Source organism: Sphingobium sp. WR1 (assembly GCF_059693745.1).
Genome location: NZ_JCATID010000009.1, coordinates 1 through 55,389, shown reverse-complemented (window position 1 = coordinate 55,389; position 55,389 = coordinate 1). Strand labels below are relative to the sequence as shown.

Here is a 55,389-nt window from a genome sequence, read left to right as displayed (position 1 = left end):
CGATACTGGGCATGGCGCGGGGCGCGGCGGCGCTGCTGCTGATCGGCGCGGCGATCTTTGCCGTCTCGCTCTATGTCATGGCGCTGGGCGGACCCCGCTGGCTGGGCGCGGTGACGCCGATCGGGGGCACGCTGATGATCGCGGGATGGCTCTGGGCCGCATGGAGCTTCTCCCAGCGCTGATCCGCCCTATCTTGCCGGAAACCGCGACCGCGCCTAGATAAAGTCCATGGCCCACGCTCACCATCATCATCAGGAACCCACCGGCACGAAGCTGGCCGATGCCGCACGCGCCACGCTGGAGGCGCAGAACGAGCAATGGACGCCGATGCGCGCCGCCATTTTCGATGCATTGGCGGCCGAGGAAAAGCCGGCGTCGGCCTATGACATCGCCGATAATGTGTCGAAGGCGCGCGGCAAGCGGGTCGCGCCCAACAGCGTCTATCGCATCCTCGACCTGTTCGTCGCGAACAACATCGCCATGCGGGTGGAAAGCGCCAACGCCTATATCGCCAACGCCCATCCGGGCTGCCATCATGACTGCATCTTCCTGGTGTGCCGCACCTGCAAGCAGGCGACCCATGTCGATGACGACAAGGTGACGGGCGAAGTCCGCGCCATCGCCGAGCAGGAAGGGTTCCGGCCGGAGCGGCCGGTGATAGAGATATTGGGCGTCTGCGCCCGATGCACCGCCTGAAGCGGTCGCCCGCTTGAGGCGGATCGACATGCAGGCAACCGGAACGGCCTTGCCTGTAATCTTCCGTCATCCTGACGAAAGTCAGGATCCATTCGGGACACCCGTTCGAGCGTAGCGCTGAATGGATGCTGATTGTCATCAGCATGACGGCGGGCTGGCCTGTGCCAATCCCGAATGTCGATCTGCCCCGGGCGGGCGACCGCCGTCCGGTCAGGCTTCGTTGGTCGAAAAGAAAGTGTCTCCCGCCGCCAGCATGAGCGGCCCGGCGCCCGTCATCGGCGCCGTCGCGGGCCAGCGCGTGTCGAGCAGTCGCCCCTTGGCGATGCGGGTGATCGACACGGCATCCCCCTGATTGCCGCCCAGCACATGATAGGCGCTGTCATCTTCGCCGGCATAGAAGCCGACATGCCCCAGCCATCCGTCGCGACTGCCCCGCCAGAAGACCAGGATCGCGCCCAGCGTCCGATCGCAATGCGTGCCGAAGCGCTGCCAGGCGCGCGCGCCCAGCGGATTGGCGGGCAGCGTCTCCCCCGCCAGCGTCGCGCTGACGCAATGGGCGACGAAAAGGCCGCACCAGGGGATATCGTCCGAATCATAATCGATCCCGGCATGATCCGCCCAGTCTATCAATATAGGATTATTGCCCGGCCCGACCCGTTCGCGCACGCCGATCAGTCGGCGCGCCTCCTGAAACCAGGCTATGGCCGGACTGTCCGCGACCGCCGGGATTTCGTCCTCGCCGAACAGAGCTTTCCACGTCTTGGGTCCCACGACGCCGTCGGGCAGCAGCCCGACCGATCGCTGGAACGCCCTGGCCGCCGTTTCGGTGCGCCGCCCCCATATTCCATCGATGATCCCCGGATCGAACCCCTTGCGGGCCAGGGCATGTTGAATCTTCTCAACTGTCGCTTTGGATTTACTTGTCATGACCGCGCCATTCCTTGAACAATATCGAAATATCTCAAGTAATTTTGCGACATTATGCTGATTTCATATCCAATTTATGACAGATAGCCAACTTTTATTCAATTTAATGAATCCATTATATTAAAATAAACTTAATATATATTTACGATTACATAATAATTTGATCGAGTTATTTTCCTCCTGTGTTGATGGGACAAGCAAGGTAGCCATGACCGAATTTTCCCCCTAAATGAGGGCCATTCTTGCAGATTGGCTTTATGAACGACCACACGCACACACCGCTGCTCGACCAGGTTGCCTTTCCGTCGGACCTGCGCAAGCTTGAGCCGGATCAGCTCCGCCAGCTCGCTGACGAACTGCGCGCGGAAACCATCGCCGCAGTCGGCGTTACGGGCGGCCATCTGGGGTCGGGCCTCGGCGTCGTCGAGCTGACCACGGCGATCCATTATGTGTTCGACACCCCGGCCGACAAGCTGATCTGGGACGTCGGCCATCAATGCTATCCGCACAAGATACTGACCGGCCGGCGCGACCGCATCCGCACCCTGCGCCAGGGCGGCGGCCTGTCCGGCTTCACCAAGCGCGCCGAGAGCGAATATGACCCGTTCGGCGCGGCGCACAGTTCGACCTCGATCAGCGCGGCGCTGGGCTTCGCCGTCGCCAACAAGATGCAGGACAAGCCGGGCAAGGCGATCGCCGTGATCGGCGACGGCGCCATGTCGGCCGGCATGGCCTATGAGGCGATGAACAATGCGCGCGAGGCCGGCAACCGGCTGGTCGTGATCCTGAACGACAATGACATGTCGATCGCCCCGCCGGTCGGCGGCCTGTCCGCCTATCTCGCCCGGCTGGTGTCGAGCCGCGAGTTTCTCGGTCTGCGCGACCTCGCCAAGAAGCTGGCGCGCCGACTGCCCCGCCCGCTGCACAAGGCCGCGAAGAAGACCGACGAATTCGCCCGCGGCATGGCGACCGGCGGCACATTGTTCGAGGAGCTGGGCTTCTATTATGTCGGCCCGATCGACGGCCATAATCTCGACCATCTGATCCCGGTGCTGGAAAATGTCCGTGACGCGGCCGAAGGGCCGTGCCTGATCCATGTCGTGACGCAGAAGGGCAAAGGCTATGCCCCGGCCGAGGCGGCGGCCGACAAATATCATGGCGTGCAGAAGTTCGACATCATCACCGGCACCCAGGCCAAGGCGCCGCCGGGTCCGCCCAGCTACACCCATGTCTTCGCCCAGGCGCTGATCGCCGAGGCGGAGCGCGATCCGGCCGTCTGCGCGATCACGGCGGCGATGCCGTCGGGCACCGGCCTCGACAAGTTCGAACTGGCTTTCCCCGACCGGACGTTCGACGTGGGCATCGCCGAACAACATGCCGTGACCTTCGCGGCAGGCCTCGCGGCGCAGGGGATGCGCCCCTTCTGCGCCATCTATTCGACCTTCCTGCAACGCGCCTATGATCAGGTGGTGCATGACGTGGCGATCCAGAATCTGCCCGTCCGCTTCGCCATCGACCGCGCCGGCTTGGTCGGCGCGGACGGCTCCACCCATGCGGGCAGCTTCGACGTCGCCTATCTCGCCAGCTTGCCCAATTTCGTGGTGATGGCGGCCGCCGACGAGGCCGAACTGGTCCATATGGTCCATACCTGCGCCGTCCATGACAGCGGGCCGATCGCGGTGCGCTATCCGCGCGGCAACGGCACCGGCGTCGCCATGCCGCCCGTTCCCGAGCGGCTGGAAATCGGCAAGGGCCGCATCGTGCGCGAGGGGCGGCAGGTCGCCATCCTCTCGCTCGGCACGCGGCTGGAGGAAGCGATGAAGGCGGCCGAGGCGCTGGAGGCCAAGGGGCTTTCCACCACCGTCGCCGACCTGCGCTTCGCCAAGCCGCTGGACGAGGCGATGATCCGCAAGCTGCTGACCAGCCACGAAGTCGCCGTGACGATCGAGGAAGGGTCGATCGGCGGCCTGGGCGCCCATGTGCTGACGCTGGCGAGCGATCTGGGCCTAATCGACAATGGCCTGAAGCTGCGCACCATGCGCCTGCCTGACATCTTCCAGGACCAGGACAAGCCCGAAAGGCAATATGCCGACGCCCGGCTGGACGCCGACGCGATCGTGGCCACGGTGCTGACCGCGCTGCGCCACAACAGCGTCGGCGCGGAGGCGCGCGCCTGACGCCGCATAGGAACCAATTCCCGCCTCTTGCGCTCAAGTGGATTANCTGGACGCCGACGCGATCGTGGCCACGGTGCTGACCGCGCTGCGCCACAACAGCGTCGGCGCGGAGGCGCGCGCCTGACGCCGCATAGGAACCAATTCCCGCCTCTTGCGCTCAAGTGGATTAGATTTTGACATTTGCATCCCCTGGCGGTTGGGATGGGTCTGCAAATGTCAAAATCGTAAAATCCACTAGAATCAAATATTTCTAGTGGTCCGAATAGATTCTGACATTCGTGTGGGACATGGCCTCAAGCGGTGTCGAATGTCAGAATCGGACCACTAGCCGGACCGTGCCGATCATGCGATGATTGGTGCGCCATGGGATAGAGGGACAATATGGTGCGGCGTGTCGGGCAAACCCTCTTTCCGGCTGCCGCTTTCCTCCTGATCCTGAACGCCTGCCACCCCAGGCAAGAGGACAAGCCCCCGCCCCGCGCGGACGATCCCGTCCCGACCGCGCAAAAATCCTCCATCCTGACGGCGCCGATAGAGGGCGATGCGGCGATCATCAGACGCACCGTCGAAGCGGCCGTGCCCCGGATGCTCTGGTCGATCGACGAGCCCGCCGCGCAATGCGTCGCGCCCCAGCGGGTGAAGCTGTTCGGCAAACAGATCAAGGTCACGCCGCCGATCAACTGCGCGATCCAGGGCGCCGTCACGCGCGGTCCCATCCGGCTGCGCGGCGAAGGGCAGGATATCGTCGCCGACGTGCCGATCCGGGCGCAGATCAGCGCGCGCGACGTGCACGGCCGGTTGAAGGGGGAAACCGCGACCGGCGCGGCCATGGCCCATGCCCGCATCCGCCTCGACCTGACGCCCGACTGGGCGCTGACCGGCAAGGTGCGGCTGACCTATGACTGGACCACGCCGCCCGGCATCGATTTTCTGGGCCGGCGCATCCGCTTCACCGATCGGGCGGACGAGAAGCTGCAACCGATCGTGCGAAAGCTGGAGCGTGACCTGCCGCGCGAACTGGCGCAGGTGCATTTGCGGCCCAAGGTGGAGCGACTCTGGCGTCAGGGTTTTGCGACGCTCGAACTCAACGCGCGCAATCCCGCCGTCTGGATGCGGGTGACGCCGCAGAGGCTGCTCTATGGCGGCTATGCCCTGAGCGGCGGGCGGTTGCGGCTCGATCTTGGGCTGGAGGCGATCACCGAGAGCTTCGTCGGGCCGCGTCCGAATGACCCGGCGCCCACGCCCCTGCCGCCGCCCGCGCGCGCGCGGGCCGACGGCCGTTTCGCCATGGCTATCCCAGTCACCGCCAACTATGCGCAACTGGAACCGGTGATCCTGCGGGCGCTGACCAAACGCGCTGCCCAGCCCTTCGCCCTGCCCGCCATCGGCCCTGTCATCGCGCGCTTCGACAAAGTCGAGGCCTATGGCGCCAACGGGGGGCGGATCGCGGTCGGCGTCACGCTCGCCGCCCGGTCCGCCTCCGGCAAGATGGGGGAAACATATGGCCGCATCTGGCTGATGGCGCGCCCGGTCAACGCGCCCGACAGCGCCGAAGTCCGCTTCGCCGACCTGACCGTCACCGGCGCCACGGATGGCGTCGCGGGCGACATGCTGGTGGCGCTTGGCAGCAGTCCGGCCTTTTCCCCGCTCATCGCCGCCTCGCTCACCCAGAATTTCACCAGGGATCTGGAGGCGCTTGAGGGCAAAATCCGCCGCGCCATCGCCGAAAAGCGGCTGGGCGACTTGTTGATTGAGAGCCGCATCGATCGGATCGAGACGGGCAGGATTCACGCCTATGGCGCGGGCCTGCATCTGCCGGTCGAGGCGCAGGGGACGGCGCGCATCCGCTATCAACCGGGGCTTCGCTGAATTTCGGCCATGACGAAGCCCGCCCGTTCCGCCACCGGGGCCAGGGGCAGTTCGCGCACCCTATAGCCCAGATCCCGGTAGCAGCACCGCATCATGGCGCAGGTCGCTTCGGCCTCCTCCTCCGACTGGCGCCGCTCCGAATCCTGATCGTAGATCGCCGGCCAGTGCGGCGCGAGAAACACGACCGGCTGATAGCGATAGAGTTCGCAGGCCCGCCGCACAGGCGCCGGGATCGGCAGGCCGCACAGGGTCAGATAGCCGATGACGTCGGGGATGCCCCGATCGAACAGGACAGGCCCTTCCCGGCGCAACGCCTCCTCATAGGATCGCAGTTCCCACTGCAACATCGCCTCGGCGAAGGCCGCACGATCGTCCCATGGCAGCGCCCGGCCGCCGATCGCGCTCTGGCTGCGGATGATGGCGCGGCCAGCTTCGGGCATGACGGACAGCCCCTCTCCGGCCAGCGCCTCTATGAGACTCGTCTTTCCCGATCCCGGTCCACCCGTGATCACAACAAAATGTCGACCCATCATTTCTTCTCTTTCCGGCAACTATTTGGTTGCAAAAATTCTGAATAGGGTTATCAAGCAACCAGGAGGTTGCCCATATGACCGATTCCATCATCAAAACCATCGAGATCGCCGCCCCTGTCGCGAGAGTCTGGGACGCGCTGGTCGACCATGAGAAATTCGGCGCCTGGTTCTTGGTGGCGCTCGACCAGCCTTTCGCCGTCGGCCAGACTAATACCGGCCGCATGACCTATCCCGGCTACGAACATCTCCCCTGGGAATCGCGCACCGTGGCGATCGAGCCGATGACGCGCTTCGCCTTCGAATGGCCCGCTACGGGCGGCGACGAGGAAGCGATCAGAAATGGCGTGCCGGAATGGATGTTGGTCGAGTTTCTGCTGGAACCGATCGCCACGGGCACGAAGCTGACCGTCACCGAAAGTGGGTTCGACAAGGTGCCGGAACCGCGGCGCAGCAATGTGCTGCGTTCCAATGACGGTGGCTGGGCGGAGCAGGTGGAGAATATCAAGCGTTATGCCGAACGCTGATCCGGCGCTGCTGTTCGCGGCGCTGGGAGACATGACGCGTCTGGGGCTGGTGTCCCGATTGTCGGACGGCGGCGAACGCTCGATCGCGAAGCTGGGCGAAGGACTGCCGATGAGCCGGCAGGCCGTCGCCAAGCATCTGGACGTCCTGCATGACGCGGGACTGGTGCATCGCCGCAGGAGCGGACGCGAGGTCCATTATGCGCTGCGACGCGACGCCATCGAGGCTGCGCGGCGCTGGCTCGACCAGGTGAACGCGCAATGGGATGGCACGCTCGCCCGGCTCAAGTCCCTGGTGGAGGATGGGAGCGATTAGAGAGCCCCTCCATATAGAATTGCGGGATCAGCGGCGCAGGCGCGCAGGACTGGCGCGACGAGCGCCGCTCCATTGATCGAGAGCATTACGTTCGGCGCCGGGATCATCCTATCGCAACAGCCGCGCCAAGCCCATCCCGGTTGATACCGGGCTGCACGAAGGACGTTGCCGGATCGAGAACTTCACCGCAAATACACAATATTGCCACACATCACCAGCGCCCCTGCAAAATCGATCAAGGCCTTGAAGCCATGCTCCATCTCGCCGCAGCCGTCATCCCTTCACGATGCCCCCGCAGGCCCTGAGAGAGAAGCACGCATCCTCCGAAGGAGCGAGAGGCAATTCCGTTTGACCTCATCATTCTCCAGGCGCCCTGCTCACGCCCCCCCATGTCAGCCCCCCCCATGTCAGGCCCCGCAGCGCGCTGAACCAGCCGGCCACGACCGGAAGGCGGGATCGCCCGGCCTTAGCCGAACGACAAGCATCCCTCCGGCAGCGTCTCCACCTGCGCGACGATCGCAACGCGCGAACCGCCGACCAACGAAAAAGGGGCCGATCTTGCGACCGGCCCCTCTTCCCTCATCCATCCATGAAGGACGGACAATCTGATTACTGACCCGAACCCGGACCGTAGCTGATTTCCACGCGACGGTTCTGGACTTCGCGGACGCCGTCGGCGGTTTCGACGCGCGGCTGCGATTCACCGAAGGCCTGGGTGGTCATGACGCCATCCGGGATACCCTTCGAAGCCAGATAGGCCTTGACCGCGTCAGCGCGGCGCTGCGACAGGCCGACGTTGTACGAAGCCGAACCCGACTTGTCCGCGTGGCCGGCCAACATGACCTGGGCGCTGCCGCAGCTGCTGTAGGCCGAAACCGCATTGTCCAGAATGGTGGCGGCGTCAGGCGTGATGTCCGACTTGTCCCATTCGAAGAAGACAATGTACGGCCCAGGCGCACACTCAGCAGCCGGCGGGGGCGGCGGAGGCGGCGGCGGGGGCGGCGGAGGCGGCGGGGGAGGCGGCGGCGGCGGAGCCGCTTCAGCCGGAGCGCCGAAGTTGTAGGTCAGGCCGAGCAGCAGGCTGTGCGTGCGCAGCTTGGTTTCGGCGTTCGAACCGGCATTGCCGTAGACGCTCGAATAGGCCGGGATCAGCTTGATATCGTCCTGGTTGAAGAAGCGATACTTCAGCGAGACGTCGACATTGTTGGTGACCGGGTAGCGAACGCCCGCGATCGCCTGCCAGGCGAAGCCGGTGTCGCTGTCGTTCACGACGTCCGAAGCCAGCTTGCCGCGCGACACGCCGACACCGCCGCCGACGAAGCCCTGCAGGCCGTCATCCGGACCGAAGTCGAGCAGGCCGTTCAGCATGAACGAAAGAGCCGAAGCAGCGCCGCCGAAGCGCACACCCTCAGGGCCCATCTTATCGAGGTCGATCTCGGCGCGCTTGTAGGCGGCTTCGGCTTCGAGGCGGAAGCCGCCGAAGTCATAACCGATGTTCGCGTCGAAATCATAACCCTTATGATAGTCGATCGACGGGGCCGCAAGGCCACCGACAGGAACGGAATCGAAGGTCAGGTCCTGATCTTCGACGAGCAGCACGCCGGCGTCCACGCCAACATACCAGCTGTTATCACGCGCCAGGGCCGGGGTGGCCAGGGCACTGGTCGCAAGCGCAGCCGCGAGGGCAAGCTTCCGCATATGGATTCCCCTTTCAAAAGTGTCACGAAGGACTGCTGAAACCCTGTATCGGCAAGAAGGTTTCATGGCAAGTCCACAATTCGTGAAACCGTTGCAAAAATAACGCACTAGCTCATCTTCCGTAGACCCCTGAGGCTAATGGATGAAAATCCCAGGCTATTGACGCGACGATGCAATATAAAAAGCATAATATCGTAATGTCAGCTCTCGATCAGTCCATGCCCGCGCAGTGCCGTCAAAATGGCGTCGATGGTTAACCGTGCTTCAACGTCAATCACGCTGCCGCCGGCGGTGTCCGCAATAGCCCCCGCCCGCGCGCCGACGACCCGTTCATCGTCAAGATACAGGCCATCGCCCCGTATGACCGACGCGCGCCATTCGGTGCCATCATGGAAAAGCGCATGGTTCCGGTCGACGACATGGAAGGACAGGCCCGTGCGCGGCGCCACGAAGCGCCATCCGCCCTCGGTCCAGCAGGCGATCATCCCCGTCCGGCCGCTCCACTCGCCGCTCGCGCCCGCCGCCACGATCCAGCATCCGCCGGTCGCCGGGTCGGCCGGCGGCGCCGCCAGATCGGCGCTTTCCGCCACCCCATGCAGCAGGGTGTCGACCAGCGCCAAAGCTTCATTATGAAAGAGTTCCTTCTGCGCCTGCCCTGCATAGAGCAGCGGCAGCGCCCAGCGCGGCGTTGCATCCATCTCATTCCCTCCTCTTCATCCGCCAGGCCCGTCAGGCCGCTATCCCGATCTGCGCCGCGCGCCCCCGTGCCAGGGTTCCCAACTGCCGCACCTCGACGCTCAGCGCCTCGCCCGCCGTCCCGTCCGCCGCGATCATCGTCGCCGCATAGGTCCAGCCCGGCGCGTCAGTCTCGGCGCTGCGGATCGGCGTCGCGCCCCGCATCACCCGTATCGCATAGCGCTCGCTTTCCTCGGTCAGCGGCACGTCGGCCCCGCCCAGCCAGCGCCAGCCATTGCGGCTCCGGCGGGTCCATCCGATCGCCCAGCCGCCGCCGCCGTCCGCCCGCGCCGTCAGGTGCACGGGCGATGGCGGCGTCAGCGCCGCGCCTTCGATGGTCAGCACCGCCTCGGCCGGCTCGGCGTCACCGATGCCGATCGCCGACAGGCGCAGCGTGTCGCCCGCCTCGCCCTCGCGCCCCAGCATGGCCAGCGGCTCCACCAGCCGCTCCTCCTCGACCAGCAGGAAGCGCGCACCCGGCCCATGTCCCGCCATCGCCCATTCGGTGCCCCGCAGCCCGCGACGCAAATCGGTCAGGCGCCAGCTTGCCGGCCCGGTCCGCACCGCCTGCCCGAACTGCAACAATTCCTCCCCCAGCAGACAGAGATTGCGCCCCTGCGCCAGCCCGGCTTCGTCGCTCGACATCAGCGCCATATCCTCCGCCAGCAGCGTGACCGTCAGCGCGTGGCGCGTATCGACCAGCATCGCGCTCCCCATCGGCAGCGCCGCGTCCGCCACCCCCATCACCGCGCGCGGCGCGCTCCGCCCGACCGGGGTCGCCTCGCCGCTCGCGCCGATCACGAACAGCGCCGCGCTGCGCCATCCCGCGCCGCCGCTCGCCGCGGCCACGACCAAAGGCGCGCTGGCCACCGCGTCGCGCAGCGGCGGCAGGTCGGCCAGCAGCAGGCGCGTCGGCCCATGCGGCGCATCCACCTGCCGCACGATCGCGCCCGACGATGCGCCCGTCGGCAGGCCGCCGCCCCCGCCCGGCACCCGCCGCAGCGCCAGCCGCACGACCATTGCCTCCCATTCCCGTTCCTCGATCCGCCACAGCCCCGGCGCATCGGCGACCGTCACGACCATGCCGGGCGCCAGCGTCAGCGCGCGCCAGTCGCACCGCAGCGTCATCGTCGCCCGGCCGCTCCACGCCGCGCCGATCCGCGCCGCCGCCAGCGCGCGCGCCGCATCGGCATCCAGCACGGCGGGCAGTTCGATCCCGCTCTCCAGCCGCCCCGGTCCCGGCCGCATGACCCGCTGGACGCCGGCCTGATAGTCGCGCGCCGCGTCATAATGGCGCAGGCTCAGCGCCACCGGCACGCCGTCGGCCGCGCCGCCCGACCGCTCGGCCGGATCGACCGACCGCCCGTTGATCCGTCGCACCAGCGCCTCGCCGCAGATGACGTCCCCGGCCGCACTCGCCGTCGCCCGCATAGTCGAGCCGCGTGACCAGGAAGCGCCCCCGCATCCGTTCCCCGCTCTCGAAGCTCAATTCATAATCCTCGATCGTGCCCGCCAGCGCATGGCCGCGGATGCGTATTTCCGCCGCGGAGCCGGTGAACAGCCCCGCCGCCGACACGCTGACGGAACGCACCCCCGCGCCCGACAGCAATTCGCGCCAGCCGCCCGAATCCTTGCTGGTGATGTTCACCGCCTCGCCGTTCACGGACAATTGGGTGGTGCGCATTCCCGCCACCGTCGCATATGTTGCCGGGGCGTTGCCGTCGCCTACCTTCAGCAAAAACGCACTTCCTTTTTCGACGCCCATGGCGCATTCTCCAGCCAAGCGACACCGACGCGCGAAGCCCCTTGCTCCGGCCCGGAAAATCGCGAAAAAACAGGAGACTCGGACGCCTCGTGCGTGACCGGTCTCAGGGTGAAATTGGGGTTTATGGAGAGGTCCCGATGTTTGTTGCCGCTTCGCTCATGATGATGCTCGCCACGGTCCCGTCGGCCGACGCGGTCGGCAATGGCCGCAAGGAATTTTCCAAATGCCTGAGCGCGCAGGTCCAGCCCGCGCTCGACAAGAAACTGACCGTCGGCGACTTTCAGTCGACGATGAAAAAGGCCTGCGCCGACAAGGAAGCCGCCTTCCGCGCCGCCATCATCGCCCAGGACAAGGCCGACAAAATGTCCGACGCCGAAGCCAATGCGGACGCCGACGACCAGATCTCGGAATATGTCGACAAGATCACCAGCGAATATGAGGAAAACAGCCGCCCGAGCTGACCTGCTTCTATCTTCCCTCCCAGGGGGAGAGACAGGGGAGGTCTGGCGGTGCCAGCCGTTTAGAACGAGATGCCTTACCTTGATCCGTTCGCTTCGAGCGCAGTCGAGAAGCCGATCGCGCAATGCTTGCGTTTCTCGACTGCGCTCGAAACGAACGGCGGTTGCTTGAAGCCGCCTGACATAGTCCTGCGCTAGGTGCAGTTGAAAAGGGGCTGACCTATGCCCCCTCCCGCACCGCCCGCAGCCGATAATCCACCGTCGCCCGCCATCCGGTCGCCTGGCCGGCTGCCGCGCCAGCCCGCGCCACCCGCGACCGCAGCAACCGCGCGCTGACGATCCGCCACCCGTCCAGCGCGCCCGCAGCGCCGATCGCCGGATCGACCCGCGCCATCATCCCCGCCAGCCGCCCCGGCGTTTCGTCCGCGACGACCAGCCCGATGGTCAGTCGCACCTCGCGCCCCTCGACATCCTTGCCGCCCCAGTCCGCGCCCAGGCACTCGCCCACCACGCCATAGGGGGCCGCCGCCCGCGCCGGCTCGCCGTCATACAGGCCGTTGACCGCATCCATCAGCGCCCCGTCCGCCCGCAGGGCCGCGATCACCGCCGCCCGCACCGCCATTTCCGCGCTCATCGCTCTCCCCCCGTCCCTCGGCCCGCCTCGCGCAGCGCCAGATCGCGCGACCAGCGCCCCGCCAGCCCCCGCCCGGACGCACGCACCGCCTCGCCCTCGACCACCGCCACGACGCCCTCCTCGACCAGCGCCGCCGCGATCCCCTCCCGCCGCCGCGCCGCCCGCGCCTCCATCATCCGCATGAGCGCCGCCCTCATGCCAGCCGCATCCGCCGGAACGGCCGCCACAGCGCGCTGACCACGGCGGGCGGCGTCGCGCTTTCGGCGCCCCGCGCCAGATAATGGTCCGCCGCCAGCCGCACGATCCCCTGCCGCAAGGCTTCGGGCAGGCCGTTCAGTTCCCCCGCCATCCCCGCGCGATAGCTGACCGCCAGCACCCGCCGATCCCCGGCCCGTGTCGAGCGCACCCAGCCGTCGCCCGCCGCGTCGATATCGACCGCATAGGCGTCCACCGGCAAAGCCTCGCTCGCCCCGTCCGCATCCACTGCCGCGACGCTTTCGATGCTCAGCACCGGCCGCGCCGACAGCCTTTGCCATCCGCCGTCGCCCGCCACCGTCTCGCGCGCCGCCCGCGCGACCAGCCATTGGCCGACAAACTGCTCGCACAATGTCGCCGCGCTGCGCAGCAGCCCCGCCAGCACCGCATCCTCGCCGCCCGTCTCGATCCGCAGATAGGCCTTCAATTCCGCCAGCGACGCCGCCAGCCCCCCGCTTTCCGCTTCCGTCCGCATCAGCGCTCCTCCACCCGGATCGTCACCGATCGCTCATCCGCCTGCCCGTCGGACAGGATCACATGGTTGGTCAGCCGATACAGTCGCCCCACCACCCCGCCCGACAGCCGCGCGCTGCTCCGCCGGTCCTCGAACGCGCTCTCCGCCACGGTCAGCCCGCCCGCCTCCGCCGGCTCCACCGCCCAGTTGCTGGACACCAAGGTCTGCGCCGCCAGATAGGCGGACCAGTCGATTTCATGGTCGATCCGCGCCTGCGGGTCTTTCACAAACAGGCTCATCTGATCTTGCTCCCCCGTTCCGCTTCCGCCTGCGATCGCCGCTCGACCGCTCCGGCGCGCGCGCCCAGCCCCGGCCGCACCCCCACGCCCCACGGCCCGGCCCAGCCGCGCCGCGCCTCCTCCAGCGCGCCGACCCCCTCCACATCCTGCTTGGCCCGCGCGTCCGACGTGCTGATCGCCCCGCTCGCGGCGTAGACGGTCGACCATCGCGCCGCCGCGCCGCCCAGGGCAAAGCCATTGTCGCTCGACGGCGCCACCGTGCCGAACGCCGTCAGCGCCTGATAATCTAGCCGCAACGCCTCCTGCATGGCGGCCGATCCGTTGCGCCCGACATGGAAACTCATCCGCGACGCCAGGTTGGTCGCGCCGGGCGCGGTGGCGATATAGGTGGTGCGGATACGCGACAATTCGGTGAACGTGCCGCCGATCAGCCCCCAGCCATTATAGTCGCCGATCACGTCATGGTGACGACATCGGTGCGCGCCGCCAGCGTGCCGTTGGCGCGATAGAGCCGATTGTTCGCCAACCTCCCGATCCCGGCCACGCGCAAACTCGCCTGCCCGCCGTCCATCAGCACCGACAGGGCGGGCGTCAAAAGGCTCGCCCTGCCCATCCAGCCCTCGACCGCATATTCTTCGGCCCCGACCGCGTTGATATGCAGTTCGGCAGCGTTCATCCGCTGCACCCCGCTCGCGCCCAGCGCGCCGATGCTCGCCCGCACCCCCGCCGCGCTTTCCTGCGTCAGCAGCGACCGGCCGAACGCGGCGCCGGTGAGCGCCGCGATCGCGTCCAGTTCCCCGCTCGCCGCCTGCCGCCCCGCCAGCGCGCCCGCCAGCCCATCAATCTCACCCAGGCCATGGCCATGCCGCTCCACGGCATCGATCCAGCCGGCATGGACCGCCAGCCCCACGCGCTTCTCGCCCGCCGCGAAGTCCACCGCCGCACCATCGGCCGACGACGCCACCGGCTCCCGCGCCAGCCGTCCGTCGCCGTCCAGTGTCCCGGTCCCCGCCTCCCATTGCAGCGGCGCGCCCGTGCCGACGATCACATAGGGAAAGGCCGCCCCGGCCCCGACCGCGCCGGCAAAGGGCCGATAGCCCGCCATCGCCCCGTCCAGCCGCAGCGGCCCCGTCCCGACATCATAGCTGACCTCCCGCACCAGGTCGGTCATCTCCAGCCCCGAAATCCCCACGCCCCGCTCCCACAAAAAAACCTTCTCCCTCGGAGGGAGAAGGATACGAAGCCTTGGCGGCGCAGCCGCCTAGGCGAAGTTGGATGAGGGGGAAGGCGCAACGCCTCCCCCAATCCCGCCGATCAGGAAGCCGCGAACTTCATCAGCTTGATCGCCTCCGAATTGGCCACGCCGCCACCGATCCGCTTCACCGCATAGAAATGCACGAACGGCTTGTTGCTGAACGGATCGCGCAGGATGCTCGTGTCGCTGCGCTCGGCGATGACATAGCCCATCTGGAAATTGCCGAAGGCGATCGACAGGCTGTTCGCGGCGATATCGGGCATGTCCTCCGCCTCGATCACCGGATAGCCGAGTAACGTCGCGGGCTGCGCCGCGCTCAGCCCCGGCTGCCAGATGAAGGCGCCGTCGCTCGTCTTCATCTTGCGGATTACCGCCAGCGTCGCCGAATTCATCACGAAGCACGCCCCCTGGCGATAGGGCGCGCGCAGGCTCTGCACCAGGTCGATCAGCTTGTCCTGCGGGTTCGCCGCGAAAGCGCCCGCCGCGCCCGACGCCAGATATTGCAGCGATCCGAAGGCGCGCACCCCGTCCGCCTCATTGGTGGTCGTATAGGTCAGAAAGCCCTTGGGCTTGTTTGTCCCATTGCCGTTGACGAAGGCCGCGCCCTCCGCGACGGCGAACTCGCGGGCGATCTCGCTCGCCAGCCAGCCCTCGACATCGAACTGCGCGTCATCCAGCATCGCCTGGCTCGCCGCCGGATTGGCGAACAGCTCGCCCGACGGCGGCGCGATCTCGTTGAAGCTCGGCGTCCCCGTCTCGGCCCGCGCGCCCGTCTCGCTGGCCCAGCCCGACACGATCCCGCCCGCCGTCACCAGCTTGCGATAGCCCGCCGTCCCCGTGCGCACCACATTGGCGACGGCGCGGATCGGCGAAATCGCCTTCAAGGTCGTCCCGATCAACTGGTCGATCTCGCGCGGCACCGCATAGCCGCCCGCCGCGCCGCTCGCCCCGGAAAAGCTTTTCAGCTCGACCCCCGCTTCTTGTCCATGCCGCAGATAGCGCTCGACGAAATTGGCGCGCGCGGGGTCCACCGCCCCGCCCTTCACCCCGTCCAACGCCGGCCGCTGCTGCGCCAGCAGCGCCCCCTTCAGCGCCGCGACCTCGCTCTCCAGCCCCTCGATCCGCTCGCCCTGAAGCACCGCGTCGAAGCTCGCCTCCAGCCCGTCCATCACCTGATCCGTCATGCCCGTCTCCACAAAAAAGGGCGGCCCAACCGGACCGCCCGAAAAAACGCCTTCCCCCACCGGGAGAAGGATACGTAGCCTTGCCAGCGTGCTGGCTAGGCGAAGTTGGATGAGGGCGGTTCACGCGGAGAGGAAAAAGCCGCCAGGGGCAGCCCCCCTCATCCTTCTCCGCGCCACCGCGTCTCCGCGCGAACAAAATCTCCGCGACCTCTGCGCCTCTGCGCGAACCATCTGGACAGCCCCGCCTCCATCATCCGATAGAAGCCGCATGTCTCTCACCCTCGCCACCGACGGCGCCCGGCACATCCCCGCCGCCCTCGACCAGGCCACGCTCGCCACGATCGAAACTGCGCTCGCCGATCTTCCGCCGGACCAGCCCGGCCTGCGCCTCGCCGCCCTTCCGGCCCTTGCCGCAATTCTCGCCCCAACAGGCGCCATCGGCCGCCATGCCGCCGCCCATCAGGGCGACGCTACCCGCCCCGTCCGCGCCATCCTGTTCGACAAGAGCGCCGCCACCAACTGGGCGCTCGGCTGGCATCAGGACCGCACCATCGCCGTGCGCGCCCGCATCGACACGCCGGGCTTCGGCCCATGGACGGTGAAATCCGGCATCCAGCACGTCGCCCCGCCGCAATCCTTGCTCGACCAGATGCTGACCCTGCGCCTCCATCTCGACGCCGTAGATGCCGGCAATGCCCCGTTGCTGATCGCCCCCGGCTCGCACCGCCACGGCCGCGTCATCGAAAGCGACGTCGCCAGCCTCGTCGCAGCCTGCGGCGTCCATGCCTGCCTCGCCGAACGCGGCGACATCTGGCTCTACGCCACGCCCATCCTCCACGCCTCCGACGCCGCGACCAACCCGCGCCACCGCCGCGTCCTGCAACTCGACTACAGCCCCGACCCGCTACCGGGCGCCCTGGACTGGCTGGGCGTCTAAGCTTCCTTCTCCCCTTGTGGGAGAAGGATACGCAGCCTTACCGGCAAAGCCGGTCAGGCGAAGTTGGATGAGGGGGAAGGGACGCCCTCCCCCTCCACCCGCAACACCCGCGCCAAATCCTGCATCGGATGCGTCACCAAACTCACCTCCACCAGCTCCAGCGCCAGCAATTCGCGCGGCCCCGCGCCCCGCGCCGCCTTCACCCGATAGCCGAAGCTCAGCCCGTCCAGCGCCCCCTGCTCAAGCGCCGCCGCGGCCTCGCGCCCGGCCGCCGTCCGTCGCGACACCCGCCCGATCACGCGCAGCCCGCGCGCATCCTCCTGCGCCTTGTCGATCCGGCCGATCACGCTGCCCGGCCCATGCTGCCACAGCAGGGGAACATCAGCGGCAGCGACAGGCCCGAACGCCCCCGCCCGCACCACGTCGCCGCCCCGGTCGACCCGGTCGAAAATCGCCGCATAACCGGCAAAACGCACCTCGCCCCTCATGCCCGCACCAGCCCCAGCAAGCCCATCTTCACCGCCACGCCCAGCAGCACCAGCGCCATGACGATCCGCACCGCCCAGCCGATCACCGCCCCGCGCGCCGCCTTCTTCGCGTCGCGCCAGGCGGACAGCAGCTCGCGCAGTTCCCGCACATCGCCCTCCGCGCGCCGGTCCGCCAGCCCCAGCCGCTCTAGCGCCCGTCCCGCGCCCAGGTCGCTCGCCTCCTCGATCAGCGCCCGGACCATGACCATGTCCATCGGTCGCCCCTCGGCCTGCGCGACGAGCCGCGCCAACATCTCCTCTTTCATCACATCCGCCTTCCCTTGGGGCCTGCCCAAGCCTATCTGACGCCCATGAAGCGCACCCATCGCAAAGCCCTGATCGTCATCATTCTGGCCGTCCTCGGCCTCCTCGCCTGGCGGTTCGACCTGTTCACCGCCGGCGACTGCCTGATCGAGGGCGGCCGCTGGAACTGGGACAATGGCTTCTGCCGCCTCGACAGCCTCGCTCGCCCGGCCGGATAGATTTTCACGCGGAGCCGCGGAGCAGGCGGAGAAAACAGCCGCCAAAGGCGGCAAACTTTCTTCCTTCTCCGCGTCTCCGCGCGAACAAAATCTGGACGCCCGCTCACATCCCCAGCATCGCCTTCTTCTCATCCGCCGAAAGAAAATCCGCCGCCGCGACCCGCTCCCACAGCGCCGCCCGTTCGTCCGACAATGCCGGCACCGCATCCAGATCCGCCTCGATCGCCACGCCCGGCCACCAGCCACCCAAGCCCTGCGACAGCCCCGCGCAGATCTTCGCGACCAGCGGCAATATCGCCTGCCGCCACAGCGCCTTGTTGGCCTCGCGATAATTGGCGTAGCTATTGTCGCCCGGCAGCCCCATCAGCATCGGCGGCACGCCGAAGGCCAGCGCGATCTCCCGCGCCGCCGCGCTTTTCAGCCCCACGAAATCCATCTCGGCCGGCGTCAGGCTCATCGCCTTCCAGCTAAGCCCCCCCTCCAGCAGCATCGGCCGCCCGGCATTGGCGGCGCCGGCAAAGGCCGCCTCCATCTCGCGCTTGACCCGCTCATATTGTTCGGGGCTGAGCACCGATCCGTCGCCCGGATCATAGACCATCGCCCCGCTGGGCCGCGCCGCATTGTCCAGCAGCGCCTTGTTCCACACGCTCGCGACATTGTGGATCGCCACCGCGCCCGCCGCCGCGCCCGCGCAGCCTAGCCCATAATGATCGTCCAGCGGATGCAGCGCCTTCAGGTGCAGCAGGCTCGTCCGCCCCGCGCCATCCTCGGGCGACAGGCGCGTCACGCTCTCCCCGACACGATAGAGATAGGCCGCCGGCCACCCCCGCGCATCCGCCTCGACGCTGACGCGCTCGGGCCGCAGCGCGAACAGTTCGGCCGGCAACCCGTCCGCGCCCGCGATCACCTGGACATAGCCATTGCCGTGCAGCAGCAGATGGCAGGCCAGCGTCTCCATCAATCCCTGCCCCGCCGAAGCCCGCCCGACCAGCGAGAGGATGCGCGTCGCATCCTCCACGCCCCGCACCTTGATCGCGCAAGCCCCCGCGCCTTCGGACACCAGCCGCATCGCCCGCTGCGCGACGGCATTGCCCATCACGCCCGCGCGCAACTGCGCCTCATAGCTGGCCGGCCACTCCCCCAGCGCCACCGCGCCCGAACCCCAGGCCCGCGCCAGCACCGGCCGCGCATCGCCCCCACCCGCACCCTGCGATGCGGCCGCCTTCGTCCCGAACCATTTCATGAAAAGACCCGCCCATAAAAAAACCCCTCCCCGACGGGGAGAGGATAGTGGAGATTAGCGGCAAGGCCGCTTGCCGAAAGTTGGAAAGGGGCTTAGCGCGCCTTTACGGATTACGTGCCAGCACCCTATCGCAGGCCGAATTGGTGCCCTCGCTCTTGCCGATCACCCGGCCCGCCAGCGCACCCGCGCCCGCGCCCAGCAGCGTCTCGCCGACGCCGCCGCCCGCGATCAGGCCCACGCCCGCGCCGCCGGCCGCGCCGATCACCGTGCCCTTGTCGCGCCCCTTTTTGCCCTTGAGCAGGCAATAGCGCACATCGTCGCGATCGCGCGGTTCGGCGCGTGCAATCCGCGCCCGATCCTTGCTGTTCAGGCTGGCGGCCATCACCGGCGTCGCGATCACCGACACGGCCGTAGCGATCGCCATCAGCTTCACCATCTTCATGTCACATACTCCTGATTACGCCATGAAAACGATCCGGGCCGCGCAGCGTTCCCCGAACCGAATTCCGTGCCGGAAAAGCGGGCACTATTTTTGAGGGCCGAACTCGACCACTTGCCGCCGCAAACAGAGCGACATAGATTTATCGAATGCGGACATTCCTAGCGATTGCAACACTCTTGCTTCTCTCGGCATGTGATGCTTGGCCGACCATTGTAGATAATCACGCTTCAAGACCCATCTCTGTTCAATATCTTCATCAGGACTATGATTATTGGTCCGCGCCGTTTCCCATTAGGGCTGGTCGAGCAATGCCGTTTGCGCAAGCGCATTGGATTCAGGAAATTAGGGGCATCAAAATTAAGGATGGCAGGCTCAATTATAGCTGGTCCAAAGTGGAAATTGATCGTCTCGCACTCGCATGTCCCAGTAGCGAAATAGCTAGAAGAGTGTCTTTCGCCAGTAATTGCTACCTGATCTATCTCGGAGACGGACGCTTAAAGGCGATGACAGCCCTGCCGGATGGCCTCAAAAGATAGCCGACTGTCGCTTAACCACCCCTTCTCGCCATGCTGACGAAAGTCAGCATCCAGGGTTGCGCAGAGCGACTCTGGAACCCGGCATCCGCCGGGATGACGGAGTTGGGCATGGTCCACTTTCCACCCTCTTCGTCCTCCCCACGAACCCGCCTCCGAACTCCCCTCACATCCCCCTAATCCGCGCCTCGCCCCGCCGCGCCAGCATCAGTTCGCTCAAGCCCCACACCAACGCATCCGCCCGGTCGGGCGACCGCCCCGGCCCGACATAGCCGCCCCCGGCCAGCAGCCCGCACATCTGGTCCTCCATCTCCGGGAAGGCCCCGCGATGCGCCACCCGCCCGGCCTCATAGAGCGCCGCCACCGGCTCCGCCCGCGCTGCCTTCCCGCGCGAGGCATGGACGAGGCGAACCGGCATCTTCTCCTCCGCCGCGCGCAGCACGCTCTCGACCATCGCCCCGCCATTATTGGCCTCCGCCACCACCCGGTCCGCGCCATGCAGCATCGCCGCCGCCGCGACCGCCCGCGCCCAGCCTTCGGGCCGCATCCCTTCCACGCTGGCGTCCGCGATCACATAGGCGCGCCCGTCGCCGCCCAGTCCGGCCACCACGATGCCGCACGCATCGCCCCCGGCCGAAGCGGGCGGATCGACCGCCACCACCACCCGCGCCAGCACGCCCGGCACATGCCGCACCCGGCAGTCCTCGATCAGCGCACGGGTCCACAGCGCCCCCTCCACCTCCTCGATCAGCTCGCCGTCCAGCTCCTGCCGCCCCAGCCGCGTGCCGCCATAGCTGTCCGCCATCGCCGCCACGAAGCCCGGCGCCAGATTGGCCGCATTGTCCGCCGTCCGCCCCCGCGTCACCACGACGTCATCGCCACTCCGCCCCACCAGCGCCCGCACCAAAGGCACCGGCCGCGGCGTCGTCGTCGCCAGCACGCGCGGCTCCTCTCCCAATCGCATCCCCATCATCAGATTGTCCCACGCCGCCTCGCCGCCCGCCCATTTGGCGATCTCGTCGGCCCAGCCATGGCTGAACTGCGGCCCGCGCAAACTCTCGGGTTCCGCCGCGCCGAACAGCCGCGCCTCCGCGCCATTGGGCCAGGTCAGCTTGCGCAGCGCCGGCGCATAGACCGGCCGCGCCCACCATGGCGCGACGGAAAGCAGCCCCGACGCCCCCTCCACCATGACGCTGCGCGCCTCGCCCAGGGTCGCGCCCACCAGCGCGATCCGCGCGGCGGGATCGCCCTCGGCGATTCCGCGCACCCATTCCGCCCCGGCGCGCGTCTTGCCGAAACCGCGCCCCGCCATCATCAGCCAGATGCGCCAGTCCCCCGCGGGCGCCAGCTGCGCCGGCCGCGCGAGATACAGCCATTCCCGTTCCAGCCGTTCGGCCGTCCCCTGGTCCAGCCGCTTCAGGATCACCGCTCTCGCCCGCTTATCCTCGCCCGCCAGCCATTCCCTGTCCGAAAGCCGCATCGCCCTTTCCCCCGAAGCCCCGGTTCGCGCGCAAGCGCAAAGCGCGCAGACACAAAAAAGCCGCCCGAAGGCGGCCTTTCCCCAAAAATCTCCGCGCCTTCGCGCGAACCCAATCCTACTTTCGCGGCGCCATCCCGCCGAACGTCACCAGACTTTCGGAACCATCCTTTGCCACCGCCGCGACGCCGATGAAATGATCGTCCACCACCACATCCTTCAGCAGCGTCTGCGTCGCGCCGGTCACGACCCGGCTGTCGGTCCAGTCCTGCGCATCCGCCCGCCGCCAATAGACCTTGTAAGCCGTCGCCCCTGGCACCGCATCCCAATAGACCCGCGTGTCCATAGAAACCGCCCCGTCCAGCGACACGCTCGCCGGCGCCGCCGGCGCCGCCGCCAGCGTGCGCAAGGTCGCGACGTTCAGCGCCGTCACCTTCGCCAGATAGGGAAAATCCATCCCCTCCACCGTATCGCCATAGACGCGGCCATTCTCGGTCCTCAGATCCTGATGCTGCCGGTCGTAATTCTCGATCCCCACCGAAAAGCGCACCGCCGGAAAGCCCAGCTCCAGAAAGGGCGAATGGTCGCCACCGCGCCCGAAGCGATCGAAGCGCCGCACGGCAAAGACATCCAGCCCGATGCCCGGATCCCCCTTGGCGATCCCGTCGATCTTCTTCGCCAGCGCGCGCGACGGCCCGTCATCCTCGCCGCCGATCGCCCGCCGCGTCAAATTGGCCTTTTGGTCCTCCGAAAAGCGTATGCCTTCGGAAAAGACCCGCACCCTGTCGGCCACCCGCTGTCCGTTCTGGCCGATCGTGTTGCCGACGATATCGTTGTTCAGCATCGCCCGCACCTGCCAGCCGCGCTTCTTCGCCGTCTCCGCCAGCAGCTTGCCGCCCCACAGCCCCTGCTCCTCGCCCGACAGCAGGGCATAGACGATCGTCCCGTCGAACTTCTCGCCGGCCAGCACCCGCGCCGCCTCCATCACCAGCGCGCTGCCCGACGCATTGTCGTTCGCGCCCGGCGCGTCGCTGGTCGCGTTCATGACGTCGGTCACGCGACTGTCGATATGCCCCGCGACGATCACCACCTGGTTGGGGCCAGAATCTGTCCAACCTGTCCCCTTCTGGATCGCCAGCACATCGACCACCTCGACCCCGTCGGGCGCGCGCGGCCCGGTGAAGGGGCCGGAAATCGTCTCGACCGTCAGGCACCCGTCGCAGGTCTTGGAAATCTTCTCGAACTCGCCCGCGCCCCATCGCCGCGCGGCGCCGATCCCCCGCCTGGGGTCGGTCGCCGACGACAGCGTATGCCGCGTCCCGAAACTCACCAGCCGCTCGACCGTCGCCTTGAGCCGCGCCGGATCGGGCGCTTTCGTCTGCGCGACGGCAGGCGCGGCGATGGTGGAAGCGACGACGAGCAGGAGGATCTTCTTCATGGGATCAAATTCATATCGCCTGTCGCACGGCTGTAAAGCGGCCACCCGCGCGATGCTTCCCCATATCCAGACCCATCGCAACAAACGGGACATCTTCGGGAAGCATCGGCGCGCTATCCCGCTCCTTGTCGGCGGCATCCATACAGACACCCCCTCTGTCGCCGCTGATCCTCCCCTGAACCTCGGCCCCCGGCATCATGCCGGGGGTTCTTTTCGGTTCACCCGGCGGCCGCCAGCGCCACTTTCTCCTGGGCCATAACGATCGGCGCCGACGGGATCATATGCCGATGCCAGTAAAGCGACATCCATCCCGCCTTCCTATAGATCTGCCGCCGCGCGATCATGAATTTCAGCGTCGATGCCAGTTCGTCCTGATCCGCATCCGCTATCGTCAATGCGTCCACCGGCCCGCCGCCAAGACGCTGTAAAACCATCATTTCCAAAGTCATCTCGAACAAATGCCGCACGCCATCAACGGTTCCGCCGCAAAGATGGTTAACCCTCCGCCCGCCCCGCATGGCGACCGGACCATCGGCGGCCGCCGCTCAGGCCGTCCGCAGGCTCGGCAGCGAAGTGCGGATCACATGCACCGACGACCGCAGGAACAGCAGGGCGATGATCCCGCCGACGATGATGTCCGGCCAGGGCGACGCCGTCACCGCCACCGCCCCCGCCGCCATCAGCACGCCGACATTGGAAATCACGTCGTTGCGCGAACATTCGAACGTGCTCGCCATGTTCACGTCCTGCGCCCGGAACCGCCACAACAGCCGCAGACAGACCAGGTTGGCCGCCAGCGCCAGCGCGCCGAAAACCAGCATCAGCGTCGATGACGGCGGCACGCCGTCGCGCAGCTTGAACCCGATCTCGATCATGATGCCGATGCCGAAGGCCAGGATGAACAGTCCCTTGGCCAGCGCCGCCGCGCCCTTCCATCGCGCGCTGCGGGCAATGGCGAAGATGCTCAGCCCATAGACCAGCGCATCGCCCAGCATGTCGACGCTGTCCGCCATCAGGGCGGTCGATCCCGCCACCAGCCCGGCGCCGAACTCAGCGACGAACATGGCGGCGTTGATCGCCAGGACGATCATGAGCACGCGGCGCTGCTCCGCCTGCCGCGCCAGCCGCTCCAATTCCCTGCCCTTGCCCGCGCAACAATCGTCCGCCATAGGTTCATGCTAACCGCTGCCATGCGCCTTCGCAACGCGCCAGTCTCACGCCCCCGCCGCCGCGCGCCGCCGCCGGATTTCCTCCAGCACCCCGCGCACCCGTTCGACCGCATCGGCGCTGTCGGGCCGCTCGACGCCCGCCTCCGCCCGGATCTTCGCCACCCGGTCGCGATAGCGCTGCCACAGTTGCAGGCCCAGCGTCAGGCTGGGCGCGCGCTTGACCTTGCGCGACTTCACCACCCCCTCGCCGTCCGTCACCACCTCCTCGCTCTCGCTGCCGAACAGCGCCGCCCGCATCAGCATCATCTCGATCTCGGCATAGCCTTCGTCCAGCGCCGCGTCCCAGGCGCGCGAAAATTCGGGATCGCGCCGCTTGCGGTCATAGGCGCCCGCCCGACACTTGCCCACGGCCCGCGCCGCCTCGCTCGCATTGCACGTCTCGGCCAGCACTGCCATGAACTCCGTCACCTCCGCCCCGGTCCAGCCATCCTTGCGGACCTTGCGCAACTGCGTCCGCACCGCGCCGCCCGCCTTCTGCCGCTGCGCCACCCGTGCGCCATTTCCTTTCGCCGCCGCCCGATCTTTGGCCCCGTCTTTCGCCCCGTCCACCGACATGCCATCCCTCCGCCGCCCGAAGCCAGAACCGCCGCACGGCAAAAGGGCCGGCCCCGAACAGGACCAGCCCCTTGCACCGCCATCCTGGCGACTCACATTTTCCCAATATCCACCTAACTGCCACAGGAGCGTGACGATGTCAAGAAAAATGTTCCATATAGGTTAAATTCAGGCCGCCATTTTCGCCACGATCGCCGCCTCCTGGGCCAGCGCTTCGGCAAAGCTCGGCCGCGCCCTGATCCGCTCCATCCACGCCGTCACCTTCGGCCAGCGCTCCGCCGTCAGCCCCTTGGAACAATAGCCGACATTGATCAGCGGGCAGGATGCGGCGATATCCGCCAGGGTGAAGCGGTCCTCGACCAGCCACCCGCTCTGCGGCAAGACGCCCTCCAGATAATCGTAGATCAGCGGCATCTTCTCCGCCTCGGCGGCGTCGGCCAGCGCGGGGTCGTGCGGCAGTTTCAGCGCCTTGCCCACCACCCGGTTGAAAAACACCTGCGCCCCGGCCGCCTGGGCGATGGTGTCGCCAAATTCCTCATACCAGATGGTGCGCGCCCGCGCTTTCGGCTCGGTCGGGATCAGGTTCGGCTCGGGATGCAGGGCGTCCATATAGGTTATGATCGCGGTCGAATCGCAGATCAGGAAATCGCCATCCTCCAATGCCGGTATCTTGCCGAAGGGCGACGCCTGCATGAACGCCGGATCGCCCCGCCCGAAACCCGCCGACTTCACCTCGACCGCGATTCCCTTCTCCGCGGCAAAGACGATGACCTTGCGCACGAAAGGCGAAGGCCTGGCGCCATGGATGATCATATTCTTCCTCCTCTCATCTGGTCGGAAGCCGCACCATGCGCCTTTAGTAGCGAATCGCAACTAAATTATACCCCCACCTGGCGGACATGATCGACTTGGGTGGGGAGCGGACAGGCGGCCCTTGCTCAAATCACCCATCGTCATTGCGAGCGCAGCGAAGCAATCCATAAGGGGGTGACATTGGATTGCTTCGCTGCGCTCGCAATGACGAAAAGGGTGGGTTGCGGACTGGCTGGTTTTGCACATAGTCGGTGTATAGCCGCTGCGGGAATTGGATCAGGGGTGCAGCATGTTTGTCATAGAAGATGAGTCTCACGCCGAATATGTTGGGGAGTTTGAGAGCAAGATCGACGCAATAGGTGAATTGCAGCGATTGGCTAAGCTCCCATGGGATGAAGCGCCGAATGTCTGCCCCTGTAAAAGTTGGCGGACTTGCGGGCGAAGCTACCACCTAATCGAATACGATACGTCACGAACGCCGTGGCGGCAGGTAAGCAATCTCCCCTTTCTCGAAGTATCGGCAGCCGGAATTTCGTGGCTGTCCGGCATTGAGTGATAAACGTCAGCTATCAGGTGCGAGAACTTTCAAGCTGAGCGGCAAAAAATGGTCGAAAACGGCCGCGGCACCATGGCCGAAACCGTCCCCCTCACAAAAACCGCTCCACCACGCCCATCACCCGCGCGACCGTCTCCGCCTTCTCCCCCACCGGCGCGACATAGTCGATCACGTCGCGCGCCGCCGCCTCCCCAGCTCCGCGCGCGATCGTCCAGGCGGCCAGATAGTGCGCCGCCATGCACCCGCCCGCCGTCGCGACATTGCCCGCCGCGTGGAAAGGCGCGTCGATCACCCGCGCGCCCGTCGCCACGACCCAGGGCTTGCTGTTCATGTCGGTGCACACCGGCACATCGCCCAGCAGCCCCAGCTTCGCCAGCAGCAGCGCGCCCGAACATTGCGCCCCGATGATCTGCCGCGCCGGGTCCAGCCGCAACCGCGCCATCAGTTCCGTATCCGTAACGACTTCGCGCGTCCGCACCCCGCTGCCGACCAGAACCGCGTCGGCCTGCTTCACAAAATCAAGGGGTTGCTGCACGTCCACCCGCACGCCGTTCATCGACGTCACGACATCGCCCGGCCCGCAAATCTCCGCCCGCCATCCCCTGACCCGGTTGAGCAGCGCCAGCGCCACGAAACTGTCCAGTTCGTTGAAGCCATCGAAGCTCACTATCGCAATCCGCATCGTCCATTCTCCTGTCGATGCGATATCTAGCGACCGTCCGCCCGGCCCGCGCGATCCGCTCGCGCCGCATTGGCCCGCTCACTTATTCCCCGGCTCCGGCGGGGACCATGGTGCGGGTATAGTCGATCCGGATGCGCACCCAGCTACCGACCATGACCTTGCCGTTGACCCGCGGCGGCATCACCAGAAACTGCCAGGCGGCCAGCCGCACCGCCTTGGCGAAACCCGATCCCAGCGGCGATTCGCCCAGCGTCTGGCAATTTTCGACATGATAATGGTCGACCGTCTTGCAGGCGACCAGGCCATAGCCCTGCGCGGGCGCATTGGCGGGCAGATAGGTGCCCAGCTCCGCATGGGTCGGCCGCCGATACCATTCCGCCTCGAACAGCTGCACGCCCCCCGGCCCCTCGCCCGGCCCCTGCACCGCCGCGCTGTCGCCCTGGCCCTGCCCGGCGCCCTGCGCCGCCTTGGGCAGGTTGCCGATATCGGCCGACGCCATCTGCTCGCGGTTGAGCGTCAGAAAGGGGAAGGGCGATGGCGGCTGCTCGGCCGGCTTCTCCACGGGGATCGGCGGCCGCACCACCGGCTCCGCCTGTTTCTGCGGGCTTGCCTTGTCCTGCTCGCGCTTTTCCGCCTTTTCGGCCTTGGCCTGTTCCTGATCCGCCTTCGGCCCCGCCTCGACATCGAAGGTCACGGGCAGGCGCTGGTCTTCCTTGGGCGGCTCGAACCGGGGCGACAGGGTGAACAGCGCCAGCAACAGCAGCAGGTTCAGCACCAGCGCGAATGCGATGCCGCCCGTGCGCTGCCGCACCTTGTCCCAGGGGATGGAAGAAAAAGTCAAATGCGCCGGCCGAACAGGACTGAAGAAAGGGGGTCTTGCCCAGACGGCGCCGCGCAGTCAACGCCGTGGCGTGGCGTCCTGCGTCAAATCGTGTCGCGAATCAGCAGACATCCTCTTCGCGCACCACCGGCCGCGCTTCGCGCGTCGCCCGCATCCGGCTCGCCTTGTCGTCCGGGTCGCTGGTCAGCACGACATGATCCTCATGCACCTCCAGCAGCACGCCCGCGAAAGGAAAGCCCGCCAGGCTGCCCGTCACCCGGTAACTGACCGAATCGCCCACCCGGAACGTGGCCGGATCGGTGTTGAAGCTGAAGGGGCAATCGCCCTCGCCCATGCCCTGCATCGTCGCTCTCCTTGCGCGCCCGATATGGACTGCGCGGTCCCGCCGATCAAGCCGATGCGGTCCTTCTCGCCCGGAACGGCAAAAGCGCTGGCGGCGGCGAAGCATCTCGGCTAGGTCCGCCATCGATGCTCACCAGGCTCTACCAATGGACGCTGGCGAAGGCCGCGCACCGCCATGCCGAACGCTGGCTTTTCGTCATCTCCTTCATGGAATCGAGCTTCTTCCCGATCCCGCCCCACCCGCTGCTGGGCCTCATGTGCCTGGCCCGGCCGGAACGGGCGCTGCGCTTCGGGCTGATCTGCACCCTCGCCTCGGTGCTGGGCGGCCTGCTCGGCTATGCGATCGGCCATTTCCTTTATGAAGCCGTCGGTCAGCAGATATTGCACGCGCTGGGCCTCGCCGCGAAATTCCCGGTCGCCGCCTGCTATCTGCGCGATTACGGGGCGGAAATCATCCTGATCAAGGGCGCGACCCCCATCCCCTTCAAGCTCATCACCATCACGGCGGGCTTCATCGGGCTGTCGCTCTTCACCTTCCTCTGGGCCAGCATATTGAGCCGCGCCTTCCAGTTCATGCTGGTCGGCTTCCTGTTCTGGAAATTCGGCCGCCCGATCAAGGCCTTCATCGAAAAATATCTCGCCCTCCTGTCCGGCCTGTTCCTGGTGCTGGTGGTCGGCGGCTTCATCGCCGCCTCGATGCTGAGCGGCGGCGGCGAAAAGAGCGACAAGTGCAGCAACGCCACCATGGCGACGATTCGCTGAAGGCCGCCATGAAGAACGCCTTCGCCCGCCACCCCAAGGTCGCGGCGCTGCTGGCGGGCTTCCTGTCCGCCACCGGCTTCGCGCCGCTCAAGCTCTGGCCCGTCACCCTCGCCTGCTTGGTCGCGCTCCTCCTCCTGATCGAGCGCGCGCCGGACCGCCGCGCTGCCTTCCTGCGGGGATGGCTGTTCGGCGTCGGCCATTTCACCCTGGGCCTCAACTGGATCACCCGCGCCTTCACCTTCCAGGATATGATGCCGCACTGGTTCGGCTATGGCGCGGTGCTGCTCCTCTCCCTCTACCTCGCCGTCTTTCCCGGCCTCGCGACGCTGGGGGCATGGTGGTTGGCAAGGATTATTCCTTTCAGAAATCCGACCGAAGCCCGCCTGATCGCAACGTCAGACCCGCGCTATGCCGTTCCCCTCCCCCTCCTCCTCGCGGCCGCCTGGATCGCGACCGAATATCTGCGCGCGACCCTCTTCACCGGCTTCGCCTGGAATCCGCTCGGCGTCACCCTGTTGCCGACCGGCATCGCGATCGCCGCGACCGTCATCGGCACCTATGGCCTGGGCGCGCTCGCCATCCTCGCCGCCGGGGCCATCCTCCTCGCCGCCCGCCGCCACTATCGTCCGGCCGCCACGATTCTCGCACCGCTGCTGCTGCTCGCTCTCTGGGGCAACCTCTCCACCACGCCCGCTACACCCGACGGCGCGCCGCGCATCCGCGTGGTCCAGCCCAATATCGGCCAGGACGAGAAATATTCGGTCGAGGCGGAATATCGCAATTTCAACAAGCTGCGGACCCTCAGCGGCCAGCCCCGCCCGGCCCCGCGCCTCATCTTCTGGCCCGAAGCCGCCATCCCCGCCTATCTCGACATGGAACCCGACTGGCGCGCGCGCCTCGCCGCCCTGCTCGGCCCCGGCGACCTGCTGCTGACCGGCGGGGACAAGGTCTATTTCAAGGCAGTCGAGGAAAATGGCGTGCTGGCGAACAAGCTCGCCGGCGCCAACAACAGCGTCTGGATCGTCACCCCCCACGCCACGCTGGCGGGCCGCTACGACAAGGCGCATCTCGTTCCCTATGGCGAATATCTGCCGATGCGCGAATGGCTCGAACCCATCGGGCTCTCCCGCCTCGTCCCCGGCGACGCCGATTTCTGGCCTGGCCCCGGCCCGCAAAGCCTCACGCTCCCCGCCACGCTCGGCCGCCCCGAACTCAGGATGGGCGTCCAGATCTGCTATGAGATCATCTTCTCCGGCCATGTCGTCGACGCGCGCAATCGCCCCGCCTTCATCTTCAACCCCTCCAACGACGCCTGGTTCGGCAGCTGGGGTCCGGTCCAGCATCTGGCGCAGGCCCGCCTGCGCGCGCTGGAGGAAGGCGTTCCCATCATCCGCTCCACCCCGACCGGCGTTTCGGCGATCATCGACGCGCGCGGCCATGTCGTGCGCGCGCTCGGCCTCAACCGCGCCGGCTATCTCGACGGCGGCCTGCCCTCCGCCCTACCTCCGACGGTCTTTGCCATTGTCGGTAACTGGGCCGCGCTCGCCCTCATCCTTCTGCTCCTCGTACTGGCCATTGCCTTGCGCCGCGGCAAAAGCTAATAGGCACATAAACATTTCTTTATATCGCCATTCGCCCAAGCGCTTTACGGGAGTCCCATGCGTAGCAATTATCTCTTCACCTCGGAATCCGTCTCCGAAGGCCATCCCGACAAGGTTGCGGACCAGATTTCCGACGCCATCGTCGACCTGTTCCTCTCCAAGGACCCCGAAGCCCGCATCGCCTGCGAAACGCTGACCACGACCCAGCTCGTCGTCCTCGCCGGCGAAATCCGCTGCAAGGGCATTTTCGAAAACGACCAGTGGGCACCGGGCGCACAGGAAGAAATCGAAAAGACCGTCCGCGAAACGGTGAAGCGCATCGGTTATGAGCAGGATGGCTTTCACTGGGAAAGCTTCCGCTTCGAAAACAACCTTCACGCCCAGTCCGCGCACATCGCGCAGGGCGTCGACGCCAGCGGCAACAAGGATGAAGGCGCGGGCGACCAGGGCATCATGTTCGGCTATGCCGCCAACGACACGCCCGACCTGATGCCCGCAACCCTCTATTACAGCCACAAGATTCTGGAAACCATGGCGGCCGACCGCCATTCGAAGGCCGCGCCCTTCCTGGAGCCGGACGCCAAGAGCCAGGTGACGCTCCGCTACGAAGGCAGCACGCCGGTCGCCTGCACCGCCGTCGTCGTCTCCACCCAACATGCCAAGGGCTATGATGAGGGCGAGAAGGAAGCCGAGCTGAAGGCCTATGTGAAGGGCGTCGTGGCCAGGGTGATCCCGGCAGACCTGCTCTCGGACGAGACCGTCTATCACATCAACCCGACCGGCAGCTTCGAAATCGGCGGCCCGGACGGCGACGCCGGCCTCACCGGCCGCAAGATCATCGTCGACACCTATGGCGGCGCCTCGCCCCATGGCGGCGGCGCGTTCAGCGGCAAGGACCCGACCAAGGTCGACCGCTCGGCCGCCTATATCACCCGCTATCTCGCCAAGAATGTGGTCGCCGCCGGCCTTGCCCAGCGCTGCACCATCCAGATCGCCTATGCGATCGGCGTCGCCGAACCGCTGTCGCTCTATGTCGACACCCATGGTTCGGGCACCGTCGGCGACGACAAGATCGAGGAAGCGATCAAGTCGATCAAGGAACTGGGCGGCCTGACCCCGCGCGGCATCCGCACGCATCTTGGCCTCAACAAGCCGATCTACCAGCCGACCGCCGCCTATGGCCATTTCGGCCGCAAGCCCGAAGGCGACTTCTTCCCCTGGGAGAAGACCGACCTGGTCGAAAAGCTGAAGGCCGCGCTATAACCGTCATTGCGAACCGGCGAAGCCGGTGAAGCAATCCACGGCACCACTTTGGATTGCTTCGCTTCGCTCGCAATGACGAGCGTCTCGAAAAAGGGCGCGGGATCATCCCCGCGCCCTTTTTCACCTCACCGCAGCACCAATGCCACCAGATCGGCCGTAGACACGCCCGCCGACCGCAGGAATCCCTGATAATAATCGCACCCCTCACGGGCGAGCAGGTCGAGCTGCTGCTCGGTCTCCACCCCTTCGGCGATCACCTTCAGCCCTAGCGATTTGGCCATGTGGATGACCCCGCGCACGATGATCCGGTCCCGCGCGCTTCCGCTGATGTCCTGCGCCAGCCCGCTGTCGATCTTCAGATAGTCGAGCGGCAGGCTCTTGAGATAGGCCAGGCTCGAATAGCCCGTTCCGAAATCGTCGATCGCCACCGCCAGCCCCTCGCTGCGCAGCGCATGGAGCAGGGCGGCCGCCGCATCGACATCCTGGATCAGCCCGCTCTCGGTGATTTCCACCGTCAGCCGCGATCGGGGAAAGCCGCTGCGATCCACCAGCCCCAGCAGGTCGGCCATGAAGCGCGGCTGGGCGATGTCCGTCGCCGTGACGTTGATCGACAGGCGCAGGTCCGCCAGCGCCCGCGGCCAGGCCGCCGCCTGGCCCAGCGCCTCGCCCAATATATGCGCCGACAGCGGCAGCATATAGTCGGACCGCTCCGCCGTGCCGAACAATATGCCCGCCCCCAGCGGCCCATAATGGGGGTGGTTCCACCGGGCCAGCGCCTCGACGCCGATGATCCGGTCCTGATCGACCGGATATTGCGGCTGGAACACGATGCCGATCTCGCCCCGGTCCAGCGCCAGCCGCAGGTCGGTTTCCAGCCGGTCGGGATCGACCTGCCGGCTCTGCTTCTCGGCCGACAATATGCGGATACCCTCGCCCCCGCCCTGCCGCGCGTCGGCCAGCGCCGTGCCCGCGCGCCGCAGCAGCAGCGTGGCGTCATCTTCGGCGCGCGCCTGCGCGATGCCGCAGCGCGCCGTCAGCCGGATCAGATGGTCGCCCGCGCTGAACGGCCGACCGATCGCGGCGATCAGCTGCCGCGCCAGAAAGGTCGCCCGCTCGCGCGCCGCCGCCTCGCCGGTCAGCCCGACCAGAAACTCCGTGCCCGCGATTCGCGCGACCATCGAACCGGGCGCGACATCATCGACCATCCGCTCGATCCGCCGCGCGATTCGCCCCAGCAGCGCGTCGCCCACCACCTGGCCATAGGCGGCGTTCATCCGTTCGAACTGGCTGATCGACAGCAGCAGCACCGTGGTCGGCAGCCCCGCACGCCGCTCCAGCCAGTCCAGCGCCGCCTGCCGCGACCGCAGCCCGGTCAGATAGTCGCGGCCCGCGCTGTCGCGCTCATGCCGCTGCGACAGCCATTCGACATCGGCCGCGATCTGCCCGTCCTCGATCCGCAGATGATGAACCAGCCGGTCGCCCGGCCGGTCGGGCAGGCCATGCGCCAGCGCCGCCGGTCGCCCGGCCCGCGCCATCGCCTTCAGCGCCGTCAGCACCCCATGCCGCTCGCTGCGCGGCAGGCGGCGGAGCAGCCCGGCGGGCGACACCGACGGCGCATCCAGCGCCAGATGCCGCGCCAGCGATTCGCTCAGCCGCAACACCCCGTCGCGCCCCAATTGCCAGTATAGCGCGTCCCCGCGGCGGATGCGCTGCGCCCGCTGGCTCGGGCGCGTCCCGCCGCCCAGCCGCTCGACCAGCCGGTGCGCCGACGCCAGCACCCCGCGCAGTCGGTCGCGGGTGAAAGGCATGGTCAGGAAATGGGTCGCCCCAGCCGCCAGCAGCGCCGGCACCCGCCCCTCGTCGGTCGCGTCAACCAGCACGATCAGCGCCCCGCCCCCTGCCTCGGTCGCGGGCACCAGCGGCTCCAGCAGCTTGTCGGGTTCGCCGCCACGCAGATCGACCAGCGCCACCTGCGCCTCGCTGCGCAGGAAACGCTGCGGCGCATCGCCCGGCCGCCGCGCGCCCATCGCCTTCCAGCCGATCGCCTGCACCTGCTGGCACAGTCCGTCCCGGTCGCCGGGCGACAGGATGAAGACGCTTGGCTGTCCATCCGGTGGGGCAAGCCCGCTCACTATATCTGACTCCCTGCCCCGCGCATCGCGCCGTCCTAACAGCAAGGAGTTACCGAGCCGTTCGCGATACCGCAACGGGGGTGCTTGCACCTGCCCCGACCATCGCCTAGCTATGCATCATGGCCATTGCCGCCCCTTCATCCGCGCCTCTGGTCGACGGTTTGGGCCGCCGGATCAGCTATTTGCGGATTTCGGTGACGGATCGCTGCGACCTGCGCTGCCGCTATTGCATGGCGGAAAAGATGCAGTTCCTGCCGAAGAACCAGGTGCTGACGCTGGAGGAGATCGCGCTGCTGGCCGATCTCTTCGTCGCGCGCGGCATCCGCAAGATCCGCCTGACCGGCGGCGAGCCGCTGGTGCGCCGCGACATCGGCGATCTCGTCCGCCGCATCGGCCGTCATCTGGGCGAGGGACTGGACGAACTCACCCTCACCACCAACGGCACTCGCCTCGCCGCCCATGCCGACGATCTGTTCGACGCCGGGGTGCGGCGGGTCAATGTCAGCCTCGACAGCCGCGATCCCGCCCGCTTCGCCCATGTGACCCGTGGCGGCTATCTCGATCAGGTGCTGGCCGGGCTGGACGCCGCCCGCGCCGCCGGCCTCGCCGTCAAGATCAACATGGTGGCCTTGAAGGGCGTCAATGAGGACGAAATCCTGCCGATGCTGCGCTGGTGCGACAGTCAGGGCTTCGACCTCACCCTGATCGAGACGATGCCGCTCGGCGAGACGGGCGAGGACCGCACCGACCATTATCTGCCGCTGACGCAAGTGGCGGCGACGATCGACGCCCAGCATCCGCTCACCCCCATCGCCCACCGCACCGGCGGCCCCGCCCGCTATCATGGCGTGGCGGGGATGGGCGTCCGCCTCGGCCTCATCACCCCGCTCACCCGCAATTTCTGCGCCGACTGCAACCGCATCCGCATGACCTGCGAGGGCAAGATCTTCATGTGCCTGGGGCATGAGGATCATGTCGATTTCAAGGCCGCGCTGCGCGAAGGCGGGCCGGACGCCGTCCAGCCGCTGATCGACCGCGCCCTGCGGCTGAAGCCCGCCGCCCATGATTTCCATATCGGCGCGGGTGAACGGCCCGCCACCCGTCGCCACATGAGCGTCACCGGCGGATGAGCGGCGAAACGCGGCGCGCTCTGGTCGCGTCCCCCACCCCGGCGGCCCGCGCGGCGGAGGAGCGGCTGCGCGCCGCCTATGATTTCGTGCCGGTCGAGGAAGCCGACATGATCGTCGCGCTGGGCGGCGACGGCTATATGCTCCAGACGCTCCATTCGATGCTGGAGGGGCGCCACATCCTTCCCATCTTCGGCATGAACCTCGGCACCGTCGGCTTCCTGATGAACGAATGGCGGCTCGACGGCCTAGACCAGCGGCTGGCCAAGGCGAAGAGCTTCAAGGTCAATCCGCTGCGCATGATGGTCGACACCGTCGACGGCGAACAATTCTCGATCCCCGCGATCAATGAAGTCTCGCTGCTGCGCGAAACCCGCCAGACCGCCAAGCTGGAGGTGGAGGTGAACGGCCGCACCGTCCTGCCCGAACTGGTGTGCGACGGCGTGCTGGTGGCGACCCCGGCCGGCTCCACCGCCTATAATCTCTCCGCCCACGGCCCGATCCTGCCGCTGGGGTCCGCGCTGGTGGCGCTCACCCCGATCAGCCCCTTCCGTCCTCGACGCTGGCGCGGCGCGATCCTGCCCGAAGCGACGCAGATTCGCTTCACCGTGCTCAACCCGGTCAAGCGCCCGGTCAGCGCCGTCGCCGACCAGCGCGAAGTGCGCGACATCGCGCAGGTGGAGGTCCGCATCGATCGCACCGCGCCCCTCACGCTGTTGTTCGACCCCGAACATACGCTGGACGACCGGATCGCGGCCGAACAGTTCATCGCGTAACTTTTCGTGACATTGCCGCTTGCCATAGCGGGAAAGCCGCTGCTATAGGCGCGGCCTGCCCGACGGAAGCCGGGTCGCTCCCCGATAGCTCAGCGGTAGAGCATTCGACTGTTAATCGAATGGCCGTAGGTTCGAATCCTACTCGGGGAGCCACATTTTTCATAGCGAACTATCCCCCCCGGAGCAGCCCCACGGCCGCGTCCTTCTCGAACAGATAGAGGCAGGTGCGCGCCGCCTGGCCCCGCGCGCTGTCCAAGCCGCCGTCGCGCTCGATCAGCAGACGCGCGTCGTCGCGGGCGCTGTCCACCAGCGCCGCCACATGCTCGGGCGTCGCGACCTTCAGCTCCGCCTCGCCCGACTGGCGCGTGCCCAGCACTTCGCCCGCACCGCGCAGCTTCAGATCCTCCTCGGCGATGCGGAAGCCGTCATTAGTCTCGCGCATCAGCGCCAGCCGCGCACGCGATGTTTCACTTAAGCCGTTGCCGCGCAGCAGCAGGCAGACCGACGGCTTGTCGCCGCGCCCCACCCGTCCGCGCAACTGGTGCAACTGCGCCAGCCCGAACCGATCCGCCCCCTCGATGATGATGAGGCTGCTATTGGGCACGTCCACCCCCACCTCGATCACCGTGGTCGCCACCAATATCTGCGTGCGGTTGGCGGCAAAAGCCTCCATCGCCGCATCCTTGTCCGGCCCCTTCATGCGCCCGTGGACCAGCCCCACCCGGTCCCCGAACCGCATCTTCAGCGACTCCGCCCGCGCCTCGGCCGCCGCCTGATCGCTGGTTTCGCTTTCCTCGACCAGCGGGCACACCCAATAGGCCTGTCCGCCGCCCTCGACATGGCGGGCGAGCGCATCGACCACCTCGTCCAGCCGGCTGGCGGCCATCACCAAAGTCTGGATCGGCTGGCGTCCCGGCGGCATCTCGTCCAGCCGCGACACGTCCATCTCGCCATAATAGGTCAAGGTCAGCGTGCGCGGGATCGGCGTCGCCGTCATCACCAGCAAATGTGGCGACCGCTCCGCCTTGCTCGCCAGCATCATCCGCTGCGCCACGCCGAAGCGATGCTGCTCGTCAATGACGGCGAGGCCCAGCGCCTTATATTGCACCGCTTCCTGAAAGATGGCGTGCGTGCCGACGAGGATGTTGATGCTGCCGTCCGCCAGCCCCATCAGGGTCGCCTCGCGCACCTTGCCCTTCTCCCGGCCCGTCAGGATCGCGATCTCGATCGGCAGGCCCGACGCCATTTTCCGCAGCGTCTCATAATGTTGCCGCGCAAGGATTTCGGTCGGCGCCAGCATCGCGCCCTGCATCCCCGCCTCGACCGCGTTCAGCAGCGCCATCAGCGCCACCAAAGTCTTGCCCGACCCCACGTCCCCTTGCAGCAGCCGCAACATCGGCGTCGCCTGCGCCATGTCACCCTCGATCTCGGCCGTGGCGCGCCGCTGCGCGCCTGTCGGGGCAAAGGGCAGTTTCAGCATCGCCCGCAGCCGCCCGTCGCCCTGTATCGACACGCCCCGCCGCCGCCGCGACGATTGCCGCACCAGCATCAGCGCCAGTTGTCCGGCGAAAATCTCGTCATAGGCCAGCCGCTCGCGCGCCTTGGTGTCGGACGGATCGGCATGGACCCGGACAAGCGCCTCGCGCCACGCGGGCCACGCCTTGCGCGCCAGCAGGCTCGGTTCGATCCATTCGGGCAAGTCCGGCGCGCGGGTGAGCGCCTGCATGGCGATGTCGCGCATCCGGTTGTTGGTCAGCCCTTCGGACAACCCATAGACCGACTCGCGCGCCGGCACCGTGTCCGCCTCCTCGGACGGCAGCACATGGTCGGGGTGCACCATCTGGAGATTGTCGCCATAGCTTTCCAGCTTGCCCGACACGAATTTCGGTTCGTTGAGCGGCAACAGCTTGCGCGGCCAGCCGCTGTTCTTCCCGAAATAGACCAGGGCGACATGGTTGCCGTGCCGGTCGACCGCATCGACCCGGAACGGCGCGCGCGCGCTGCCGCTGGCGCGATAATCGACCGGGGTCAGCATGATTCCGATCACCCGTCCGGCATCGGCCATATCCAGTTCGTCGGTCAGATGCCGGTCCACCCAACTGACCGGCAGATGAAACGCAACATCGACCGCGCGCGCCAGCCCCAGCCGCTCCAACGGACGGGCGAGCGCGGGGCCGATCCCCTTGAACAGGGATATTTCGGCAAAGAGCGGATTGAGAATATCGGGTCGCATGGCTATCTGCTGCCTCTACCGCAGCCGGGACGGTCCTTCAAATACCCGATCGGCCGGCTGCGCCATGCCCGTTAAAGGAACAAATTGTGAACGACAATCCCCAGATGCGCCGCATCCAATTCCGGGCCTGGCACCGCGGCACGCGCGAGGCGGACTATACCGTCGGCGGTTTCTTCGACCGCTATCACGCGACATGGAACGAAGAGGAAATCGCCTGGTTCGAACGCTTCATGGAAGAACAGGATGCCGACATCATCGGCTGGGCGCTCGGCACCATCCCCGTGCCCGAAGAGTGGAAAGGCGCGATGATGGACAGGTTCCTCAAGCTCGATTTCGTGAAGATAGTCTAGCACCGTCATCCCCGCGCAGGCGGGGATCCATCTCCAGACGGACCAACTAGGCGAAAGGCCGGGAGATAGATTCCCGCCTTCGCGGGAATGACGAAATAGCATGACCGATCTCCAGAAAATCCTGAAGGCCAAGACGCCGCTCACCCTGTCCGGCGTACCGGCGGGCTTCCAGCCCTGGCTGCTGGCCGACATCGCCCGCGCCGCCGGGGCCGCGCAAAGCCGCGCCGTCTTCATCGCGTCCGACGAGCAGTTGATGCGCGCGGTCGCGGACACCGCGCATTATTTCGCGCCGGAGATCGAGATCATCGAAATCCCCGCCTGGGACTGCCTGCCCTATGACCGCGCCAGCCCCTCGCTGCGCGCAGCCTCGGCGCGGCTCGCGGGCCTTTACGCGCTGCAAGCGAAACCCAAGGGGCCGCAACTGGTCCTCACCACGCTGGCGGCGATGACCCAGCGCACCCTCACCCCGTTCCGCGTCCGCCAACTCGTCGCGAAACTCGCGCCCAAGGAACGGATCGCGATCCAGAAGCTGGCGGAGATGCTCCAGGCGAATGGCTATGTCCGCACCGACACGGTGCATGACCGGGGTGAATTCGCCATTCGCGGCGGCATCGTCGACCTGTTCCCCGGCGGCGAGGAACAGCCGCTCCGGCTCGATTTCTTCGGCGACGAGATCGAGACGGTCCGCCGCTTCGACCCTGCCGACCAGCGCACGATCGAAAATGTCGACGGCTTCACCCTTCTCCCGGCCTCCGAAGCGCTGCTGGACGAGGAGACGATCAAGCGCTTCCGCGGCCGCTATCGCGAAACGTTCGGCGCGACCGCGACCGGCGACCCGCTCTATCAGGCGGTCAGCGATGGCCGCCGCCTCGCGGGCATGGAACATTGGCTGCCCCTGTTCGAGGAGCGGCTCGTTCCCCTGACCGAGCATCTGGGCGAGGACGCCATCCTCATCCGCGACCATGGCGTCGCCGGCGCGGCGGAATCCCGGTTCGAGGCGATCCGCGACTATCATGCCAACCGCGTGTCTGCGAAATCGTCCGATCCCGGCGCCTATCGTCCGCTGAAACCCGATTCCCTCTATCTCGACGCCGCCGAATGGGACGCCGCCGTCGCCACTTTGCCCATGCACGCCACTACGCCTTTCCACGAACCGGAAAGCGCAACCGTGCTGGACTTCGCCGTGGACGGCCCCCGTGATTTCGCCCCCGAACGCGCGCAGAACACGAACATCTACGAAGCGGTCGGCAAGCATATCGCCGCCCTGCGCCGCGACAAGAAGAAGGTCGTCATCGCCAGCTACTCCGGCGGCGCGCGCGAGCGTCTGTCCGGCCTGCTCGCCGACCATGGCGTCACCCGCCTCGCCGCCGCCGATCATTGGCAGGAAGCGCTGGGCATCGCCGCCAATGGCAGCGTGACCCTGACCGTCCTCGCCCTCGACCATGGCTTCACCGCGCCCGATGTCGCCGTCCTCACCGAACAGGACATGCTGGGCGACCGCCTCGTCCGCCGCGCCAAGCGCAAGAAGAGCGCCGACGCCTTCCTTCAGGAACTGGCCACCCTCTCGCCCGGCGATCTCGTCGTCCATATGGACCATGGCATCGGCCGCTATGAAGGGCTGACCCAGATTCCGGTGGCGAAGGCGCCGCATGACTGCGTGGCGCTGACCTATGCCGGTGGCGACAAACTCTACGTCCCCGTCGAAAATCTCGAAGTCCTCTCCCGCTATGGCAGCGAAAATGAGGGCGTAGCGCTCGACAAGCTGGGCGGCGAAGCCTGGCAGCGGCGCAAGGCGAAGATGAAGGAGCGCATCCGCGAAATCGCGGGCGAACTTCTGAAGACCGCCGCCGAACGCGCCTTGCGCGCCGCCACCGTAGCGGAACCCGACGCGGCCGGCTATCCCGCCTTCGTCGACCGCTTCCCCTATCAGGAAACCGACGATCAGGACCGCGCCATCAGCGACGTGGTCGAAGACCTTGGCGCGGGCAAGCCGATGGACCGCCTCGTCTGCGGCGATGTCGGCTTCGGCAAGACCGAGGTTGCCCTGCGCGCCGCCTTCGTCGCGGCGATGGCCGGGATGCAGGTCGTGGTCATCTGCCCCACCACGCTGCTCGCGCGCCAGCATCATATGAATTTCGAGGAGCGTTTCCGCGGCTTCCCGGTCAATATCGGCCGCCTCTCCCGCCTCGTCCCCGACAAGGAGGCGAAGGCGACCAAGGCGGGCCTGGCCGACGGCACGATCGACATCGTCGTCGGCACCCATGCGCTGCTCGCCAAGGGGCTGGAGTTCAAGCGCCTCGGCCTGGTTATCGTGGACGAGGAACAAAGGTTCGGCGTCACCCACAAGGAACGATTGAAGTCGCTCAAGACCGACGTTCATGTCCTGACGCTCACCGCCACGCCGATCCCGCGCACGCTCCAGATGGCGATGTCGGGCCTGCGCGAACTGTCCGTCATCCAGACCCCGCCGGTCGATCGCCTCGCGGTTCGCACCTATGTCATGCCCTGGGACGGCGTCGTCATCCGCGAGGCGCTGCTGCGCGAACATTATCGCGGCGGCCAGAGCTTCTTCGTCGTGCCGCGCATCGCCGACCTCACCGAAGTCGAGGAGTTCCTCCGCACCGAAGTCCCGGAGATCAAGCCCATCGTCGCCCATGGCCAGATGAGCGCCACCGAGGTCGAGGAACGCATGTCCGCCTTCTACGACAAGCGCTATGACGTGCTGCTCTCCACCACCATCGTCGAATCCGGCCTCGACATCCCCAGCGCCAACACGCTCATCATCCACCGCGCCGACCGTTTCGGCCTGGCCCAGCTCTACCAGCTACGCGGCCGCGTCGGCCGGTCGAAGACGCGCGCCTATGCCTATATGACCACCCCCGCCAACCGCATCATCACCGAAACGGCGGAAAAGCGATTGAAGGTTCTGTCCGATCTCGACACGCTGGGCGCGGGCTTCCAACTGGCCTCCCACGATCTCGACATTCGCGGCGCGGGCAATCTGGTCGGCGACGAGCAGTCGGGCCATATCAAGGAAGTCGGCTTCGAACTTTACCAGTCGATGCTGGAAGACGCGATCATGGACGCCAAGGCCGGCGGGGTCGGTATCGAGCGCCGCAGCGACAGCTTCTCGCCCCAGATCAGCGTCGACGCGCCGATCCTCATCCCCGACGATTATGTGCCTGACCTCGACCTGCGCATGGGCCTCTATCGCCGCATCAACGAACTGGAGGACCGCCAGGGCCTGGAATCCTTCGCCGCCGAGCTTATCGACCGCTTCGGCAAGCTGCCGCTGCCGACGCAGAACCTGCTCAAGATCATCGAGATCAAGCAGAATTGCATGGCCGCGAACATCTCGAAGATCGACGTGGGGCCAAAGGGCGCGCTGGTCAGCTTCTTCGAGGACCGCTTCCCCAAGCCCGAGGGTCTGGTCGCCTATGTCCAGCGGTTGAACGGCGTCGCGCGGCTGCGCCCCGACAGCAAGATCGTGGTGGAGCGCGCCTGGCCCGACCCCCAGGCTCGGTTGAACGGCGCGCTGCAACTGTCGAAGGGGTTGATGAAGGCGGCGGGGTGAGCGGGGGTGGACAATCTGTCCATCCCATGTCGCCATTCATCATCATCCAGAAAACAATCAGCAACAGTGGAAACCTAAATCCGGCTTTGACGACCGGACAGCAAAGTGCGGCGTCACAGCAGGAGAATGATATGAGTTTCACCCTTATCGCGCTCGCGGCCGCCGCCGCGACCCACAATGTTTCGATAGAGCATCACGGCCAGCAGGTCGGCGCGACCTACACCGCCCGCGCGGAAATCCGCAGCAGGACGATCGGCGCCAGGACCCCCAATCGCATGGACGCCCAGCGCTGCCAGTGGACCGCCACCATCGTCGTCGACCGCAGGCTGGACCATGGCCCGGCGCTGGCCCGCACCATCGCGACCGACAAGCGTTTTTCGGGCAGCGAAGCCGGCGCCTGCACGCCCGGCCGCAATTCGGGGACACGCAATCTTGCCCAGCATCAGGAAAAGATAGAGGCCCATCTGATCGCGGTCGCCGAAGCCGACCGCGCGCCCCTGCTGGCTGAACTGGACTCGGTACGTAATCTTGCATCCAACTGATCGTCTCTGCCGCCTGGCATGGCTGGGAGCATTGCTGCTCGCCGGCCATGCCGTTCCGGCCGCCGCCCAATATGCAGCCGGCCCGACCATCACCCTCGAAGCCGCCAGCGACGAACGCCGCCGCGGCCTGAGCTGGAGCGACGGCGATCCGGTGCTGCGCGGCAGCGTCTCCGTGCCGGTGGCGGAAGGGCTCAGCCTCGATGGCGCGGCCACGACGCTCCGGGGCAGCGACCGTCATGGCGGCGCCGACGCCGTGCTCGACCTCGGCGCCACCTATGCGAAGCAACTTGGCGGCTGGCGCCTGACCGCGGAGGGCCGCTACCATCTCTTCCCCGGCGCCTCCCGCGCCGGTAATGGGAATTGGGGCTATGGCGAGGTCGGCGCGATCGCCGGCTTCGCGCTCGGCCCGGCCAGTATCGATCTCGGCGCCCGCTACGCCCCGCGCCAGTCCGCCGTCGGGGGCGACAATCTCTACCTCTCGGCCGGCGCCGCGCTCGCCATTCCCGGCACGCCCTTCACCCTGTCCGGCCATGTCGGCCGCTCGTCCGGCGACGTCCACGATTCCGCCAAAGCCGCCCGCCTGCGCCCGGACGGCGGCTATTGGGACCATGGCGTTGCGCTCGACTGGTATCAGGGCCGCTGGTCCGCCGGCCTGCGCTACGCCGATACCGACATCGACGCCCCAAACAGCGCCCATGGGGGCGCCAGCCTGATCGCAAGGGTCGGCTTCACCCTGTAATCCCAGCCCCGTTCGCTTCGAGCGAAGTCGAGAAGCGCGTAGAGATGTTTCCCGCTCTGTCCTACAGCCCGCACCCCTGCTACAAGCGCGGCAGGAGGATGCCGCCCATGCCCGTCGAACTCACAATCCTCGCCTGGGGCATGATCCTGCTCCTCGTCCACATCTTCGCCGCCGTGCAAGTGAAGACGATGCAATATGGCGCCAAGTGGAACATGGGCGCGCGCGACGAGCATCTGCCGCCGATGAATCCCCTCGCCGGCCGCCTCTCCCGCGCGCAGGCCAATTTCATGGAGACGCTCCCGATCGCCATCGTCGCCCTGATCGGGGTGGTGGTGGCGGGCAAGGCCAGCGAATGGACCGCGCTCGGCGGCTGGATCTGGCTCGGCGCGCGCATCGTCTACCTGCCGCTCTACGGCCTTGGCGTGCCGGTCGTGCGCACCCTCTTCTTCCTCGCCAGCCTCATCGGTCTGCTGATGATCCTCTGGCCGCTTCTCGGCTTCTGACGTCGTGCCGCTTGCCCCGCGCCGCCGCTCCCGCTAAGCGCGCGCGCCATGACTGCGCATAAATCCGGTGATCCCACGACCCTCAACCGCCTCTATGGCCGTCAGTCGGGGCCGAAGCTCCGCAAGGGCCAGCAGGAACTGGTCGGCACCCTCCTCCCTGCCCTCTCCGTGCCGGCGGAGGGCGAAGTCACTGCCGCGAACCTGTTTGGTTATGACCGCCCGCTTCATTTCGAGATCGGCTTCGGCGGCGGCGAGCATCTCGCCTATCGCGCCGACATGCTTCCCGATCATGGCTTCATCGGCTGCGAACCCTTTCTGAACGGCGTCGTCCAGGCGCTCGGCCATGTCCGCGACCGGGCGCTGGGCAATGTCCGCCTCCACATGGGCGATGCGCTCGATGTGCTTGGCCGCATTCCCGATGGCGCGCTGAGCTTCGTCTATCTCCTCCATCCCGATCCCTGGCCCAAGGCGCGCCACGCCAAGCGCCGGATGATGAACCCCGGCCCGGTGGCGATGATCGCGAAGAAGTTGAAGCCGGGCGGTGAATTCCGCTTCGGCACGGACCATCCCGTCTATCTGCGCTGGGCGCTGATGGTGATGAACGGCCATCCCGATTTCGACTGGCTGGCGAGCGAACCGAAGGATTTCCAGAACCGCCCCGGCGGCTGGCCCGAAACCCGCTATGAAGCAAAAGCCCGCCGCCTAGGCCACGAAGTGTGGTATTTTCGCTACAGGCGCAGGCCGAGCTTGGTGTAACGCTGGGTCCCACCGGCGGCCATGTCGGCTTTCCTTGAGACGATCTTTGTCGTCCGCTTTTTCGTGCCGTAGACCATAATCAGATATCGGGATCGAGACTGCCTGTCTGATTACGACGCATCCAACCTGCACAGAACATCGCCATGGCGGCCATCAATGCCGGGATTGCCGCAGCAAGGAAGAGGCGACTTTCGGGCAGCTTGGCCGCCACGAGCGTTCCCCCCAAAAGCGGTCCCACGATCGAGCCCAGGCGACCGACCGCCATACCGATCCCCGACCCGGCGCCGCGCACGGGCGGCGGAAACAGGTCCACCATCATCGCCGGAAAGTTGATCTGGGCGCCCAGCACGCAGAAGCCTGCAAGGAACAGGATTGCGAAGACCAGCATCTGCGAGCCGAGGGGAGCGCCGATCAGGGCGACGAATCCGGCGCCGATGCATGTCATGGCGGCAATCGGAAGATAGGGACCGAAGCGGTTGATGAGCGGAATGCTCGCCAATGCGCCGCTGATGCCGCCGAGGTTCAGCGCGACACCGGCAAGCGCCGCAAGTTGGGGCGTCCCTCCGCGCGACACGACCAGCGAAGGCGTCCAACTGACAAGCGCATAGGTGAGCATCAGCAGGCAGAACAGCCCCAGCCACAGGCTCACCGCCGGCCAGAGCCGACCTTCAGCAAGCGGCGCCCGCAGGAAATTCCGTCCTTGCCGGGCCGCCCGCAAATGCCCCTTGTCGCCGATCGATTCCGGTATCGCCAGTGCTGCGATCGTCGCCATGAGCGAGGCGACACCTGCGCAGGCAAAGACGGTCGGCCAGCCGGTATGCAGCAATGCAGCAGTCAAGCCACCGCCCACGACGGCGCCGAGCGGATAGCCGATGTACATCAGCGTGACGGTCCCCGACCGTTTGCGGGGTCCGGCATGTTCGGCGGTCAGGGCGATGACCGCCGGCAACGCCCCGCCCAGGCCGATGCCGGCAAGGAAGCGCAGCGCCGCCAGTTCATGGAAATTGTCGGCCAGCGCACAAAGGAAGGTCATGGTCGAGGCGAGCGACAGCGCCGCCAGGAGCATGGGCTTGCGTCCATGGCGATCCGACAAGGGGCCCATCGACACCGCGCCGACGATCGCCCCGAAATAGCCCGCTGCGAACAACTGCCCGATATCGGTGGGCGCAAGTTGCAGTTCACGGGCGAGTAGCGGCGCCACGAAAGACACCATGAGGGTATCATAGCCGTCGATCATCACGATCAGGAAGGAAAGGATCACCACCCGCACGCGCGTGGCGCTCTCCTCCACGGGCGCCGGCTCGATGGCTTGCACGACGCCCATGTTACGCAAAGCCCAGGAGTTTCCGGGGATTGTCGCTCAATATCTGCTTGCGCACCGCCGGGTCGGGGGCCCAGATGGCCAGAAGATTGAGCAGCGCGCCGGTGTCGCGCGATCCTTCGGGGATGTGCGGCCAATCGGAACCCCAGATGGCGCGTTCGGGCGCAGCCGCGACGATAGCCTTTGCAATTTCGTTGACGGCGTCCATACCCCGCTTCTTGGCGAGCCGATAGGGCGCCGACAGCTTCAGCCAACAGCGCCCCTCCTTCATAAGCGCGAGCAGGCGCGAGAAATCCGCTTCCGTCAGACCATCCTCCTCCAGCATATAGCCCATATGATCGATGACATAGTCGATCTCCAGCGTCGCGAGAAAATCGATCAGGTCGCGGACCAGATAGCCCGGCGCATAGAATTGGAGATGCCAGCCGAACGGCGCGACTTTGGCGGCCATGGCGAGGATATAATCCTGGATCGCGTCGAGCGGCAGTTGCGACCGCTTGAACAGATCCAGCCTGACGCCGCACACGCCCGCTTCGGCATAGGCCTGGAGCGTTGCATCGTCGATATCGGGTTCGACCATCACGACGCCACGGGCCATCCCCCCCGCGGCCTTCAGATTGTCGATCAGGCACCGGTTGTCGGTGTCGTAGAAACTGGGCTGGACGATCACGAAATGGCGCAGGCCCAGGACGGGCATCGCCGCCTGAAACTGGGCCAGCGTCGCGTCGGGCAAGGTATAATGCGGCTTCGCGACTGACGGATAGAGATCAAGCGGTCCGAAGATATGCATATGCGCGTCGACAGCGCCCTCCGGCATCTCGAAGATCGGACACTCGAGCGTCTCGGCCGGTCGCATCGGCTGCGAAACGAGCGGTTCATGTGCGGTCATTGCTGATCTTCCCGTAAGATTGCGTGGATTGTCGGTTTCAAGCGAATTTGCGGCGCCAACTGTCCGCGCGCTGGAGCAGGCTCTCGGCCACGATATCGGTGTCGATGCCGGCGAAGACAAAGGGCGAGAAGCCCATATCGAGCAGACGGAGGAAATGATCGTCGTCGGCAACGCCGCCGATGATCGCGATCTTTCCATGCCTGCGCGCCGCTTCCGCGACATGCCGGCAAGCGTCCATCACGGCGGGATCGCGCGCCTGCCCCGGACAGCCCATTTCGGCGGTCAGGTCATTGGTGCCAACGCCGATAATGTCGACCCCTTCGATGGCCGCGATCGCCTCGGCATTTTCGATCCCCTTGGGCGATTCGATCAACGCCTGCACCACGACGGTGCGATTGGCCAGGGCGACGAAATCCTCGGCCGGCGCGCGCACGAATCCGGTCTGGGGCAGGCGGGCAAGCATCGATCGCTGCCCCATGGGCGGAAAGCGACAGGCGCCGGCCAGCAGGCGCGCCTCCGCCGCCGTTTCGATCCTGGGACCGATGATCCCGGTCGCGCCGCTGTCGAGCAGCCGCCCGATGACGCCATATTCGCGCTCGGGCACGCGCACCCAGGCGCCCAGCCCCAGATCATGCGCGGTCGCGGCGATCTGCGCGGCGGCATCGACGGCCATGCTGCTATGCTCAAGATCGATCCAGACCAGATCATAGCCCGCCCCCGACGCCATGCGTGCGATATCGGGCGTGCGACTGAAACGAATGCCCAGCGACACTATGCGCTGGCCAGATTCCAGGCGCGCCATCACGGACGTTTCCAGATCCAGGTCGCGCAGACGATCATATCGCATTTCGGGCCTCTCCCATTGCGTGCGGATGCCAGTAAGCGCTGGCCCATGGCGCGTTTCTCCGCGCCGTTTCCGACCATTTGCCGCGGCTGATCCTTTTATGCTAATTTAATACTGGAGAGAGATTGATGGGGGCAGCATATCAATGGACATAAGGCAGCTGCGCTACTTCACGGTCCTGTGCGAAGAACTGCACTTTCGGCGCGCCGCGGAACGGCTGAACATCACCCAGGCGCCGCTATCGCTCGCCATCCAGTCGCTCGAGCGCGAACTGGGGGCGCAATTATTCCATCGGACCCAGCGGCGCGTGTCTTTGACGGAGATCGGGGCCGCCTTCCGGTCCAATGCGGCATCGATCCTGGGACAGCTTGAACGGGCCGTGGACGATGTGCACGAAATGGTTGCGGGCGAAGCGGGTCATCTGCGGATCGGCTTCACCGCCGCGTCGTCGCTGCTCTTCTTTTTTCCCAAGATCATCCGCACTTTCAGGACGCGCTATCCCCAGGTCAAGATCACCCTCCATGAAATCTCCTCGCAAGGTCAGATGACGGCCCTGGCTGACCGGGAAATCGACATAGGGTTCCTGCGGACGCTGACGCCGCCGCATCGCTCGGAGATCAGCTTCACCCATCTGGTCGAGGACCCGCTGGTCGTCGCTATGCACGCCGAACATCCGTTCAATCGGGCGGAGACGCTGACCATAAGCGCGCTGAAGGACGAGCCGCTCATCTTCTATCCGCGCAAATCGGGCGTTGGCATCTACGACCAGATCATCAAGCTTTTTTCCCGGGAAGGCCATATGCCCAACATAGTCCAGGAAGCCCAGGAATCCTCCACTATCATCAGCTTGGCCGCCTCGGGCCTGGGGGTGGCGATCGTGCCGTCGGAACTCCAGTGCATCAAGGTTCCCAATATCAGTTTCCGGCCGCTGTCCGACGCCGATGCCGTCACGCGGCTGCTCCTGGGCTGCCGTGCCGGCGAAGAAAGCGCGCTGGTGGGGAATTTCCGCCGCCTTGCCCAGGCGACAATTGCCTCGGCGCAAAGCCAGTCCGGTAGACGTGAAGTTTGATTTCCTGAAGCAAACAATCACTCCTCCATATTGAATTAGCATAGATCAACATTCATCCTCTATTCCAACAGCGACGCCGCTGGATCAGCGCCGGGTCGGCCGCTGAGGCATGAGCGCTACGGGCCATGTTTCCGCACATCCGGACTGACGCAAAGTGCGGCGCGATTGCAAAGGAGAGGAAGTGAGCATGTGCCAGCTGAAAGGGGCATTTTTGCACTCGATCGGGCGTTCCCTGTCCGTTATTCTGGCCGGGACGGCCTTGTCACCCTTGGTGATGGCCCAGACGCCGGACAGGCTTCCCGAGCAGGGACAGGAGACGCAGGGCATTGCCGACATCGTGGTGACTGCCGAACGCCGCGCTGGATCGGTACAGGACACCCCGATCGCGATCAGCGCCTTTGGCGCCGAGAAGCTGGAAAGCCGGGGCATTGTGTCGGTCGAAGGGCTTTCGCGCATCGCACCCAGCCTCCAAATCTATTCTGAACAGGTCAACAACGAAGAATATATCATCCGCGGCATCGGCAAATCCAACGAGGATCTGACGACGGATTCGGGCGTCGCGGTCAATATCAACGATGCCTATATCGCTCAGTCGGGAGAGGCCAATGCCGCGCTGTTCGATATTGAGCGCGTGGAAGTGCTGCGCGGCCCGCAGGGCACGCTCTATGGCAAGAACGCCGTGGGCGGCGTCATCAACATCATAACGCGCAAGCCGACCGATCATCTCGACGGCTATGTGCTGGCCGAACTGGGCGGCCTTGGCCGCCGGCAATTTGAGGCGGCCGCCAGTGCGCCGGTCATCGAAGACAGACTTTCCGCGCGCATCGCCGGCTTTTCACTGCATACCGACGGCGCCTACCGCAATCTCACCACCGGCAATCGCGCCAACGGCATCGACAGCCAGGCGCTGCGCGGTTCGCTCCTGTTCACGCCCAGCGACGATTGGGAGATCAGCCTCGTCGCCGACTATTCCAAGGTCGATCAGGATGGCGTCCTCAAGAGCGCGATTGTCGATGTGCCCGGCACGCAGCTGATCGTCCGCGACTTTTTCGAACCGCCTTATCCTACCCAGGAAGAGAATATCCGCAGTGGCCGGAGCGAGACAGAAGGCGAGCAGGGCATCCGCCAATGGGGCGGCGTGCTGCGGATCGACCGCAATATTGACGCCGGGACCATTTCCTTTCTGTCCGCCTATCGCGGCGAGCGCAGTTACAATGTCGAGGATGTCGATCGGACCGCGGCACTGCAAAATAATTTTGCAGCGACGCAGAAGACCTGGGCGACGAGTCAGGAACTGCGTTTCGTCTCGGACGATGCGGGTCCGCTGTCGGCCGGGGGCAGGCTGCACTGGTCGGCGGGTCTCTACTGGTTCCACGAACAGGGCTGGCGCGACCAGGATATCTATCTTTACGGCTGCACGCCCGGCAGCCAGCCATGTGACGCGGGCAATCCCGACAACCCGGACGACGGCCTGATCGGCCCGGGAACGCCCGACTATCAGAACAGCACGGCCAGCTTCCTGCAGCGGATCAACACCGACAGCGTCGCGGCCTTTGGCGAAGTCAAATATGACATCACCGACCGGCTGAGCGCGACGGCTGGCCTTCGCTATACCAGCGAGAACAAGAAGTTCGGCCTCGACGCGAGCAGCGTCGCCAATGTCCCGGGCGGCGATCCTTTCTCGCTGTTCCTGCCCGATGGCGACTTCCAGGCCGTGCGCAGCAAGACCTGGCACAGCCTGACCCCCAAATTCGTTCTGGAATATGAGCCGAACCGGGACGTGCACACCTATCTGAGCTATTCGCGCGGTTTCAAGAGCGGCGGGTTCAACGGTCAGGCCGGCAGCGTTATCGATACCGCGCCCTTCGATCCGGAAATTGCCGACAATTTCGAGCTGGGGGTCAAGGCGGACCTGTTCGACCGGCGCCTGCGGCTCAACGCCGCGGCCTTCTACATCAAGTTCAACGACCTGCAGGTCACGGGCGTGAATCAGCAGGGACTGGTCATCACCAATAATGCCGCCGACGCCCGGATCAAGGGCGTCGAGCTGGAAGCCTGGGCACAACCCTTGCCGGGGCTGAGCCTAAACGGCAGCCTCTCGCTTCTCGACGCGACGTTCAAGGATTATGCGATCGAGGCATTCGATCCAGGCATCACCGACGGTCCTCCCTTCTATATTCTCGACCTTGACGGTGAACGGATGCCCAATATTCCCAAATATATGGCGACGCTCGGGTTCCAGTATGAGCATGAACTGGGCGATGGTTCGAAGATCCGGATGGGGGCGGATGCCACCTTCAAGGGGAATACGCTGACCAATGAACTGACGTTGCGCGCCAATGCCTACACGGTCGTGGACGCCAGGGTCGGATGGACCTCTGCCAACGGGCGCTGGGACATTAGCGGCTGGGTGCGCAACCTGACGAACGAAGTCTATTATACCGGCGGCGGCGCCATCCCGGACTATAATAAGGACACGACCAGGGTTGGTCTGGTCGCGGACCCCAGGACTGCCGGCGTGACCGTCAAATTCTCCTTTGGAGAATGACGGCGCCTTCCCCGGCGCCGGCCGGGCGCCTCACGGCCATATGCAATCGGCGATCCCTTGAACGCGATAGGAAAGGAAATGACATCCATGCAGCAGGACAGCGATTTTCTGTCGCCGCAAGCGAAATTTCTCGCGGTTCACCAGCGCCTGGAAACCTCGGGCGCCCGCTGCGCCCATATCTTCAAACGCGGCGACGTCGTGAATCTTGTCGTGCCGCAACTCGCCACGGACTTGATGGACCAGCCGCCGCATATGAATGGCGGCGATTCCGACGTCGATGCGATCCTCTATTCCTGGGCGGGAGGACGGTTCGTCGAGCAGGAGCGCCTGCCCGCTCCGGGTGGCGAGGACGCGCTCTTTTTCGAAAATGGCGAAGGACGCTTCCTGGCCTTCGCCAATCTGCGCACGGGCAGCGGTCCCTATGAACCCAATAGTCGCTCGCTGATCTACCGCGAGCAGGATGGCGCATGGCGGCTCGACGAGAGCATCCCCAGCTTCGCAGCCAAGCAATGGCATCATTTCTCGCTCGGCGACCGGCAATTCCTCGCTCTCGCCCAGGGGCTGACCCTGCCTCACCTCTCGCCCGAAGGCCATGGCCGGTCGGTCATCTTCGAGCGGGTCGAGGGCAAATGGATGGAGTTCCAGATTCTTGGCGGTCGCTGGGGATATAATTGGTGCGATTTCACGGTCGATGGCCACCAGTTCCTCGCTTATGCCGACCATGTTTCGCCCAGCCTGATCTATCGGTGGGACGGCGCGCAGTTCCTTCCCTATCAATCCTTCGCCGAACAGACCGGCCGCAGCTTCCTCCATTTCACCCATGAAGGAACCCATTGGCTCGCCTTCGCGGCGATCGGAGGCGCTTCGACCCTCTATCGCTGGAATGGGGAATTGTTCGTCGCTCATCAGTCGCTGGGCGGCGCGGGCGGACGCGAGTTCGAGTTGATCGCAAGCGACCATGGCCTCTTCCTGATCCGCATCTGCTTCATCGAAGGGACGCCGGCGAACCCAAAGACGGACCTCCTGTCCCAATTGTACAAATGGATCGACGGCAAGTTCGACCTGGTCGAGGAATTTCCCACCTACGGCGGCACCGACGCCAGTCATTTCCAGGTCGACGGCCAGGATTATCTGGCCGTCTCCGACAGCCTCACGCCCGAGGTTCGATACCGGCAGGACATGGTCATCTATAAATTGACCCTGGATGCCTGAGGAAGACGATATGCCCTACCAACCCGATCCGGAATTCAGGACGCTGTTTGAGCTGTTCACCGCGACCCAGGACAGCATCGGCACGAAGCTTCAGCAGCAATTGGGCCGGGTCCGGGCCGATGATCCCCTGCTCGTTTCGACGGGGAGCGACCTCGTCCTCTTCCCAGGCTCCGGCCGACCGCCCGTCACCGAGAGCTTCCGCCTGTCGACAAGGGGCTTTTTTGAACTGACGGGCATATCCCATCTTGGCATCGCCATCCCCTATCTCGCTCGCCTGCGCGAAACCGGCCATCAAGGCTGGACGGATGACGCCCGCGCGCTCATCACGCAATGTGCAAGCACCCGGACGGTCAACAGCCTTGCCTATTGGCGCGACGTGGTCGCCGTGGCGGCTTGGTCGGGCCTTGAGGAAAAGATCACCGCGCTCGTCGATTACAGCTGCAAAATCACGGAAGCCTATCTCGAGAAGGCGCTGGCTGATCCCGCTTTTCTCGACTTTGATTATATGCGCGCCAACCTGCTCGAGGGTGACGGTCCCGACGCCATAGCCGTGCCGATGAACGACATGATGGCGGCCACCTTCGCCCTCGTCTTTCTCGACACGGGACATCGGATCATCAACTGGCTCCATGCCCAGAATATGCGCTGGGAAAGGCTGATGGTGCTGATCAGCGGCCGTGCCGGCCGTCCGACAGCCGGGGTCACCTGGCAGACCAACAGCATGTGCCATCTTCTCTATCAGGCGTCCGGGCGGACGCTCGATCCCGAACGCCTGCTGATTGCCCCCCATGCGCCTGGGCTCGATCTTGGCCAACTCACGACGGCCGAAGCCTCTGCGAAGATCGAGGCCGACTATCGGCAGATCTGGTATAGTTCGCTTTCCTCGGTCGAAATGAGCCGGTTGATGTGGCCGGACTATCCGGCCTTCAAGAAGGCCGTGGAGACCCCGCCGGTGGTCGATCCGGACACGCAGATCGTGACGGAAATACCAATGGTCCGCTCGGTTCATGACCGACGGGCGATCGTGTCGCGACTCCGTCATGTGATGGAGGATCCCGCGCAGCAGATCGCCATGGCCGGATCGCAATTCATGATCGACCAACTCTGCGCCAACGGCAATCGACCCGAACTGGTCGAGATACCCGGCTTTACCCATATCGACTATCCCGCGTCATAGTCTCCTGCATGGGCGACGCCTCCGCCAACGTATCACAACCCGAAAAATTCTACGTATATAAAAATTTTTATGATGTTTTATTATTATATTGCGTAAAAATAATCGCATAGATGCGTTGAAAATATGCTATCCTGCGCCTTACCCCTCTTGTGTCGAATGACCCAGTTCGATTATGTCCGTGCGGGATAATGGCCCCGATCATGGGAGCCGATCCTAGGAGTGGATCGATGCGCGAATTGCGGTTCGACGGTCAGCTAGCCCTTGCTATCGGAGCAGGCGGCGGGCTGGACCGGGCCTATGCGGAAATTCTGGCGGCGCTCCTGTGCTCGCCAATGACCTTGGCGACAATTTCGAAGACATCGGGGCCGACAAATAGCAGGAGGAGCGAGCAATGACGGCTCCCGAAAACGGCGCACCGACCATGGGGCATATCGCTCTCCATTATCCGCGCGCCGTGGACGGTCCTGCGGCCGTCAAATTGTTGACTTTGCTCGGCTTTGTCGAAACGCAAGCGCTGCCTTTGCCGCAGGGCAATTTCTACCGCTTCGTGGTCAGCGAGCGGCATCACAGCCGGGGCGACGGCATCCTCTACCTCTCGGCCGTTCCTCCCGCGCAGCAGGCGCTGGTCGATGCGACACGCGAAGCATTGGGTTACGGCACCGACCATGAACATCCGGCGATCGGCGATCTCCGCAGGGCGATGGAGGCCGACCCGGAATATTGCTTTCATGTCGGAACGCTCGTCGGTTCGCTGGAGGAACTGGAACGGATCGCGCTGGAACTGCAAGAGCGCAACCAAAGCGATCCCGACCTCAAGGGCCGCCTCAAGATAACGATCAACCGGCCACGCCTCGGGGACGGGGCGATCGACGCGCGGCTCGATGCGTCTCCCGCCTTCGGAAAGGTGCAGCGCTACGCCTATGGGCGCAACGGCGTGCAACTGTTCGTCGAGACAGACCTGCTGGCGAGCGGGCCGCTGGGCGAATCCATGGTGATGGAACTGGATTATATTTTCCCCGGCCATGACAGCCATATCCTGTCGATCGTCGAACTGTGATGGAAACAAGCATGACCAACGAAGAGTTAGTTTTTTCCGGCGGCGTTGCCGTGATTACCGGCGCCGGCGCCGGCATCGGCATGGGGATCGCCAGGCGCTGCGGCGCGATCGGCATGACCGTGGTGGTTACGGACATCGACCTGGCGAAGGCTGAGGCGGTGGCGGAGGCGATTCTCGCCGCAGGCGGCAAGGCCGAGGCGATGACCGTCGACGTGTCCAGGCCCGAAGCGCTCGATGCGCTCGCGAACCATGTCTTCGGCCGCCATGGCGCGGTGCGGTTGCTGGTCAACAATGCGGGTATCGAGACGATCGGCCTCACCTGGGAGATACCGGTGGCGCGTTGGGAAACGACGCTCAATGTCAATATCCATGGCGTGGTGCATGGGGTGCGCGCCTTCGTCCCTCATATGCTGCGCGTGGGACAGCAAGCCTATATTGCCAACCTGTCCTCCATCGGCGCCTTCGGGCAAATGCCGACGCAAACCGCCTATATCATGAGCAAACATGCGATCCAGTCGTTCAGCGAATGCCTTTACCTGGAGATGCAGGTCGCCAAGGCGCCGATCCATGTCAGCTCGGTCATCCCCGGTATGCTCAAGACAAGCATCTTCGATGCGCGGGCCGGAGAGGGAGAACCGGAAAATGCCGCGCGCCACCGCGCCACCATGGCGCATATGATGGCGACTTACGGCATGGATCTGGACGCAGGCTGCCAACGCATCGTCGAGCGGATCGCTGCAAGGGAATTCTGGGTCGACACCCAGCCTGACATGACCGATCAATCCGTAGAAGCGCGGATGGCGTTCTTTCGCGATCGTGGCGCGCCGGCGCTCACCGACACGACGCGCCAATTGCTGGGTCAGGATTGACGCAGAGCGAAGCGCCGCAAGAAAGGGCGCCCTTTCTTGGACTCACCGGAGCGCCAGCGCGCCCCTCTCCTGATGCAACGTCCGCATAATCGCCGCTAGGTCGTGTCCCACGGGGTGGTGTAGGTTCGCCGGCGTAGCCATGGCGATCTCCGGCTAGAGCCGGGTTGATCAT

General features: G+C 65.9%; 57 protein-coding genes, 1 tRNA gene and 1 pseudogene (1 of these 59 only partly in view). 27 read left to right on the top strand and 32 right to left on the bottom strand.

From position 1 onward, the window contains the following. Positions 1-182, top strand: partial view of a DUF423 domain-containing protein gene (locus tag AC58EF_RS12550; RefSeq protein ID WP_497276642.1) — the 3' portion only. The gene continues 145 nt to the left of window position 1, outside the view; only the last 182 of its 327 coding nucleotides appear in the window; its start codon lies off the left edge, out of view; its stop codon occupies positions 180-182. A 46-nt stretch (positions 183-228) separates the two neighbouring features. Then, on the top strand, positions 229-696 hold the full coding sequence (locus tag AC58EF_RS12545; protein WP_497276640.1) for a Fur family transcriptional regulator: 468 nt from the start codon (positions 229-231) through the stop codon (positions 694-696). A 210-nt stretch (positions 697-906) separates the two neighbouring features. Here AC58EF_RS12545 and AC58EF_RS12540 read toward each other — a convergent pair whose 3' ends face one another. Beyond that, positions 907-1,623: an NlpC/P60 family protein gene (locus tag AC58EF_RS12540; protein ID WP_497276639.1), complete on the bottom strand. Its 717-nt coding sequence runs from the start codon at positions 1,621-1,623 to the stop codon at positions 907-909. Positions 1,624-1,880: 257 nt separating this feature from the next. On the opposite strand from AC58EF_RS12540, the gene dxs reads away from it, so the two are divergent. After that, positions 1,881-3,800, top strand: a complete 1,920-nt coding sequence (dxs, locus tag AC58EF_RS12535; protein WP_497276638.1) for a 1-deoxy-D-xylulose-5-phosphate synthase — start codon at positions 1,881-1,883, stop codon at positions 3,798-3,800. Between the two features lie 381 nt (positions 3,801-4,181). After that, the gene (locus tag AC58EF_RS12530; protein ID WP_497276637.1) at positions 4,182-5,669 is read left to right on the top strand and encodes a DUF4403 family protein; all 1,488 of its coding nucleotides are present in this window, start codon (positions 4,182-4,184) and stop codon (positions 5,667-5,669) included. Here the strand turns inward: AC58EF_RS12530 and AC58EF_RS12525 are convergent. Further along, the gene (locus AC58EF_RS12525; protein WP_497276636.1) at positions 5,651-6,199 is read right to left on the bottom strand and encodes an AAA family ATPase; all 549 of its coding nucleotides are present in this window, start codon (positions 6,197-6,199) and stop codon (positions 5,651-5,653) included. The two genes, AC58EF_RS12530 and AC58EF_RS12525, sit on opposite strands and share 19 nt — an antisense overlap. Positions 6,200-6,276: 77 nt before the next feature. Between AC58EF_RS12525 and AC58EF_RS12520 the strand changes: the two genes are divergently transcribed. Both AC58EF_RS12520 and AC58EF_RS12515 read left to right on the top strand, forming a co-directional pair. Beyond that, on the top strand, positions 6,277-6,726 hold the full coding sequence (locus AC58EF_RS12520; RefSeq protein ID WP_497276634.1) for an SRPBCC family protein: 450 nt from the start codon (positions 6,277-6,279) through the stop codon (positions 6,724-6,726). Continuing rightward, the gene (locus AC58EF_RS12515) at positions 6,713-7,039 is read left to right on the top strand and encodes an ArsR/SmtB family transcription factor (protein ID WP_497276632.1); all 327 of its coding nucleotides are present in this window, start codon (positions 6,713-6,715) and stop codon (positions 7,037-7,039) included. The genes AC58EF_RS12520 and AC58EF_RS12515 overlap by 14 nt, the downstream gene beginning before the upstream one ends. Positions 7,040-7,648: 609 nt before the next feature. Here the strand turns inward: AC58EF_RS12515 and AC58EF_RS12510 are convergent. From AC58EF_RS12510 to AC58EF_RS12495, 4 genes and pseudogenes are all read right to left on the bottom strand, one after another. Next, positions 7,649-8,737 carry an OmpA family protein gene (locus AC58EF_RS12510; protein ID WP_497276631.1) on the bottom strand — a complete coding sequence of 363 codons (1,089 nt, stop codon included), beginning with the start codon at positions 8,735-8,737 and terminating at the stop codon, positions 7,649-7,651. A 200-nt stretch (positions 8,738-8,937) separates the two neighbouring features. Beyond that, on the bottom strand, positions 8,938-9,435 hold the full coding sequence (locus AC58EF_RS12505; RefSeq protein WP_497276630.1) for a DUF2793 domain-containing protein: 498 nt from the start codon (positions 9,433-9,435) through the stop codon (positions 8,938-8,940). Positions 9,436-9,466: 31 nt separating this feature from the next. Then, positions 9,467-10,852 (bottom strand): GTA baseplate fiber-binding domain-containing protein, encoded by a 1,386-nt coding sequence (locus AC58EF_RS12500; RefSeq protein ID WP_497276629.1) that lies wholly within the window; start codon positions 10,850-10,852, stop codon positions 9,467-9,469. A 40-nt stretch (positions 10,853-10,892) separates the two neighbouring features. Next, a pseudogene (locus AC58EF_RS12495) lies at positions 10,893-11,237 on the bottom strand (phage tail tube protein); the annotation flags it as partial. 137 nt (positions 11,238-11,374) lie between these two features. Between AC58EF_RS12495 and AC58EF_RS12490 the strand changes: the two are divergent. Beyond that, positions 11,375-11,698, top strand: a complete 324-nt coding sequence (locus AC58EF_RS12490; protein WP_497276627.1) for a hypothetical protein — start codon at positions 11,375-11,377, stop codon at positions 11,696-11,698. Positions 11,699-11,915: 217 nt separating this feature from the next. Here the strand turns inward: AC58EF_RS12490 and gp17 are convergent, their stop codons facing one another. From gp17 to AC58EF_RS12455, 7 genes are all read right to left on the bottom strand, one after another. Continuing rightward, entirely contained in the window at positions 11,916-12,329 is a 414-nt protein-coding gene (gp17, locus tag AC58EF_RS12485) for a tail completion protein gp17 (RefSeq protein ID WP_497276625.1), read from the bottom strand. Beyond that, positions 12,326-12,526 carry a hypothetical protein gene (locus AC58EF_RS12480; protein ID WP_497276624.1) on the bottom strand — a complete coding sequence of 67 codons (201 nt, stop codon included), beginning with the start codon at positions 12,524-12,526 and terminating at the stop codon, positions 12,326-12,328. Before AC58EF_RS12480 ends, gp17 begins: the two co-directional genes overlap by 4 nt. Then, complete coding sequence (locus AC58EF_RS12475) at positions 12,523-13,059, bottom strand: head-tail connector protein (RefSeq protein ID WP_497276623.1); 537 nt, start codon at positions 13,057-13,059, stop codon at positions 12,523-12,525. The genes AC58EF_RS12480 and AC58EF_RS12475 overlap by 4 nt, the downstream gene beginning before the upstream one ends. Next, the gene (locus tag AC58EF_RS12470; protein WP_497276622.1) at positions 13,059-13,337 is read right to left on the bottom strand and encodes a phage fiber-tail adaptor protein; all 279 of its coding nucleotides are present in this window, start codon (positions 13,335-13,337) and stop codon (positions 13,059-13,061) included. Before AC58EF_RS12470 ends, AC58EF_RS12475 begins: the two co-directional genes overlap by 1 nt. Further along, a complete protein-coding gene (locus tag AC58EF_RS12465) occupies positions 13,334-13,795 on the bottom strand; it encodes a hypothetical protein (RefSeq protein ID WP_497276621.1) in 462 nt (153 codons plus the stop codon). Before AC58EF_RS12465 ends, AC58EF_RS12470 begins: the two co-directional genes overlap by 4 nt. Continuing rightward, positions 13,792-14,529, bottom strand: a complete 738-nt coding sequence (locus AC58EF_RS12460) for a hypothetical protein (RefSeq protein ID WP_497276619.1) — start codon at positions 14,527-14,529, stop codon at positions 13,792-13,794. Before AC58EF_RS12460 ends, AC58EF_RS12465 begins: the two co-directional genes overlap by 4 nt. 122 nt (positions 14,530-14,651) lie before the next feature. Next, on the bottom strand, positions 14,652-15,776 hold the full coding sequence (locus tag AC58EF_RS12455; protein ID WP_497276617.1) for a phage major capsid protein: 1,125 nt from the start codon (positions 15,774-15,776) through the stop codon (positions 14,652-14,654). A gap of 268 nt (positions 15,777-16,044) precedes the next feature. Between AC58EF_RS12455 and AC58EF_RS12450 the strand changes: the two genes are divergently transcribed. Continuing rightward, positions 16,045-16,713: a phytanoyl-CoA dioxygenase family protein gene (locus AC58EF_RS12450; RefSeq protein WP_497276616.1), complete on the top strand. Its 669-nt coding sequence runs from the start codon at positions 16,045-16,047 to the stop codon at positions 16,711-16,713. A gap of 53 nt (positions 16,714-16,766) precedes the next feature. On the opposite strand, the gene AC58EF_RS12445 is transcribed toward AC58EF_RS12450, so the two are convergent. Beyond that, positions 16,767-17,201 carry an HK97 family phage prohead protease gene (locus AC58EF_RS12445; RefSeq protein ID WP_497276614.1) on the bottom strand — a complete coding sequence of 145 codons (435 nt, stop codon included), beginning with the start codon at positions 17,199-17,201 and terminating at the stop codon, positions 16,767-16,769. After that, positions 17,198-17,506 (bottom strand): DUF6127 family protein, encoded by a 309-nt coding sequence (locus AC58EF_RS12440; protein WP_497276612.1) that lies wholly within the window; start codon positions 17,504-17,506, stop codon positions 17,198-17,200. The genes AC58EF_RS12445 and AC58EF_RS12440 overlap by 4 nt, the downstream gene beginning before the upstream one ends. 45 nt (positions 17,507-17,551) lie before the next feature. Between AC58EF_RS12440 and AC58EF_RS12435 the strand changes: the two genes are divergently transcribed. After that, positions 17,552-17,722 carry a hypothetical protein gene (locus AC58EF_RS12435; RefSeq protein ID WP_497276611.1) on the top strand — a complete coding sequence of 57 codons (171 nt, stop codon included), beginning with the start codon at positions 17,552-17,554 and terminating at the stop codon, positions 17,720-17,722. A gap of 103 nt (positions 17,723-17,825) precedes the next feature. Here the strand turns inward: AC58EF_RS12435 and AC58EF_RS12430 are convergent, their stop codons facing one another. The 12 genes from AC58EF_RS12430 to AC58EF_RS12375 all read right to left on the bottom strand — a co-directional run bounded on the left by AC58EF_RS12430 (position 17,826) and on the right by AC58EF_RS12375 (position 27,874). Further along, positions 17,826-18,965: a phage portal protein gene (locus AC58EF_RS12430; protein ID WP_497276610.1), complete on the bottom strand. Its 1,140-nt coding sequence runs from the start codon at positions 18,963-18,965 to the stop codon at positions 17,826-17,828. Positions 18,966-19,068: 103 nt separating this feature from the next. Then, the gene (locus AC58EF_RS12425; RefSeq protein WP_497276609.1) at positions 19,069-19,407 is read right to left on the bottom strand and encodes a hypothetical protein; all 339 of its coding nucleotides are present in this window, start codon (positions 19,405-19,407) and stop codon (positions 19,069-19,071) included. Positions 19,408-20,106: 699 nt separating this feature from the next. Beyond that, positions 20,107-21,420 carry a DNA-packaging protein gene (locus AC58EF_RS12420; protein ID WP_497276608.1) on the bottom strand — a complete coding sequence of 438 codons (1,314 nt, stop codon included), beginning with the start codon at positions 21,418-21,420 and terminating at the stop codon, positions 20,107-20,109. A gap of 115 nt (positions 21,421-21,535) precedes the next feature. Next, positions 21,536-22,855, bottom strand: coding sequence for a M28 family peptidase (locus AC58EF_RS12415; RefSeq protein WP_497276607.1), 1,320 nt, complete (start codon positions 22,853-22,855; stop codon positions 21,536-21,538). A 10-nt stretch (positions 22,856-22,865) separates the two neighbouring features. Then, positions 22,866-22,997, bottom strand: coding sequence for a hypothetical protein (locus AC58EF_RS12410; RefSeq protein ID WP_497276606.1), 132 nt, complete (start codon positions 22,995-22,997; stop codon positions 22,866-22,868). Between the two features lie 76 nt (positions 22,998-23,073). Beyond that, a complete protein-coding gene (locus AC58EF_RS12405; RefSeq protein ID WP_497276605.1) occupies positions 23,074-23,313 on the bottom strand; it encodes a hypothetical protein in 240 nt (79 codons plus the stop codon). A gap of 87 nt (positions 23,314-23,400) precedes the next feature. Next, on the bottom strand, positions 23,401-24,024 hold the full coding sequence (locus AC58EF_RS12400) for a cation diffusion facilitator family transporter (RefSeq protein WP_497276604.1): 624 nt from the start codon (positions 24,022-24,024) through the stop codon (positions 23,401-23,403). Positions 24,025-24,069: 45 nt separating this feature from the next. Next, a complete protein-coding gene (locus AC58EF_RS12395) occupies positions 24,070-24,639 on the bottom strand; it encodes a hypothetical protein (protein WP_497276603.1) in 570 nt (189 codons plus the stop codon). 168 nt (positions 24,640-24,807) lie between these two features. After that, a complete protein-coding gene (locus AC58EF_RS12390) occupies positions 24,808-25,452 on the bottom strand; it encodes a glutathione S-transferase family protein (protein ID WP_497276602.1) in 645 nt (214 codons plus the stop codon). Positions 25,453-26,099: 647 nt separating this feature from the next. Next, positions 26,100-26,690, bottom strand: a complete 591-nt coding sequence (locus AC58EF_RS12385; RefSeq protein WP_497276600.1) for a DJ-1/PfpI family protein — start codon at positions 26,688-26,690, stop codon at positions 26,100-26,102. An 82-nt stretch (positions 26,691-26,772) separates the two neighbouring features. Beyond that, entirely contained in the window at positions 26,773-27,531 is a 759-nt protein-coding gene (locus tag AC58EF_RS12380) for a hypothetical protein (RefSeq protein ID WP_497276599.1), read from the bottom strand. A 100-nt stretch (positions 27,532-27,631) separates the two neighbouring features. Beyond that, positions 27,632-27,874: a hypothetical protein gene (locus tag AC58EF_RS12375; RefSeq protein WP_497276598.1), complete on the bottom strand. Its 243-nt coding sequence runs from the start codon at positions 27,872-27,874 to the stop codon at positions 27,632-27,634. Positions 27,875-27,999: 125 nt separating this feature from the next. Here AC58EF_RS12375 and AC58EF_RS12370 point away from each other — a divergent pair, with 125 nt between their 5' ends. Genes AC58EF_RS12370 through metK form a run of 3 tightly spaced genes read left to right on the top strand, consistent with a single transcriptional unit; the run spans position 28,000 to position 31,499 of the window. Next, a complete protein-coding gene (locus tag AC58EF_RS12370; protein ID WP_497276597.1) occupies positions 28,000-28,635 on the top strand; it encodes a YqaA family protein in 636 nt (211 codons plus the stop codon). A gap of 8 nt (positions 28,636-28,643) precedes the next feature. Then, positions 28,644-30,236, top strand: a complete 1,593-nt coding sequence (gene lnt, locus AC58EF_RS12365; RefSeq protein ID WP_497276771.1) for an apolipoprotein N-acyltransferase — start codon at positions 28,644-28,646, stop codon at positions 30,234-30,236. A 57-nt stretch (positions 30,237-30,293) separates the two neighbouring features. Beyond that, on the top strand, positions 30,294-31,499 hold the full coding sequence (metK, locus tag AC58EF_RS12360; protein WP_497276596.1) for a methionine adenosyltransferase: 1,206 nt from the start codon (positions 30,294-30,296) through the stop codon (positions 31,497-31,499). Between the two features lie 125 nt (positions 31,500-31,624). Here the strand turns inward: metK and AC58EF_RS12355 are convergent, their stop codons facing one another. After that, a complete protein-coding gene (locus AC58EF_RS12355) occupies positions 31,625-33,631 on the bottom strand; it encodes a putative bifunctional diguanylate cyclase/phosphodiesterase (RefSeq protein WP_497276594.1) in 2,007 nt (668 codons plus the stop codon). A 119-nt stretch (positions 33,632-33,750) separates the two neighbouring features. On the opposite strand from AC58EF_RS12355, the gene moaA reads away from it, so the two are divergent. The 3 genes from moaA (at position 33,751) to AC58EF_RS12340 (ending at position 35,687) form a co-directional block, all read left to right on the top strand. After that, positions 33,751-34,761: a GTP 3',8-cyclase MoaA gene (gene moaA, locus AC58EF_RS12350; RefSeq protein WP_497276593.1), complete on the top strand. Its 1,011-nt coding sequence runs from the start codon at positions 33,751-33,753 to the stop codon at positions 34,759-34,761. After that, complete coding sequence (locus AC58EF_RS12345) at positions 34,758-35,534, top strand: NAD kinase (protein WP_497276592.1); 777 nt, start codon at positions 34,758-34,760, stop codon at positions 35,532-35,534. The genes moaA and AC58EF_RS12345 overlap by 4 nt, the downstream gene beginning before the upstream one ends. A 78-nt stretch (positions 35,535-35,612) precedes the next feature. Further along, positions 35,613-35,687: transfer RNA gene (locus tag AC58EF_RS12340), tRNA-Asn, on the top strand. A gap of 16 nt (positions 35,688-35,703) precedes the next feature. On the opposite strand, the gene recG is transcribed toward AC58EF_RS12340, so the two are convergent. After that, positions 35,704-37,767 (bottom strand): ATP-dependent DNA helicase RecG, encoded by a 2,064-nt coding sequence (recG, locus tag AC58EF_RS12335; RefSeq protein ID WP_497276591.1) that lies wholly within the window; start codon positions 37,765-37,767, stop codon positions 35,704-35,706. A gap of 86 nt (positions 37,768-37,853) precedes the next feature. Here recG and AC58EF_RS12330 point away from each other — a divergent pair, with 86 nt between their 5' ends. The 6 genes from AC58EF_RS12330 to trmB all read left to right on the top strand — a co-directional run bounded on the left by AC58EF_RS12330 (position 37,854) and on the right by trmB (position 44,231). After that, entirely contained in the window at positions 37,854-38,117 is a 264-nt protein-coding gene (locus AC58EF_RS12330) for a succinate dehydrogenase assembly factor 2 (protein WP_497276590.1), read from the top strand. Between the two features lie 100 nt (positions 38,118-38,217). After that, on the top strand, positions 38,218-41,691 hold the full coding sequence (gene mfd / locus AC58EF_RS12325) for a transcription-repair coupling factor (RefSeq protein WP_497276589.1): 3,474 nt from the start codon (positions 38,218-38,220) through the stop codon (positions 41,689-41,691). Between the two features lie 131 nt (positions 41,692-41,822). After that, entirely contained in the window at positions 41,823-42,233 is a 411-nt protein-coding gene (locus AC58EF_RS12320) for a hypothetical protein (RefSeq protein ID WP_497276588.1), read from the top strand. Then, the gene (locus AC58EF_RS12315; RefSeq protein ID WP_497276587.1) at positions 42,220-42,972 is read left to right on the top strand and encodes a TorF family putative porin; all 753 of its coding nucleotides are present in this window, start codon (positions 42,220-42,222) and stop codon (positions 42,970-42,972) included. The genes AC58EF_RS12320 and AC58EF_RS12315 overlap by 14 nt, the downstream gene beginning before the upstream one ends. Before the next feature lie 107 nt (positions 42,973-43,079). Further along, complete coding sequence (locus tag AC58EF_RS12310; RefSeq protein WP_497276586.1) at positions 43,080-43,475, top strand: MAPEG family protein; 396 nt, start codon at positions 43,080-43,082, stop codon at positions 43,473-43,475. 48 nt (positions 43,476-43,523) lie between these two features. Beyond that, positions 43,524-44,231, top strand: coding sequence for a tRNA (guanine(46)-N(7))-methyltransferase TrmB (gene trmB / locus AC58EF_RS12305; protein ID WP_497276585.1), 708 nt, complete (start codon positions 43,524-43,526; stop codon positions 44,229-44,231). Between the two features lie 79 nt (positions 44,232-44,310). On the opposite strand, the gene AC58EF_RS12300 is transcribed toward trmB, so the two are convergent. Genes AC58EF_RS12300 through AC58EF_RS12290 form a run of 3 tightly spaced genes read right to left on the bottom strand, consistent with a single transcriptional unit; the run spans position 44,311 to position 47,288 of the window. Continuing rightward, positions 44,311-45,555, bottom strand: coding sequence for an MFS transporter (locus AC58EF_RS12300; RefSeq protein ID WP_497276584.1), 1,245 nt, complete (start codon positions 45,553-45,555; stop codon positions 44,311-44,313). Position 45,556: 1 nt separating this feature from the next. Beyond that, entirely contained in the window at positions 45,557-46,441 is an 885-nt protein-coding gene (locus AC58EF_RS12295) for an amidohydrolase family protein (RefSeq protein WP_497276583.1), read from the bottom strand. Positions 46,442-46,478: 37 nt separating this feature from the next. After that, entirely contained in the window at positions 46,479-47,288 is an 810-nt protein-coding gene (locus AC58EF_RS12290; RefSeq protein ID WP_497276582.1) for an HpcH/HpaI aldolase family protein, read from the bottom strand. Positions 47,289-47,430: 142 nt separating this feature from the next. On the opposite strand from AC58EF_RS12290, the gene AC58EF_RS12285 reads away from it, so the two are divergent. The 6 genes from AC58EF_RS12285 (at position 47,431) to AC58EF_RS12260 (ending at position 55,217) form a co-directional block, all read left to right on the top strand. Then, positions 47,431-48,354, top strand: a complete 924-nt coding sequence (locus tag AC58EF_RS12285; RefSeq protein WP_497276581.1) for a LysR family transcriptional regulator — start codon at positions 47,431-47,433, stop codon at positions 48,352-48,354. Between the two features lie 274 nt (positions 48,355-48,628). After that, positions 48,629-50,902 (top strand): TonB-dependent receptor, encoded by a 2,274-nt coding sequence (locus AC58EF_RS12280; protein ID WP_497276580.1) that lies wholly within the window; start codon positions 48,629-48,631, stop codon positions 50,900-50,902. Positions 50,903-50,980: 78 nt separating this feature from the next. Then, positions 50,981-52,114 carry a hypothetical protein gene (locus AC58EF_RS12275; protein WP_497276579.1) on the top strand — a complete coding sequence of 378 codons (1,134 nt, stop codon included), beginning with the start codon at positions 50,981-50,983 and terminating at the stop codon, positions 52,112-52,114. A 10-nt stretch (positions 52,115-52,124) separates the two neighbouring features. After that, on the top strand, positions 52,125-53,291 hold the full coding sequence (locus tag AC58EF_RS12270) for a DUF5624 domain-containing protein (RefSeq protein WP_497276578.1): 1,167 nt from the start codon (positions 52,125-52,127) through the stop codon (positions 53,289-53,291). Positions 53,292-53,682: 391 nt separating this feature from the next. Continuing rightward, positions 53,683-54,348 carry a hypothetical protein gene (locus AC58EF_RS12265; protein ID WP_497276577.1) on the top strand — a complete coding sequence of 222 codons (666 nt, stop codon included), beginning with the start codon at positions 53,683-53,685 and terminating at the stop codon, positions 54,346-54,348. 11 nt (positions 54,349-54,359) lie between these two features. Next, on the top strand, positions 54,360-55,217 hold the full coding sequence (locus AC58EF_RS12260; RefSeq protein WP_497276576.1) for an SDR family NAD(P)-dependent oxidoreductase: 858 nt from the start codon (positions 54,360-54,362) through the stop codon (positions 55,215-55,217). Positions 55,218-55,389: the final 172 nt, after the last annotated feature.

Excerpts from the sequence above, each read along its gene's own strand:
- AC58EF_RS12545 (WP_497276640.1), top strand. The coding sequence starts at position 229 with ATGGCCCACGCTCACCATCATCATCAGGAACCCACCGGCACGAAGCTG.
- AC58EF_RS12540 (WP_497276639.1), bottom strand. The coding sequence starts at position 1,623 with ATGACAAGTAAATCCAAAGCGACAGTTGAGAAGATTCAACATGCCCTG.
- dxs (WP_497276638.1), top strand. The coding sequence starts at position 1,881 with ATGAACGACCACACGCACACACCGCTGCTCGACCAGGTTGCCTTTCCG.
- AC58EF_RS12530 (WP_497276637.1), top strand. The coding sequence starts at position 4,182 with ATGGTGCGGCGTGTCGGGCAAACCCTCTTTCCGGCTGCCGCTTTCCTC.
- AC58EF_RS12525 (WP_497276636.1), bottom strand. The coding sequence starts at position 6,199 with ATGGGTCGACATTTTGTTGTGATCACGGGTGGACCGGGATCGGGAAAG.
- AC58EF_RS12520 (WP_497276634.1), top strand. The coding sequence starts at position 6,277 with ATGACCGATTCCATCATCAAAACCATCGAGATCGCCGCCCCTGTCGCG.
- AC58EF_RS12515 (WP_497276632.1), top strand. The coding sequence starts at position 6,713 with ATGCCGAACGCTGATCCGGCGCTGCTGTTCGCGGCGCTGGGAGACATG.
- AC58EF_RS12510 (WP_497276631.1), bottom strand. The coding sequence starts at position 8,737 with ATGCGGAAGCTTGCCCTCGCGGCTGCGCTTGCGACCAGTGCCCTGGCC.
- AC58EF_RS12505 (WP_497276630.1), bottom strand. The coding sequence starts at position 9,435 with ATGGATGCAACGCCGCGCTGGGCGCTGCCGCTGCTCTATGCAGGGCAG.
- AC58EF_RS12490 (WP_497276627.1), top strand. The coding sequence starts at position 11,375 with ATGTTTGTTGCCGCTTCGCTCATGATGATGCTCGCCACGGTCCCGTCG.
- gp17 (WP_497276625.1), bottom strand. The coding sequence starts at position 12,329 with ATGAGCGCGGAAATGGCGGTGCGGGCGGCGGTGATCGCGGCCCTGCGG.
- AC58EF_RS12480 (WP_497276624.1), bottom strand. The coding sequence starts at position 12,526 with ATGAGGGCGGCGCTCATGCGGATGATGGAGGCGCGGGCGGCGCGGCGG.
- AC58EF_RS12475 (WP_497276623.1), bottom strand. The coding sequence starts at position 13,059 with ATGCGGACGGAAGCGGAAAGCGGGGGGCTGGCGGCGTCGCTGGCGGAA.
- AC58EF_RS12470 (WP_497276622.1), bottom strand. The coding sequence starts at position 13,337 with ATGAGCCTGTTTGTGAAAGACCCGCAGGCGCGGATCGACCATGAAATC.
- AC58EF_RS12455 (WP_497276617.1), bottom strand. The coding sequence starts at position 15,776 with ATGACGGATCAGGTGATGGACGGGCTGGAGGCGAGCTTCGACGCGGTG.
- AC58EF_RS12450 (WP_497276616.1), top strand. The coding sequence starts at position 16,045 with ATGTCTCTCACCCTCGCCACCGACGGCGCCCGGCACATCCCCGCCGCC.
- AC58EF_RS12445 (WP_497276614.1), bottom strand. The coding sequence starts at position 17,201 with ATGAGGGGCGAGGTGCGTTTTGCCGGTTATGCGGCGATTTTCGACCGG.
- AC58EF_RS12440 (WP_497276612.1), bottom strand. The coding sequence starts at position 17,506 with ATGAAAGAGGAGATGTTGGCGCGGCTCGTCGCGCAGGCCGAGGGGCGA.
- AC58EF_RS12435 (WP_497276611.1), top strand. The coding sequence starts at position 17,552 with ATGAAGCGCACCCATCGCAAAGCCCTGATCGTCATCATTCTGGCCGTC.
- AC58EF_RS12430 (WP_497276610.1), bottom strand. The coding sequence starts at position 18,965 with ATGAAATGGTTCGGGACGAAGGCGGCCGCATCGCAGGGTGCGGGTGGG.
- AC58EF_RS12425 (WP_497276609.1), bottom strand. The coding sequence starts at position 19,407 with ATGAAGATGGTGAAGCTGATGGCGATCGCTACGGCCGTGTCGGTGATC.
- AC58EF_RS12420 (WP_497276608.1), bottom strand. The coding sequence starts at position 21,420 with ATGCGGCTTTCGGACAGGGAATGGCTGGCGGGCGAGGATAAGCGGGCG.
- AC58EF_RS12415 (WP_497276607.1), bottom strand. The coding sequence starts at position 22,855 with ATGAAGAAGATCCTCCTGCTCGTCGTCGCTTCCACCATCGCCGCGCCT.
- AC58EF_RS12410 (WP_497276606.1), bottom strand. The coding sequence starts at position 22,997 with ATGGATGCCGCCGACAAGGAGCGGGATAGCGCGCCGATGCTTCCCGAA.
- AC58EF_RS12400 (WP_497276604.1), bottom strand. The coding sequence starts at position 24,024 with ATGGCGGACGATTGTTGCGCGGGCAAGGGCAGGGAATTGGAGCGGCTG.
- AC58EF_RS12395 (WP_497276603.1), bottom strand. The coding sequence starts at position 24,639 with ATGTCGGTGGACGGGGCGAAAGACGGGGCCAAAGATCGGGCGGCGGCG.
- AC58EF_RS12390 (WP_497276602.1), bottom strand. The coding sequence starts at position 25,452 with ATGATCATCCATGGCGCCAGGCCTTCGCCTTTCGTGCGCAAGGTCATC.
- AC58EF_RS12385 (WP_497276600.1), bottom strand. The coding sequence starts at position 26,690 with ATGCGGATTGCGATAGTGAGCTTCGATGGCTTCAACGAACTGGACAGT.
- AC58EF_RS12375 (WP_497276598.1), bottom strand. The coding sequence starts at position 27,874 with ATGCAGGGCATGGGCGAGGGCGATTGCCCCTTCAGCTTCAACACCGAT.
- AC58EF_RS12370 (WP_497276597.1), top strand. The coding sequence starts at position 28,000 with ATGCTCACCAGGCTCTACCAATGGACGCTGGCGAAGGCCGCGCACCGC.
- lnt (WP_497276771.1), top strand. The coding sequence starts at position 28,644 with ATGAAGAACGCCTTCGCCCGCCACCCCAAGGTCGCGGCGCTGCTGGCG.
- metK (WP_497276596.1), top strand. The coding sequence starts at position 30,294 with ATGCGTAGCAATTATCTCTTCACCTCGGAATCCGTCTCCGAAGGCCAT.
- moaA (WP_497276593.1), top strand. The coding sequence starts at position 33,751 with ATGGCCATTGCCGCCCCTTCATCCGCGCCTCTGGTCGACGGTTTGGGC.
- AC58EF_RS12345 (WP_497276592.1), top strand. The coding sequence starts at position 34,758 with ATGAGCGGCGAAACGCGGCGCGCTCTGGTCGCGTCCCCCACCCCGGCG.
- recG (WP_497276591.1), bottom strand. The coding sequence starts at position 37,767 with ATGCGACCCGATATTCTCAATCCGCTCTTTGCCGAAATATCCCTGTTC.
- mfd (WP_497276589.1), top strand. The coding sequence starts at position 38,218 with ATGACCGATCTCCAGAAAATCCTGAAGGCCAAGACGCCGCTCACCCTG.
- AC58EF_RS12320 (WP_497276588.1), top strand. The coding sequence starts at position 41,823 with ATGAGTTTCACCCTTATCGCGCTCGCGGCCGCCGCCGCGACCCACAAT.
- AC58EF_RS12310 (WP_497276586.1), top strand. The coding sequence starts at position 43,080 with ATGCCCGTCGAACTCACAATCCTCGCCTGGGGCATGATCCTGCTCCTC.
- trmB (WP_497276585.1), top strand. The coding sequence starts at position 43,524 with ATGACTGCGCATAAATCCGGTGATCCCACGACCCTCAACCGCCTCTAT.
- AC58EF_RS12300 (WP_497276584.1), bottom strand. The coding sequence starts at position 45,555 with ATGGGCGTCGTGCAAGCCATCGAGCCGGCGCCCGTGGAGGAGAGCGCC.
- AC58EF_RS12295 (WP_497276583.1), bottom strand. The coding sequence starts at position 46,441 with ATGACCGCACATGAACCGCTCGTTTCGCAGCCGATGCGACCGGCCGAG.
- AC58EF_RS12290 (WP_497276582.1), bottom strand. The coding sequence starts at position 47,288 with ATGCGATATGATCGTCTGCGCGACCTGGATCTGGAAACGTCCGTGATG.
- AC58EF_RS12285 (WP_497276581.1), top strand. The coding sequence starts at position 47,431 with ATGGACATAAGGCAGCTGCGCTACTTCACGGTCCTGTGCGAAGAACTG.
- AC58EF_RS12280 (WP_497276580.1), top strand. The coding sequence starts at position 48,629 with ATGGCCCAGACGCCGGACAGGCTTCCCGAGCAGGGACAGGAGACGCAG.
- AC58EF_RS12275 (WP_497276579.1), top strand. The coding sequence starts at position 50,981 with ATGACATCCATGCAGCAGGACAGCGATTTTCTGTCGCCGCAAGCGAAA.
- AC58EF_RS12270 (WP_497276578.1), top strand. The coding sequence starts at position 52,125 with ATGCCCTACCAACCCGATCCGGAATTCAGGACGCTGTTTGAGCTGTTC.
- AC58EF_RS12265 (WP_497276577.1), top strand. The coding sequence starts at position 53,683 with ATGACGGCTCCCGAAAACGGCGCACCGACCATGGGGCATATCGCTCTC.
- AC58EF_RS12260 (WP_497276576.1), top strand. The coding sequence starts at position 54,360 with ATGACCAACGAAGAGTTAGTTTTTTCCGGCGGCGTTGCCGTGATTACC.